46 protein-coding genes (1 of these 46 running past the window's edge) are annotated in these 57,671 nt (G+C 33.3%); 23 read left to right on the forward strand and 23 right to left on the reverse strand.

The genetic code is table 11. From position 1 onward, the window contains the following. A partial coding sequence (locus AC4FRF_RS08445) for a T9SS type A sorting domain-containing protein (protein WP_491159050.1) occupies positions 1–2,250 on the forward strand: 2,250 nt, incomplete at its 5' end. 169 nt (positions 2,251–2,419) lie between these two features. Continuing rightward, on the forward strand, positions 2,420–2,941 hold the full coding sequence (locus AC4FRF_RS08450) for a hypothetical protein (RefSeq protein WP_491159051.1): 522 nt from the start codon (positions 2,420–2,422) through the stop codon (positions 2,939–2,941). A gap of 74 nt (positions 2,942–3,015) precedes the next feature. Here AC4FRF_RS08450 and AC4FRF_RS08455 read toward each other — a convergent pair whose 3' ends face one another. Genes AC4FRF_RS08455 through AC4FRF_RS08465 form a run of 3 tightly spaced genes read right to left on the reverse strand, consistent with a single transcriptional unit; the run spans position 3,016 to position 5,177 of the window. Further along, entirely contained in the window at positions 3,016–3,732 is a 717-nt protein-coding gene (locus AC4FRF_RS08455) for a 3-ketoacyl-ACP reductase (protein WP_491159052.1), read from the reverse strand. A gap of 28 nt (positions 3,733–3,760) precedes the next feature. Then, the gene (locus tag AC4FRF_RS08460) at positions 3,761–4,339 is read right to left on the reverse strand and encodes an LURP-one-related family protein (protein WP_491159053.1); all 579 of its coding nucleotides are present in this window, start codon (positions 4,337–4,339) and stop codon (positions 3,761–3,763) included. Between the two features lies 1 nt (position 4,340). Continuing rightward, positions 4,341–5,177 (reverse strand): DUF6929 family protein, encoded by an 837-nt coding sequence (locus AC4FRF_RS08465; protein WP_491159054.1) that lies wholly within the window; start codon positions 5,175–5,177, stop codon positions 4,341–4,343. A 226-nt stretch (positions 5,178–5,403) separates the two neighbouring features. Between AC4FRF_RS08465 and AC4FRF_RS08470 the strand changes: the two genes are divergently transcribed. Then, complete coding sequence (locus AC4FRF_RS08470) at positions 5,404–6,285, forward strand: PPK2 family polyphosphate kinase (RefSeq protein WP_491159055.1); 882 nt, start codon at positions 5,404–5,406, stop codon at positions 6,283–6,285. A gap of 81 nt (positions 6,286–6,366) precedes the next feature. Here AC4FRF_RS08470 and AC4FRF_RS08475 read toward each other — a convergent pair whose 3' ends face one another. After that, positions 6,367–6,909, reverse strand: a complete 543-nt coding sequence (locus AC4FRF_RS08475; protein ID WP_491159056.1) for a hypothetical protein — start codon at positions 6,907–6,909, stop codon at positions 6,367–6,369. A 357-nt stretch (positions 6,910–7,266) separates the two neighbouring features. Here AC4FRF_RS08475 and AC4FRF_RS08480 point away from each other — a divergent pair, with 357 nt between their 5' ends. The 8 genes from AC4FRF_RS08480 (at position 7,267) to AC4FRF_RS08515 (ending at position 16,171) form a co-directional block, all read left to right on the forward strand. Next, positions 7,267–8,703 (forward strand): PhoX family protein, encoded by a 1,437-nt coding sequence (locus AC4FRF_RS08480; RefSeq protein WP_491159057.1) that lies wholly within the window; start codon positions 7,267–7,269, stop codon positions 8,701–8,703. 84 nt (positions 8,704–8,787) lie between these two features. Beyond that, positions 8,788–10,548, forward strand: coding sequence for a cytochrome-c peroxidase (locus AC4FRF_RS08485; protein ID WP_491159058.1), 1,761 nt, complete (start codon positions 8,788–8,790; stop codon positions 10,546–10,548). A 218-nt stretch (positions 10,549–10,766) separates the two neighbouring features. Further along, complete coding sequence (locus tag AC4FRF_RS08490) at positions 10,767–12,149, forward strand: MATE family efflux transporter (RefSeq protein ID WP_491159059.1); 1,383 nt, start codon at positions 10,767–10,769, stop codon at positions 12,147–12,149. 40 nt (positions 12,150–12,189) lie between these two features. After that, positions 12,190–13,098, forward strand: coding sequence for a prohibitin family protein (locus AC4FRF_RS08495; protein ID WP_491159060.1), 909 nt, complete (start codon positions 12,190–12,192; stop codon positions 13,096–13,098). Between the two features lie 61 nt (positions 13,099–13,159). Next, a complete protein-coding gene (locus AC4FRF_RS08500) occupies positions 13,160–13,390 on the forward strand; it encodes a DUF8828 family protein (RefSeq protein ID WP_491159061.1) in 231 nt (76 codons plus the stop codon). Positions 13,391–13,554: 164 nt separating this feature from the next. Beyond that, on the forward strand, positions 13,555–14,466 hold the full coding sequence (locus AC4FRF_RS08505; protein WP_491159062.1) for an AEC family transporter: 912 nt from the start codon (positions 13,555–13,557) through the stop codon (positions 14,464–14,466). A gap of 269 nt (positions 14,467–14,735) precedes the next feature. After that, entirely contained in the window at positions 14,736–15,341 is a 606-nt protein-coding gene (locus AC4FRF_RS08510) for a hypothetical protein (protein ID WP_491159063.1), read from the forward strand. Between the two features lie 191 nt (positions 15,342–15,532). After that, positions 15,533–16,171 carry a peroxiredoxin gene (locus AC4FRF_RS08515; protein ID WP_491159064.1) on the forward strand — a complete coding sequence of 213 codons (639 nt, stop codon included), beginning with the start codon at positions 15,533–15,535 and terminating at the stop codon, positions 16,169–16,171. A gap of 85 nt (positions 16,172–16,256) precedes the next feature. Here AC4FRF_RS08515 and nudK read toward each other — a convergent pair whose 3' ends face one another. The 5 genes from nudK to AC4FRF_RS08540 form a co-directional block, all read right to left on the reverse strand. After that, the gene (gene nudK / locus AC4FRF_RS08520; RefSeq protein WP_491159065.1) at positions 16,257–16,838 is read right to left on the reverse strand and encodes a GDP-mannose pyrophosphatase NudK; all 582 of its coding nucleotides are present in this window, start codon (positions 16,836–16,838) and stop codon (positions 16,257–16,259) included. 62 nt (positions 16,839–16,900) lie between these two features. Then, the gene (locus AC4FRF_RS08525; protein WP_491159066.1) at positions 16,901–18,172 is read right to left on the reverse strand and encodes an adenylosuccinate synthase; all 1,272 of its coding nucleotides are present in this window, start codon (positions 18,170–18,172) and stop codon (positions 16,901–16,903) included. Positions 18,173–18,241: 69 nt separating this feature from the next. Beyond that, positions 18,242–18,727: a Fur family transcriptional regulator gene (locus AC4FRF_RS08530; RefSeq protein WP_491159067.1), complete on the reverse strand. Its 486-nt coding sequence runs from the start codon at positions 18,725–18,727 to the stop codon at positions 18,242–18,244. A 136-nt stretch (positions 18,728–18,863) separates the two neighbouring features. After that, positions 18,864–21,083, reverse strand: a complete 2,220-nt coding sequence (locus AC4FRF_RS08535) for a RelA/SpoT family protein (protein WP_491159068.1) — start codon at positions 21,081–21,083, stop codon at positions 18,864–18,866. 182 nt (positions 21,084–21,265) lie between these two features. Further along, on the reverse strand, positions 21,266–22,051 hold the full coding sequence (locus AC4FRF_RS08540) for a TrmH family RNA methyltransferase (protein WP_491159069.1): 786 nt from the start codon (positions 22,049–22,051) through the stop codon (positions 21,266–21,268). A gap of 171 nt (positions 22,052–22,222) precedes the next feature. Between AC4FRF_RS08540 and AC4FRF_RS08545 the strand changes: the two genes are divergently transcribed. Then, positions 22,223–22,828 (forward strand): trimeric intracellular cation channel family protein, encoded by a 606-nt coding sequence (locus AC4FRF_RS08545; RefSeq protein WP_491159070.1) that lies wholly within the window; start codon positions 22,223–22,225, stop codon positions 22,826–22,828. 12 nt (positions 22,829–22,840) lie between these two features. Here the strand turns inward: AC4FRF_RS08545 and AC4FRF_RS08550 are convergent, their stop codons facing one another. Next, entirely contained in the window at positions 22,841–23,524 is a 684-nt protein-coding gene (locus AC4FRF_RS08550) for a cell division ATP-binding protein FtsE (protein ID WP_491159071.1), read from the reverse strand. Between the two features lie 167 nt (positions 23,525–23,691). Here AC4FRF_RS08550 and AC4FRF_RS08555 point away from each other — a divergent pair, with 167 nt between their 5' ends. Together AC4FRF_RS08555 and AC4FRF_RS08560 are read left to right on the forward strand one after the other, a co-directional pair. Continuing rightward, positions 23,692–26,706: a tetratricopeptide repeat protein gene (locus tag AC4FRF_RS08555; protein ID WP_491159072.1), complete on the forward strand. Its 3,015-nt coding sequence runs from the start codon at positions 23,692–23,694 to the stop codon at positions 26,704–26,706. A gap of 54 nt (positions 26,707–26,760) precedes the next feature. Further along, on the forward strand, positions 26,761–28,521 hold the full coding sequence (locus AC4FRF_RS08560; protein WP_491159073.1) for a TonB-dependent receptor: 1,761 nt from the start codon (positions 26,761–26,763) through the stop codon (positions 28,519–28,521). A 217-nt stretch (positions 28,522–28,738) separates the two neighbouring features. On the opposite strand, the gene AC4FRF_RS08565 is transcribed toward AC4FRF_RS08560, so the two are convergent. Next, positions 28,739–29,284, reverse strand: coding sequence for a DUF2911 domain-containing protein (locus tag AC4FRF_RS08565; RefSeq protein ID WP_491159074.1), 546 nt, complete (start codon positions 29,282–29,284; stop codon positions 28,739–28,741). 172 nt (positions 29,285–29,456) lie between these two features. Between AC4FRF_RS08565 and AC4FRF_RS08570 the strand changes: the two genes are divergently transcribed. The 5 genes from AC4FRF_RS08570 (at position 29,457) to AC4FRF_RS08590 (ending at position 35,846) form a co-directional block, all read left to right on the forward strand. Continuing rightward, entirely contained in the window at positions 29,457–29,906 is a 450-nt protein-coding gene (locus tag AC4FRF_RS08570) for a hypothetical protein (RefSeq protein ID WP_491159075.1), read from the forward strand. Between the two features lie 126 nt (positions 29,907–30,032). Next, positions 30,033–30,302 carry an Asp-tRNA(Asn)/Glu-tRNA(Gln) amidotransferase subunit GatC gene (locus tag AC4FRF_RS08575; protein ID WP_491159076.1) on the forward strand — a complete coding sequence of 90 codons (270 nt, stop codon included), beginning with the start codon at positions 30,033–30,035 and terminating at the stop codon, positions 30,300–30,302. Position 30,303: 1 nt separating this feature from the next. After that, positions 30,304–31,701, forward strand: a complete 1,398-nt coding sequence (locus AC4FRF_RS08580) for an amidase (protein WP_491159077.1) — start codon at positions 30,304–30,306, stop codon at positions 31,699–31,701. After that, positions 31,701–35,033 carry a bifunctional amidotransferase subunit GatB/aspartate--tRNA ligase AspS gene (gene gatB/aspS / locus AC4FRF_RS08585; RefSeq protein ID WP_491159078.1) on the forward strand — a complete coding sequence of 1,111 codons (3,333 nt, stop codon included), beginning with the start codon at positions 31,701–31,703 and terminating at the stop codon, positions 35,031–35,033. Before AC4FRF_RS08580 ends, gatB/aspS begins: the two co-directional genes overlap by 1 nt. A gap of 201 nt (positions 35,034–35,234) precedes the next feature. Further along, complete coding sequence (locus AC4FRF_RS08590) at positions 35,235–35,846, forward strand: outer membrane beta-barrel protein (protein WP_491159079.1); 612 nt, start codon at positions 35,235–35,237, stop codon at positions 35,844–35,846. 20 nt (positions 35,847–35,866) lie between these two features. Here the strand turns inward: AC4FRF_RS08590 and AC4FRF_RS08595 are convergent, their stop codons facing one another. Then, positions 35,867–36,325, reverse strand: a complete 459-nt coding sequence (locus tag AC4FRF_RS08595) for an RNA methyltransferase (protein WP_491159080.1) — start codon at positions 36,323–36,325, stop codon at positions 35,867–35,869. A gap of 202 nt (positions 36,326–36,527) precedes the next feature. Between AC4FRF_RS08595 and gyrB the strand changes: the two genes are divergently transcribed. The 4 genes from gyrB to AC4FRF_RS08615 all read left to right on the forward strand — a co-directional run bounded on the left by gyrB (position 36,528) and on the right by AC4FRF_RS08615 (position 44,389). Further along, entirely contained in the window at positions 36,528–38,471 is a 1,944-nt protein-coding gene (gyrB, locus tag AC4FRF_RS08600) for a DNA topoisomerase (ATP-hydrolyzing) subunit B (RefSeq protein ID WP_491159081.1), read from the forward strand. Between the two features lie 90 nt (positions 38,472–38,561). Further along, on the forward strand, positions 38,562–39,497 hold the full coding sequence (mdh, locus tag AC4FRF_RS08605; protein ID WP_491159082.1) for a malate dehydrogenase: 936 nt from the start codon (positions 38,562–38,564) through the stop codon (positions 39,495–39,497). A 223-nt stretch (positions 39,498–39,720) separates the two neighbouring features. Beyond that, complete coding sequence (secDF, locus tag AC4FRF_RS08610; protein WP_491159083.1) at positions 39,721–42,693, forward strand: protein translocase subunit SecDF; 2,973 nt, start codon at positions 39,721–39,723, stop codon at positions 42,691–42,693. A gap of 178 nt (positions 42,694–42,871) precedes the next feature. Then, entirely contained in the window at positions 42,872–44,389 is a 1,518-nt protein-coding gene (locus AC4FRF_RS08615; protein WP_491159084.1) for a T9SS type B sorting domain-containing protein, read from the forward strand. 37 nt (positions 44,390–44,426) lie between these two features. On the opposite strand, the gene AC4FRF_RS08620 is transcribed toward AC4FRF_RS08615, so the two are convergent. The 11 genes from AC4FRF_RS08620 to AC4FRF_RS08670 all read right to left on the reverse strand — a co-directional run. Continuing rightward, on the reverse strand, positions 44,427–45,524 hold the full coding sequence (locus tag AC4FRF_RS08620) for a sensor histidine kinase (protein ID WP_491159085.1): 1,098 nt from the start codon (positions 45,522–45,524) through the stop codon (positions 44,427–44,429). Further along, positions 45,508–46,071, reverse strand: coding sequence for a chemotaxis protein CheB (locus AC4FRF_RS08625; RefSeq protein ID WP_491159086.1), 564 nt, complete (start codon positions 46,069–46,071; stop codon positions 45,508–45,510). Before AC4FRF_RS08625 ends, AC4FRF_RS08620 begins: the two co-directional genes overlap by 17 nt. Continuing rightward, complete coding sequence (locus tag AC4FRF_RS08630; RefSeq protein WP_491159087.1) at positions 46,068–46,880, reverse strand: CheR family methyltransferase; 813 nt, start codon at positions 46,878–46,880, stop codon at positions 46,068–46,070. Before AC4FRF_RS08630 ends, AC4FRF_RS08625 begins: the two co-directional genes overlap by 4 nt. Continuing rightward, complete coding sequence (locus tag AC4FRF_RS08635) at positions 46,877–50,941, reverse strand: response regulator (RefSeq protein WP_491159088.1); 4,065 nt, start codon at positions 50,939–50,941, stop codon at positions 46,877–46,879. The genes AC4FRF_RS08630 and AC4FRF_RS08635 overlap by 4 nt, the downstream gene beginning before the upstream one ends. A 182-nt stretch (positions 50,942–51,123) precedes the next feature. After that, positions 51,124–51,834, reverse strand: coding sequence for a DUF4369 domain-containing protein (locus tag AC4FRF_RS08640; protein ID WP_491159089.1), 711 nt, complete (start codon positions 51,832–51,834; stop codon positions 51,124–51,126). 89 nt (positions 51,835–51,923) lie between these two features. After that, positions 51,924–53,780 carry a M61 family metallopeptidase gene (locus AC4FRF_RS08645; protein ID WP_491159090.1) on the reverse strand — a complete coding sequence of 619 codons (1,857 nt, stop codon included), beginning with the start codon at positions 53,778–53,780 and terminating at the stop codon, positions 51,924–51,926. A gap of 96 nt (positions 53,781–53,876) precedes the next feature. After that, entirely contained in the window at positions 53,877–54,155 is a 279-nt protein-coding gene (locus AC4FRF_RS08650) for a DUF2805 domain-containing protein (protein ID WP_491159092.1), read from the reverse strand. A 224-nt stretch (positions 54,156–54,379) separates the two neighbouring features. After that, entirely contained in the window at positions 54,380–55,087 is a 708-nt protein-coding gene (aqpZ, locus tag AC4FRF_RS08655) for an aquaporin Z (RefSeq protein ID WP_491159093.1), read from the reverse strand. A gap of 24 nt (positions 55,088–55,111) precedes the next feature. Continuing rightward, the gene (locus AC4FRF_RS08660) at positions 55,112–55,471 is read right to left on the reverse strand and encodes a DoxX family protein (protein WP_491159094.1); all 360 of its coding nucleotides are present in this window, start codon (positions 55,469–55,471) and stop codon (positions 55,112–55,114) included. Between the two features lie 91 nt (positions 55,472–55,562). Then, the gene (locus tag AC4FRF_RS08665) at positions 55,563–56,453 is read right to left on the reverse strand and encodes an EamA family transporter (RefSeq protein WP_491159095.1); all 891 of its coding nucleotides are present in this window, start codon (positions 56,451–56,453) and stop codon (positions 55,563–55,565) included. Positions 56,454–56,602: 149 nt separating this feature from the next. Further along, positions 56,603–57,671, reverse strand: partial view of a DUF1501 domain-containing protein gene (locus AC4FRF_RS08670; protein WP_491159096.1) — the 3' portion only. Its footprint extends 98 nt past the window's final position; only the last 1,069 of its 1,167 coding nucleotides appear in the window; its start codon lies off the right edge, out of view; the stop codon is at positions 56,603–56,605.

Consider the following 57,671-nt stretch of genomic DNA (forward strand, 5'->3'; position numbering starts at 1 on the left):
CCAAATGCAAATGCAGGAGCAGACAAAGAATTAACATGTACTGTAACATCAATTGCTTTGAGCGGTTCATCAAGTACCCAAGGAGCAACTTTTGCATGGGTTGCCAGCAATGGTGGACATATCGTTTCAGGAGCTAATACTGCAACACCAACAGTTGATATGGCAGGTACGTATACTTTGACCGTAACCAATCCAGCCAATGGATGTACTGCAACCGACGTGGCTTTAGTAACATTAAACAATACCCCACCTAATGCAAATGCAGGAGCTGATAAAGTGTTGACTTGTACTATAACATCAATCGCTTTAAGTGGTTCATCCAGTACTCAAGGAGCAACTTTCGCATGGGTTGCCAGCAATGGTGGACATATTGTTTCAGGTGCTAATACCGCAACACCAACAGTTGATATGGCAGGTACGTATACTTTGACCGTAACCAATCCAGCCAATGGATGTACCGCAACCGATGTGGCTTTAGTTACTTTAAATAATACCCCTCCAAATGCAAATGCAGGAGCAGATAAAGTATTGACTTGTACTATAACATCAATCGCTTTGAGTGGTTCATCAAGTACTCAAGGAGCAACTTTTGCATGGGTTGCCAGCAATGGTGGACATATTGTTTCAGGTGCTAACACTGCAACACCAACAGTTGATATGGCAGGTACCTATACTTTGACCGTAACCAATCCAGCCAATGGATGTACCGCAACCGATGTGGCTTTAGTAACATTAAACAATACCCCTCCAAATGCAAATGCAGGAGCTGATAAAGAATTAACTTGTACTGTAACATCAATTGCTTTGAGTGGTTCTTCAAGTACCCAAGGAGCAACTTTTGCATGGGTTGCCAGCAATGGTGGACATATCGTTTCAGGAGCTAATACTGCAACACCAACAGTTGATATGGCAGGTACGTATACTTTGACCGTAACCAATCCAGCCAATGGATGTACTGCAACCGACGTGGCTTTAGTAACATTAAACAATACCCCACCTAATGCAAATGCAGGTTCTGATGGTTTAATATTGTGTGGTACTTCTTCAGTAATGTTGTTTGGTTCATCAAGCACTCAAGGAGTAACTTTTGCATGGGTTGCCAGCAATGGCGGAAATATTGTTTCTGGTGCTAATACAGCTACTCCAACAGTTAATGCTGCTGGTACCTATATATTAACGGTTACTAATCCAGCTAATGGATGTACCGCAACTGATGTGAATATGGTAACCGTACAAATTTGTTCTGCAGCATTGTGTACTTATACTCAAGGATATTATGGAAACATAGGTGGTACATCATGTGTTGATGGAAATTCATATACTACTAAAGGTTTAATTGCAAAAGCTTTAGCTTCGTATGGAGGAACAATGTATGTTGGTATACAAGGAGTACGTCATGTCTCAATTATGAATAATGATACTGACATAGATGCACTTATTTCTGTAATGCCAGGTGGAGGAGGAAGTAGTGTACTTCCAAGCCAACCTAATAATGGCTTGTTCTCAATTAGTAATTTACCACAATCTTTATTGAAAAAAGGTAATATTAATAATACTTTATTGGCTCAAACTATTGCTTTAGGTCTTAATATAGGTATCAATGGTCAACTTGGTAATTTTGAATTAAAAGAAGGCACTTTTGCTATTGCTACTCCAGAAGGAGGTTGTGGTTCGGATATTCCTAAAGTACGTTCTTGTAACCCTGATGGAACAGTGAATAACGAATATAAATATTACACTATTCCAAGTAATATTGTTACTGCTTTAGGAGGTAATCCTACTGTTCAAGGATTGTATGCTTTGGCAAATCAAGCTTTAGGTGGAGGATCTACTAATGGATTGTCACTTTCTCAAATAGCAAGTGCTGTTGATTTAATTAACAATGCTTTTGATGAATGTAGATTATTTGTTGGTTATGGTATTGAACCATTAGAGTGTCCAGTTACTTTGATTAGTACTTTTTCTTTAACTTCCGAATTTGATTTAGCTGGTTTTACCGCGAGTCCAGTTCCCTTTAAAAACGAATTAAATATCAAATATGATTTTGATTATGTTTCTAATGTTAAAATTGAAGTATTCAATTCTCAAGGTCAGGTGGTTTTTACACAATATGATACCAATAGTTATTTAGGTAAAATAGTGACTTTAAATCTGAATTTTAGTGATGAACAAGAGCAGGTTTATATTGTCAAATTAACCACTGATAAAGGTTCTAGTACAAGGAAAGTAATGTCCTCGTCTAATAATTAATTTTTTAAACATATTTTGTAAGTAAGCACCCGTTATTATGCGGGTGCTTTTTTTATGGCTAATAGTTTTATTTTTTTAAGGAAGAATAGAAAAGTTAGTTGGGAAATAATTTTTGGCACAATTAATGGTTAAAGGATTAAAAGACCATAACCTTTTAAAAATTTATATCATGAAAAAAATAATAACACTTTTTGCCTTTGTAAGCTTTTTAGCTGTTTCTAGTTGTACAACATCAGATGATAATTTTCAAGAAGATAATGATACAATACCTTATGCTTTTGAAATAAAGAATGTTAATTTAGGAAGAGTTGCGGATAATGAATATAATTTGAGAAGTACTTTTCAGTTTGAAATTAATGATAATTTACGTGATGATGAAACAGTTTTAATTTATCGATTAACATCTACGATTAATTCCAATACTCCTGTTTGGCAATTAATTCCAAGAACCATTTATTTTAATAATGGAGATTTAGTTGATTATTTTTTCGATTTCAGTAAGGTAGATTTTTTTATTACTGCTAAAGCTAATTTTAATTTGCTTAATAGACGAGAATATATCGATAATCAAACTTTTAGAATAGTTCTTATTCCTTCTGATTTAGCTGCTTTAATGGATACAAGCAATTATTCAGAAGTAATGAACACATTGAAAATATCTGACAATCAGGTTCAAAAAGTAAAACTATAAAGTTTGAAATCTTTTAAGATTATAAAAAACCAGTCTGTTTAAGACTGGTTTTTTTTTAGGGAGGATTAAAATTATTATGGATTTGTAGACCAAATGCTGCTGTTTTTAATAAATACGCGTCGGTTGAGCTTTAACTGAGCAATAATTAATTCGGCCATATCTTCCGCTTGCATTACCTTGTCTGGATTTCCATCGGTTAAGTTTAAATCTTTAGCCATATCAGTTGCTACAGTACTTGGTGTTAATGCTGTAACGCGAATGTTGTGTTTGCGCATTTCTTGCATCAAAGAATCCGTTAGCCCAAGAACCGCAAATTTAGAGGCGCTATAGGCACTTGTTAGTGCATTTCCAGCCAATCCTGCAGTAGAAGAAATATTGATAATATCACCTGATTGTTTTTCTATCATGTTAGGAATTACGGCACGAGTTACATAGTAAATTCCCATTAAGTTTACTTGAATAATACGTTCCCATTCGCTAGGCTCTAAGTCTAAGAATTTTCCAAAAGCTGCTATACCTGCATTATTGATAAGAATGTCAATGGTTTTAAATTCGGCTAAGGCTTTTTCTACAGCGGCGTTTACAGAATTCATATCGGCTACATCAGCAGTTAATGCTAAAGCTTTTACTCTTAATGCGCGTGCTTTGGCAGCTACGTTATCAATTTCTTCTTGGGTTCTGGCAACTAAAATAACATTTACGCCTTCTTTAGCTAATGCCAATGCAATGGCTTTTCCTATTCCTTTTCCAGCTCCCGTAATCAGAGCGGTTTTGTTTTTTAAATCGTTCATTGTATTTGTTTTTAGGGTATTGTTGTTTTTATTCTTTTAAAACCATGTCTATGCACAACACAGCAGCAAGGATTAATTTTCGGTTTTTATGATTTTGAGGAACGGTATCATGAATTTGTAAAATATAATTATCGGCTGTTGTAAAAAGTTCTTTTCCCAGTCCGTTCCATTTTTTGGTTACCTGTGCCAATTCTTTTTGGTTTTGTGTTAGTTTGAAATCCCATCCCGTCCATTTTCCTTGTAGTAGGCAAACTGGTTTTCCATGTTCATCAGTCACTTCAAATTTACCGCCTATAGACCAAAATTTTTGTTTGAAGAGTCCTATAAGTTGTTCTTTTTCGTTAAAAACCTGTACATCCGAACGAAAAAAAGTGGTACCACGTTTCATAGTAACTATTTTTTCGCCAGTTATAGTTGCTATTTCTATGTTGAAAGGTGTGTTTCTTTTGTATTTAGAAAAGCGAAATAGTTTGGTGAAAAAGCCAAGATTATGTTCTCTACAATTTAAAATATGCTCGTTAGTTTCAGGGTCAAAAATATCGTAATTGTTGGCAGCCTTAAAAATACCAAGATGTTCTTTAACTAGAAATAGATTTTTATTTAGCATCCTATTTTTTATTTAATGTTAGTTTGTATATCGTACTTTGAAGCGCTTCTGAATCACTGTCTTCGCAAAGTAGGAATTCAATTTTAGAGTTGTCTTTTTTGTAAACACTTAGTCCTTCAAATTTATTGGTAGTACTAATTTTTTTAGTAAAATCTATTTTCATGGTTTCTAAATCGATGCGTCCAATAATACTTCCTAATATGCTTCCATCGGCATAGGTGGATTGAGTATTTTCGGCTGTAGCCAAAAAGTAAAGTTTGTTGTCTACTAATACGCCATCGGTAAAACTAGTACGTACTCCTTTTATTTTGGGCAGTTTGTAGTCATTAGACATCAAACTGAATTCTTGGTCTAGTTTTTTAGCATGAACACTAAAAAGTGTATTTCTATTTTCAGGACCATTGCCACGATTAAAGAAATACCAATTTTCACCATCGTAAATACTTCCTTCTAGGTTAAAATCTTCGGGTTTTATGGAAGCAAAATTTTGCATCACCGCGTATAAATTAGCCAGATTGTTGCTGACAATTTTCTTTTTTTGATTTTCATCAAAAGTAATCATACTATTCCTTTTAGGGGAAGAACCGGAACCAAAAACATAAATAGTATCTTGGAATGCGGTCAAGGATTCAAAATCAGCTTTTTCTTTTTTAGGAGTGTTTTCAGTAGGATTGGGTACTAATTCATGACGTTTTAAATCTTTAGAATCCATGTGGTACTCGTATAAGTAACCGCTGTTATCGCTAACAATGTACAATGCATTGTCTTTGAAGAGAAGTCCTGAGGCAGAACCGATTCCGATGATGTGACATAAAATTTCGAGTGTGAATTTTTCCATATATTTTATTTTGAAAACAAATTTTATAACCCAGATTACATCACCTAGCATTTATTTACAAAGGAGTTCAGTGAACTTCGTTTGTATCGGTACCTTTTGTTTACTTTATTTAAGTGAACAAAGATAGGGCAGATAGCTGGGAATGGCTCCAAATATTAGTATTTAAAAGGCTAAAATTATAGTATTTATTCCTTATATTTGAGAGTATAATGTTAAAATATTTCTTATGAAATCGATTAATCCAGATGATTTTAAAGTAACAAACCCTATCAGGCTGTCTGAAATTCCGACAAATTTAAATAACGATGCTAGTGATGATGCTAAGGAAGAAAAACTGGATAAAGTACAGGAAAAGTTGAGTGCGTTACAGGATGTGATGTATGCCCACAATAGATATGGAGTGCTTATTTGTTTGCAAGGTATGGACACTTCTGGAAAGGATAGTTTAATTCGGGAGGTTTTTAAGGAATTTAATCCGCGTGGCGTGGTGGTGCATAGTTTTAAAACACCAAATTCTTCGGAGCTGGAACACGATTATTTGTGGAGGCATTATTTGGCTTTGCCAGAAAAAGGAAAATTTGCTATTTTCAATAGGACTCATTATGAGAATGTTTTGGTAACCCGCGTACATCCCGAATATATTTTAAACGAAAATTTGCCTGGAATCGAAAAAGTAGAAGATATTAGACCTGAGTTTTGGGAAAACAGAATGGAACAAATTCGTAATTTTGAAAAGCACATTACCCAAAACGGAACTGTTGTCCTTAAATTTTATTTTCATTTAAGTAAAGAAGAGCAACGTAAACGTTTGCTACGCCGATTGGAGAATATGGAACATCACTGGAAGTTTTCGCCTGGAGATTTGAGAGAGCGGGAATATTGGGATACTTATATGCAATATTATGAAGAAGCTATCAATAAAACCGCTACTGAAAATGCGCCTTGGTATATTGTTCCTGCTGATGATAAGGAAATGGCGCGCTATATTGTAGCTAAAATTATTTGGGAAGAAATGCAAAAACGAAATGATATAAAAGTACCTGATTTAGACGAAAAAGTAAAAGCTAATTTTGCGATGTACAAAGAGCAATTGTCTAAAGAGAAGTAGCATTTTGGTATAAAAAATTATAAAAAAAAAGCGGATTCATTTTTTTAATGAATCCGCTTTTTAGGAAATAGGGCTTGAATATTATAATTTGAAACCGTAAGCTAATCTAAGGGCTACTTGACCAAATCCTTGGCCTGGAGTTCCATCAGAATTAATAGTTGGGAAATCAGAATAGTGTTCGTAACGGGCTGAAATATCAATGTATTTCGTTGCATATCCAATTCCTGGGGCTAACAATAAAGAAGTTTTGTTGTAATTGTTAGTTACAGCAAATGCTGCACCTGCTTCACCCGTTAAATAAAATTGGTCATTCCATACAAAGGCTTTTAAACCAGCTTTAGCTGGGATAAATCCTAAGTCTTTTCCATCACTTTCACTTACAAATAAGTTGGTGTAACCTGTAGTTAAGGTTATCGAATACCTTTTAGTTAAATCATATTGCAATCTTGCATCGGCACCTAAAGTAAGTTTGTATGGATTTTCAGTGGCATAACCTGCATTTACTCCAAATCCTAGTCGGAAACCTTGGTCGTATTTTGCCGTTTCTTGAGCTTTTAAGCCATTAAAAGAAAATAGAGTCAGTGCCAGGAGCAAGATAGCTGCGATTTTTTTTGTTGTTTTCATGATTTGAGGTTTTTTTAATTATTAATTTTAATTGTCATTTATCCTAGAACGCATCTTAAAAAGTATTGTTCTCGAGCTAATAAACGAGACTAGTGTTTAAATGTTGTGATAAGCACTTTTTTTATGTGTTAAAAAAACAGTAAATATTGACTTTCAATAGTCTACAGTATGCATCAGTTGATTTTGTTTTTTTATAGCATAATCTATGGGAAATGTTTAGGCAATACATTGTTTTCTTTTTGTGAATTTTTATTAAAAAAGTAAAGCTATTCTTTAAGTTTTGGTAATGTTTAATTCATGTTGTTTTAAAAATCCTGAACTTTCTTTGCTTCGAAAAATTTAAATAAAACTATCAAGATGAAAAAAATTATTTTAGGATTGCTTTTAGGTGCGGCTTTTGTTTCGTGTGAAAATGATAAAAACGAATCAGACGTAATTTTAGCTGATCAATCTGTAACTCCTGTATTATTGAAGAAAAAAGCAGGTTTCGAAAAATTAGAGTTATTCTCTTTATTAACTTCTGATGATGTATTGCCAGAGAGTCCAAACTATGTTTTTGGAGGTTCAGCTGATGGAAGCGGATTATTAAAAAACACCGACGGTACTTATACCTTTTTAGTAAATAACGAAGATAATTTCTCTGTATCAAGAATTACCTTAGACAAAACCTTCAAACCAGTAAAAGGAGAATATTTATTAAATTCTAATGGAGGAACTTGGAGATTGTGTGGAGCTACTATGGCAACACCAGCAATTAACGGTTTTGGTCCTTTGTATTTAACTTGTGGTGAGTCTGGAGAAGAGTCTCGTACACATGGTGTAAATCCTTATGGAGATGCTGCTACAGCAAATGTTTCAAAAGAGTTACCAGGATTTGGACGTTTAAGTGCTGAAAATGCATTGCCATTACCAGCTTCTGCTTTTGCAGGAAAAACGGTTGTGGTTATTGGTGATGATGATTCAGGAACTTACGGTGGACAAGTATTTATGTATGTTTCTAATACAGTAGGTGATTTGACAAATGGTTCTTTGTATATGATGAAAAGAACCAATGACAATCAAAGAGAAAAGGATATGGTTGTTGGGGAGAATTACCCAGTTTCATTCGTAAAAATAGAAAACCATACGACTATGACTGGTGCTCAAATTAATGCTTCGGTAAATACTTTGAAAGCAATTAAATTTGGTAGAGTAGAGGATTTGGATTATAGAAAAGGTGGAAAAAAAGCAGATAGAGAAGTGTACTTCAATGTAACAGGTCAAAATACTTCTGGTGCAAATGCGGATGCTTCTAGAACAAAATACGGTAGAGTTTACCAATTGAATTTGGACGAAAACAATCCATTATCAGGAACTTTAAGTGTTTTATTGGATGGAGATGATCGTAACGGAATTGCTAAAACTTTCCAGAATCCAGATAATATTTGTGTAACTAAAAATTATGTTTACGTTCAAGAAGATGCTAATGGTTATGGAGACGAAACGCATGATGGATATATTTACCAATACGATATTGCTAAGAAAACAATGAAAGTTGTGGTTGAATTAGACCACCGTCGTACGGAAACAGATGCTGCTAAATACAATGTAGGAGGAACTTCTGGTTTTGGAGATTGGGAATATGGTGCTTTAATTGATGTTTCTGAGCAATTAGGAATTGATGATACTTTCTTATTAAGCGTTCAGCCACACACTTGGACAGCTGATAAATACAAAGGTGTTGATGGAGGTACAGGTCGTCCAAATGAAAAGCAAGCTAGTCAAATTGTATTAATCAAAGGTTTAGCTAGATAGTTAAAATTTTAAAATACTTATAAAAGTCCACGATTTCAAATTTTGAAATCGTGGCTTTTGTTTTCTCATTCCGTTTCTTTAATTATGAAAAAATGTTTCTTTTTTTTGTTGCTAATATTTATAGTTTCTTGTCAAAAAGAACCTAAAACAGCGCAAGTAAAACAATTATTTCAAACTGATATTCAAACTTTAATCCAATCGGTAACTGATTTAGAAGCTTTGATTCAGTCCAATGCCAGTCAGGAAAAACTTCAAAAACAATTTTTAGCAGCTCATTTCAATTATAAAAAAGTAGAAGTTTTTAGCGAATATTATTTTCCAGAAGTTTCTAAGGCTATCAATGGACCCGCAATTCCTGAATATGAGGAAAATGATGGACTGATATTAGATCCGCAAGGGTTTCAGGTTGTGGAAGAATTTTTGTTTCCTAAATATGACAAGGAATCAAAAGCCGAACTACTAAAAGAAATAGGCATTCTTTCGGCTAATTTAAAGCGTTTGAACCGAATTGCTGCATCAAATGAATGGACAGATGCTCATGTTTTTGATGCTTTGCGATTGGAAGTTTTTAGAATTATTACAATGGGAATTACCGGTTTTGATTCGCCTGTTGCACAAAAATCCATTCCAGAAACCATAGGTTCATTAGAAGGAATTCAAAAATATTATCAATTGTATGCAACTAATGATTCGGATGCTACTTTGAAAATTATCAATCAAGGGATTAGTTACTTAAAATCAAATCCTGATTTTAATAATTTTGACCGAGCGGTTTTTATTCAAAATTATGCCAATCCATTAAGTCGAAAACTATACCAGCAACAGCAAGATTTGAAAATTCCATTTTTTAATGAAATGCGAGGTTTGAAAACCAATGCGCAAACACTGTTTGATAAAGATGTTTTTGATGAAGAAGCTTTTTCGGGATTTCCAGATTATAAAACCACTAAAGAAAAAGCCGAATTAGGAAAATTATTGTTTAACGATCCCATTCTTTCGGGCGATAATAGTCGTTCTTGTGCTTCTTGTCACCATGCGGATAAGGCATTTACTGATGGAATGGAAAAAGCAGTTTCCTTTGACGGGAAATCATTTGTAAAAAGAAATACACCTACACTTTCTAATATTGCATTCCAACGGGTGTTTTTTTCGGATTCTAGAGTCAATTATCTCGAAGATCAAGCCGTTGCTGTGATTACTAACCAAGATGAAATGCACGGTTCCTTAGAAGTGGCAGCAGAGAAATTAAAAAAGAATCCAAAATACATGGAAAAGTTTGAGACTGCTTTTCCTCAAAAAGGAATCACAGCATTTGAAATCAAGAATGCATTAGCTTCATACATCAGAACATTGAGTAAATTCGATTCTAAATTCGATGCTTATATGCGTGCTGAGGTTGTTTTTACAGCCGATGAAAAAGCAGGTTTTAATCTTTTTGCGGGTAAAGCCAAATGTGCTACTTGTCATTTTATTCCGTTAACCAATGGAACAGTGCCTCCAAATTTTATGAAATCAGAAAGTGAAGTTTTAGGGGTGCCTGATGCCTATGGAAAATTAGATAAAGATTTAGGTAAGTACAATTTGACCCAAGCGATGATTCACCAACATTCGTTTAAAACACCTACGATTAGAAATAGTACTTTGACAGCTCCTTATATGCACAACGGTGTTTTTAAAACTTTAGAAGAAGTAGTTGATTTTTACAACGAAGGCGGAGGAAAAGGTTTGGGTTTTTTATTAGAAAATCAAACTTTGCCAGAAGATAAATTGAATCTAACGGATTTAGAGAAAAAACAATTGGTTGATTTTATGAAAACCTTGACCGATAAAAAATATTTAAAATAAGTCAGTAGTTTACCGTCACAAATTCACGAATGATTTTTAGAATTTGATTTTAAATGTAAAAAATCAATATTTCAAGAACATAATGATGGAAATAAAATTGGTGAATTTGTGGCTGTTTTTATTTTGGGTATGAGGCTCTTTCTTATTGAAAATATTATGGAGACAATCCTTGATATCGATTTGCTTCTGCTTACCTTTGTCGCCTTAAAAAAAACAAAGTGACTTTAGCAACTTATACCAAAGAGTTTTCTTATAATCTACGATTGGCCTATCCTATTATTTTGGGAATGTTAGGGCATACAATTGTGGGAATTGTAGATAACATAATGGTGGGTAAATTAGGGCCTACGGAATTAGCGGCAGTTTCTTTGGCTAATAGTTTTGTGTTTGTTGCCATGTCTTTAGGAATTGGCTTTTCTACGGCTATTACACCTTTAGCAGCTGAAGCTGATGGTGAACAAAATCTTGAAAAAGGAAGAAGCGTCTTTCATCATGGATTGTATTTATGTGCTTTTTTAGGTTTTTTTCTGTTTGTTTTGGTGTTTTTTGCCAAGCAGCTTATCGTTTTTATGGGACAACCTGAACATGTGGTTGAATTGTCTAAACCATATTTAGATATCGTAGCATTTTCTTTAGTGCCACTTATCATGTTTCAAGGTTACAAACAATTTGCCGATGGGATGAGTGAAACCAAATACTCCATGTGGGCAACTATTTTAGGAAATGTGATCAACGTAATATTGAATTACCTCTTCATTTATGGGATTTGGATTTTTCCAGAACTTGGCATCGTAGGAGCTGCTATTGGTACTATTGTTTCTCGTTTTGTAATGTTAGGATATATGCATTACAAGATGAATAGAAAGGCAAAGTTTCATCCTTTTTTTGAAGGTTTTTCGGTTAAAAAAATAAAGAGGGAAATGAACCTCAAAATCATCCGACTAGGTGGGCCTTCTTCTATGCAAATGTTTTTTGAAGTCGGATTGTTTACTGCTGCGGTTTGGCTCTCAGGAGTTATTGGTGTTGCTAACCAAGCCGCTAACCAAATTGCTTTGAGTTTGGCTTCTTTTACTTTTATGTTTGCCATGGGACTTAGTGTTGCGGCTACTATTAGAGTAGGCAATCAAAAAGGATTAGGCGATTATAAAAAAATGAAAATCGTGGCTTATTCTATTTTTCTGTTAGCAGTCTTGTTAGAGATTTTCTTTGCTTTGTTCTTTATTTTATTTCATAATATAATGCCTGCTTTATTTGTAGATATGAGTAATATAAAAGATTTGGCTGCTAATACAGAAGTGGTTTCTATAGCGGCTCAATTGCTTTTAGTAGCTGCTGTTTTTCAAATATCAGATGGAATTCAGGTAGTGGTTTTAGGTGCTTTACGTGGTTTGCAGGATGCTAAGGTTCCCATGTATATTACTTTTGTAGCCTATTGGATTGTGGGTTTCCCTGTTTCTATTTATTTAGGGTTGTATACAGATTTGAAAGCGGTAGGTATTTGGATTGGTCTTTTGGCAGGATTAACAACAGCAGCTTTATTTTTGTATATTCGCTTTGTTGGACTAACTAAAAAGTTACTTCTTCAAAAAACCAATTTGTAATCAATTATTCTGTAATAGAGTATTATAAAAAATCAATCCTATGGTTGTATTTATTTTTCTTGGAATTGTATTATTTATACTTAGTATTTCCGTAAAAAATAATCCAAGTCCGCTGACTAAATTCGCTTCTCTTTTTAAAATTGTTGGTTTTTTATCACTCCTTATCGGAATTTCTTCTTCTATGTTTCAACAAATCAATGCTGGAAAAGTAGGAGTAAAGTCTTTATATGGAAATGTAGAACCTGATATTTTAGAAAGTGGTTTGCATATTATTAATCCATTATTGGATGTGACTGAATTTGATATCCAAACTCAAAATTACACCATGTCTGCCGAGCATAATGAGGGAGCACAAGAAGGAGATGATGCTATTCGAGTTTTGTCTAATGATGGGCTGGAAGTGGTAATTGATTTAACGGTTTTATACCGTGTGTCACCAGTAGATGCGCCTAAGATTTTTAAACAAATTGGTGTTGATTATACGGATAAAATCGTACGACCGGTAACAAGAACTCGTATTCGTGACAATGCCGTTTATTATGATGCAGTAGCTTTGTATTCGACTAAAAGAAACGAATTTCAAGATAGAATTTTTGAAAATATTGAAGCCGATTTTAAATCAAGAGGATTAATTTTGGAACAATTATTAATTCGAAACATCAATTTGCCAGCTTCTGTAAAAGCAACTATTGAAAGTAAAATTAATGCCGAACAGGATGCACAAAAAATGCAGTTTGTTTTGTTAAAAGAAAAACAGGAAGCTGAGCGAAAAAGAGTAGAAGCACAAGGTATTGCCGATTATCAACGCATTATTTCCACTGGGTTATCGGATAAACAATTGCAATACGAATCGATTAAGACTCAAAAAGATTTGGCGGCATCGCCAAATACTAAAATCATTTTTATGAATAGTAAAGGCAGTGCTCCAATTATTTTGTCTGATAAATAATAAATAAATGTGGCAAACTTTGCAAAAAACTTTGCGAACTTTGCGGTTAAATAATTAAAAAATGGAATTACCAAAATTTGTGCTCGGCGACAATACCGATTTTCCGGATGATATTTTTATCATTCACTTAGATTATCCTAGATTTATCATCAACTTAAAAGATGATGAGGTTGAATTTCTTGAAGAACCTGAAGATTTAGACGAAGGAGAATTAAATACCGAGATGGAAGGTTTGATAGAACAAGCCAATGCTTTTTACGATAGAGAAATGGAACGCTACGAGCAAGATTAAGGTTTTGTTTTTAGCTTGCTACAAATAACAAAGCGGTTGCAAAAAGAGGAGTTGTCTTTTTGTGCCGCTTTTCTATTGTTTTAAAAAAAGCAGTTTTGCGATTTTTTTTGATAATTTTAAACCAGTTATGATGCTATTACATTAGTGGTTATCTTTGCGGCATTATGATCAATATTATTCTAATTTTTGTCTATTTACTCCTAGGTGTTGCCTTGCAACACGTCAAATGGTTTCCTTCAGATAGTTATAAACTGATAAACAAGTTCGTTGTTTACTTTTGTCTTCCGGCCTTAGCATTGTATTATATTCCTAAAGTTCGTTGGGATAATGAGTTGCTGTACCTTATAGGTGTCACTTGGATTGGATTTGCTTTAGCGTTCTTTTTATTCCGTTTTTTAGGAAAAAAATACGGCTGGTCTAAGAAATTAGTAGGTTGTTTGATTATTACAGCTGGTCTTGGAAACACTTCCTTTTTAGGGTATCCCATAGTGAATGCATTATATGGTTCTGAAGGATTAAAAATGGCTATTTTAGTTGACCAACCTGGGACTTTTGTAGTGCTTTCAACTCTTGCTGTTGTAGTGGCTACATTGTATTCTAAAGAAGCGACTAGCGGTGCTAAAATTGCCCAAAAAGTCCTGTTGTTTCCGCCTTTTATATGCTTTTTAGTGGCTGTTTTTGCTAATGTTTTGGATCTGGATTTTCATGATTATTTTCAATTGGCTTTCCAGAAATTAGGAAGTTTGCTTACTCCATTAGCAATGATTTCAGTTGGTTTACAGTTGCATTTTGATAGTCGAAGCCAACATTGGAAATTCCTTTGGATTGGCTTAACGTATAAATTAATCATAACTCCGGCCATACTATTTTTACTGTACGTAGTTATTTTAAAGCAAAATTCCTTAATGATTCAGGTAGCATTGATAGAGGCTGCCATGGCGCCTATGATTATGGCGAGTATTCTGGCCACTTCTCATGGGTTAAAACCCCGATTAAGTAGTATGATGATAGGTTTCGGAATTCCTATTTCATTTGTTACGCTGGCTTTTTGGTACTTAGTTTTAGAGTATATTTAAAATTTTAGGAGCAGAACAATTGCTTTCCCAAACTACTTTTACTCCTGCTATCCGTTTCAATCTTGTTTTCCGAAACCATGAAAAACAAGGATTTCCACTACTATCAGGGCTATGGAGATTGTTTTTAGTTCTAAAATATTTTTATTTTTTGTAGTGAATTATCTATATATTTGAGGAATGTTGAGCAGAATAAAACAGCAATTGATTAGATCTTGTATTTGTTGAAATAATGCTTAGTTATTAGATATGTAAAATTTAAAAATAGAAATATGATAATATATGGGACTAAAGCAGTGCATCTAAAAACTGCTAAATCTTCAAATGGAATTTGTCCAAATTGTAACACAAAAGGAGAATTATCTATTAATATATTTCGAAAGCATTTTCATGTTTTTTGGATTCCTTTATTTCCTTTATGGAAAAGTGGAATTTCAGAATGTAATTATTGTAAAAAAGTAATGAAACTTAAAGAAATGCCTGAAGGTGTAAAATTTGAATTTCAAAATCTAAAAGATAAATCTAAAGGTCCTATTTGGCAGTTTTCAGGTGTAATTCTTATCTTAATTATAATTGCAGTTAGTAAACTAGGGACTGAATCGTATGAAAAAAAGAAATTAGAGCTATATGCTTCTCCAATGAAAGGTGATGTGTATGAATATGTAATAAAAACAGGAAAATACTCAACACTAAAAATAGTAGCTGTTTCTGCCGACAGTATTTTCTTTGCACCAAATAATTATGAATCTAATAGTGTTATTCATTTGTTTAAAATAAATAAAGTAGAAAATTATTCTGATAAAATTTATTCAATTTCAAAAGATAAAGTAAAGAAAATGTATATGAGTGGGGAAATAATGGGAGTTAAAAGAGAATAGAGTTTTTTTAAGTATTTTATAGTTCTATGTTTTAAATTTGTTAAAAAGGAGATGTGGTTATTTATCTATGACTACAATCAAGAACAATCTAAATTACATCACTTCTCGCTTTAACAAATATTTATTCTTATTAAAATCGTCTATTAGTATTTTTTGACTAATTTTATAGGACTTATATAAAATTAGAAATTATGGCAACAATACGATTAGGAGATATAGCTCCAGATTTCAAAGCAGAAACAACGCAAGGAACAGTACAATTTCACGAATGGTTAGGTGATTCTTGGGGTGTTTTATTTTCGCATCCATCTGATTTTACACCTGTTTGTACTACTGAGTTAGGAACAGTAGCCAATTATTTTCCAGAATTCCAAAAAAGAAATACTAAGGTTATTGCGCTAAGTGTGGATGGATTGGAATCGCACCTTAACTGGATTAAAGACATTGAAGAAACTCAAAACGTAACGTTACAATATCCGATTATCGCTGACGAAAGCAAAGAAGTTGCTAATTTGTATGATATGATTCATCCAAATGCCAATGATACTTTTACAGTTCGTTCAGTATTTATTATAGGGCCAGATAAAAAAGTAAAACTTATCTTGACGTATCCCGCTTCTACAGGAAGAAATTTTGACGAGTTGCTGCGTGTTATCGATAGTTTGCAATTAACGGCCAATTATAGCGTAGCTACGCCAGCTAACTGGAAAGATGGTCAAGATGTGGTTATTTCTCCAGCTATTAAAGACGAAGATATTCCGGTTAAATTTCCAAAAGGGTTTAACCGTATTAAATATTATTTGAGAATGACTCCACAACCTAATAAATAATTTTCTAGGTTCAGAATAAAAAAAGTACAATAAGGAATTATTCTTATTGTACTTTTTAAATTTAGAGATTTAGTAAAGTCTGAATTTATACTAAATTATTAATTTTTGCATACTGCAATAGCATAATGGTTTTAGCGTCTTTTAATTCTCCAGTTTTAATCATGTTGTACGCCTGCTCAAAAGGTATTTCTAAAACTTCAATGTTTTCCTGTTCTTCTTCCAGTCCGCCACCTTCACTTACTTTCATAGAAGCGTTGTATTCACCAATAAATAGATAAAGAATTTCAGTTATGGCGCCAGGTGACATATAGGTTTCCATGATTTTTTCAACTTTGGAAATACGGTACCCCGTTTCTTCTTCCGTTTCTCGGATAATGCATTGTTCTGGTTCATCTTGATCTAATAATCCGGCACAAACTTCTACCATCATGCCGCTTGCATTACCATTTAAATAAGTTGGTAAACGAAACTGACGGGTTAAGATGATGTTTTTGGTTTCTTTATTGTACAGTAAAATAGCAGCACCGTTTCCGCGATCGTAGACTTCTCTTTTTTGGGTAATAATAGTATTGTCAGGTTTTTGATAATCAAAAGTTACATTGTTGAGTATGTACCAGTTATCTGAAAGTAATTCGGTGTTTTGGATGCTTATTTTTGGATCGTTCATAAATCTGTGATAGTTTTGGATATAAAAAAACGCCCTGAAAATTCAGAGCGTTAGTTGTTGTCTTATTTTGTGATAGTTTGTTTTCTATCTGGACCAACAGAAACAATCTTAATAGGCACTTCAAGCTCTTTTTCAATGAACTCAATGTATTCCTTTAATTCAACTGGTAATTCATCATAAGTAGTCATACCTGTTAAATCCTGTTTCCATCCTTTGAATTCTTTATAAATCGGACTAACATTTTCTTCTTCTACATTGTATGGGAAGTGTGCAATGTTTTTTCCTTTATAGTTGTATTCAGTACATACTTTTAAAGTATCAAAACCAGAAAGTACGTCTCCTTTCATCATCATTAATTGCGTAACTCCGTTTACTTGTACCGCATATTTTAAGGCAACTAAGTCTAACCATCCGCAACGTCTTGCTCTTCCTGTTACTGAACCAAATTCGTTTCCAACTTTAGCCATTGTAGAGCCAACTTCGTCAAAAAGTTCTGTTGGGAATGGACCACTACCTACTCGTGTAGTGTAAGCTTTGAAAATTCCGTAAACTTCTTTGATTTTGTTAGGAGCAATTCCTAAACCAGTACAAGCTCCGGCAGCTGTAGTATTAGAAGAAGTTACAAAAGGATAAGTTCCAAAATCAACATCTAATAATGAACCTTGGGCTCCTTCGCATAGAATAGATTTTCCTGCTTTTTGAGCCTGGTACATATATTCTTCACTATCAATAAAATCTAATTTTTTGATTTCGTCGATTGCTTCAAAAAACTCAGCTTCTAATTCTGCTAAGTTGTATTGCAATTCTACTCCGTAGAACGCAATCATGGCTTCGTGTTTGTCAGCTAAAGAACGGTATCTTTCTTTGAAATCTTCTAATTCAATATCTCCTACACGTAAACCGTTTCTACCTGTTTTGTCCATATAAGTTGGACCAATACCTTTAAGAGTAGAACCTATTTTTGCTTTCCCTTTAGAAGCTTCAGAAGCAGCATCTAATAAACGGTGAGTAGGTAAAATTAAGTGTGCTTTTCTAGAGATGATTAATTTCTTTTTGATGTCGATGTCAAATTTAGCTAATCCTTCAATTTCTTTTTGAAATACAACAGGATCAATTACAACACCGTTTCCAATAACATTTACCGCTGATTTGTGAAAAATCCCAGAAGGAATGGTTCTAAGTACGTGTTTTATTCCGTCAAATTCTAAAGTGTGTCCTGCATTTGGTCCACCTTGAAAACGGGCAATAATATCGTAATTTGAGGTAAGAACGTCAACAATTTTTCCTTTTCCTTCATCTCCCCATTGTAATCCTAGTAATAAATCTACGGTCATTTTTAATTTATTTATTAATCTTTAATTTGTTTTGGTGTTTTAAAAAAGCACCTTTTTTAACTAAATGTGTTATTGATTTTCTTCTTTTTGTTCTTCTTGTTTAGCTCCCTTTTTGGTGCCGTAAAAATACAAGGAATGATTGGTAATTTCGACATCAAAAATTTCCTCAATCGTTTTTTTAATAGTTTGTATTCTTGGATCGCAAAACTCAATCACGTCTCCAGTATCTGTCATGATAAGGTGGTCGTGTTGTTTGTCAAAATAAGATTTTTCGTAATGTGCCTGATTTTGCCCAAATTGATGTTTGCGAACCAAACCACAGTCTAACAGAAGTTCTATAGTGTTGTAAAGCGTTGCTCTACTTACACGATAGTTTTTGTTTTTCATTTTGATGTAGAGGTTTTCTATGTCAAAATGCTCTTCGCTTTCATAGATTTCCTGAAGTATTGAGTAACGTTCAGGCGTTTTTCTATGCCCGTTTTTTTCAAGGTACATTGTAAAAACATTTTTTACAATCTCTTGATTTTTGTCGTTATTTGTGGAAATGAGTGTCATATTCGGCAAAGATAAATTATTATTTTAATAGTTTTCAAGTTTAAATGCTTATAAGAGAATAAATTTGTTCTTTTTTGTTTGGAATCGTATTTATATTTCTGAAAAAGAATTTCAAATTAAATCAAATTAGCAAAATTTAGTTTTTGTAAACTCTGGTTACACGGTCAATCCCGTCAATTTTTTTGATGTTTTCAATTAATTTTTTCAAAATGGTAATGTTTTGAACAATTACCGTAAGTTGTCCTTTAAATAATCCTGCATCTCCACTCAACGAAATACTTTGGATGTTTACATTCATATTGTTCGAAATTACTTTTGTCAATTCGTTAGTAAGTCCTATGGTATCCATTCCAGTAATATTTAAAATCGCTTTGAATTCTTGTTGTGAAGAATCAATCCATTTGGCTTGCATAATACGATAGGCATAATTGGATTGTAAAGAAATGGCATTAGGACAATCTTTTTTATGCACTTTTATTCCTTCGTTAATGGTTACAAAACCAAAAACCTGATCTCCGGGAATAGGGTTGCAACAAGTAGAAAGTTTGTAATCTAGTTTATCTTGTTCTTTCCCAAAAACAAGCATATCGTAATTGTTGTTTAAAACGGGTTTATGGATGTCAACATCGGCTGTGTTGCCACCGCGTTTAATTTTATTTTTAAAGAAATTAATTAAGGTGTTGCTTTTTTGAGCGGCAAAATCTTTTAATCGTTGGTTGTCGATTGTTCCCAGACCTACGCGATAAAATAAATCTAAACTTGTTTTTAGATGGAAATAATTAACCAATTCATTGACCACTGTTTCATTCATATTGATTTTTAAGTGCTTCAATTTTCGGGTAAGAACCTCTTTTCCTTCTTCGGCAATCTTTTTGGTGTTTTCGTTAAGAACGTTTTTAATTTTATTTTTCGCTCTTGATGTGGTTACATAATCCAGCCAGTTTGCTGTTGGTTTTTGGTTTGGTGAAGTGATAATTTCTACCTGATCACCACTTTTTAATTCATAGTTTAATGGTACTAATTTCCCGTTTACTCTAGTTCCGCGTGTTTTGATTCCAATTTCAGAGTGAATGCTAAAAGCAAAATCGAGGGATGTTGCTCCTTTTGGTAAGGATTTAATGTCTCCTTTTGGTGTAAAGACGTAGATTTCTTTTGAATATAAATTCATTTTGAAATCTTCCACAAAGTCGATGGCGTTGGTTTCTGAGTTTTCTAAAGCTTCTCTGAGTAAGTTGAGCCATACGTCTAAACCGCCTTCTTCTGAATCTCCATTTTTATATTTGTAATGTGCGGCATATCCTTTTTCGGCAATTTCATCCATACGTTCGCTTCGAACCTGTACTTCAACCCAGCGCCCTTTGGGGCCCATTACGGTAATGTGTAAAGCTTCGTAGCCAGTAGATTTTGGAGATGAAATCCAGTCTCTCAATCGGCTAGGGCTTGGTCTGTAATGATCGGTAACAATAGAATATATTTTCCAGGCGATGAATTTTTCATCATGCGGATCGGATTTGTAAACAATTCTAAGTGCAAATTTATCGTATACTTCATCAAAAGTTACGTTTTGAGCTTTCATCTTTCTGCGAATAGAATAGATGGATTTTGGACGTCCTTTGATGATGTAGTCAATGTTTTCTGCGTCTAATGAGGCTTTAAGTACATCAGAAATGTCTTTGATGTAAGCGTCTTGCTGTTCTTTAGTTTCTTTAATTTTGCTTACAATATCTTCGTAAACGGCAGGTTCAGTATATTTTAATCCTAAATCTTCCAGTTTGGTTTTAATGTTGTATAATCCTAATCTATGTGCTAATGGTGCATAAATGTATAATGTTTCCGAAGCAATTTTAACTTGTTTATGGTCAATCATGGAATCCATAGTTTGCATGTTGTGCAATCTATCGGCAATTTTTATTAAGATTACTCGAACATCATCGTACAAAGTCAATAACATCTTTCGAAAGTTTTCGGCTTGCATCGACACATTCATGTCTTTTTGTACAATAGATATTTTTGTTAAACCTTCAACAAGTTGTGCAACTTTAGGATTGAACATGCGTTCAATGTCTTTTACGGTAGTGGGCGTATCTTCAACTACATCGTGTAGTAAAGCAGCCGCAATTGATGTGGCGCCAAGACCAATTTCTGAAGCAACAATTTTTGCTACAGCAATGGGGTGAAAAATATAGGCTTCGCCCGATTTTCTTCTTTGATCTTTATGTGCTTCAACTGCTACGTCAAATGCTTTTCGTATTAGTTTTTTGTCTTCAGTAGTTAGTGTTTGGTAACTAATGCGTAGCAATTCTTTGTATTCTTGTGCAATTGCTTTGTTTTCTTTTTCGATATCTATTTCGGTCATACTTTGCAGGGTTCATTTTCTAAAAATAACGATAAGTTAGCATATATGCAATAGGCTGAAAATTTAGATTTCAGAATTTAGTTTTTGAGGTTTTAGTCCCTAGTTGTTAGTCCCTAGTTGTTAGTCCTTAGTTTTTAGTCTAAAAAGTACAATCTGAATTCTAAAATCTGCAAACTGAATTCCTAAAATCCTCTTTGTCTTTTAGCTTCGAATATTAGTATGGCTGCAGCAACAGAGACGTTCATGCTGTCAATTTCGCCTTGCATAGGGATAATGATGTTTTGTGTGGCAGCATCACGCCATTCTTGAGTAAGTCCAGTGGCTTCGGTCCCAACAACTAAGGCCGTTGGTTTTGTGAAATCTTGGGTGTGGTAGCTCGTTGAGTTTTGTAAAGTAGCACAGTAGAAATTGATGTTTTTTTCTTTAAGAAAAGCAATGATTTCTGCGGTACTTGCAGTTGCAATTTGATTGGTAAACAAGCAGCCAACACTGGAGCGAACGATATTTGGGTTGTATAAATCGCTTTTTGGATTGGCTATAATTACAGCGTCCAAATTTGCGGCATCGGCGGTTCTTAAAAGTGCGCCAATGTTTCCTGGTTTTTCGGGCGCTTCGGCAACTAAAATAAGTGGAGTTGCTGAAAGTTTTAAATCGGAAAGTTGTAAAGATTTTGATTTGGCTACAGCCAAAATACCTTCGGTAGTTTCGCGATAGCTCAGTTTTTGGAAAACTTCTTTATTGATTTCTATTAATTCTGCATTTCTAGCTAGTTTTCTGGCATCGATTTCACTGCATATTTCGGGATAGAATAGAAGGGTTTTTATTTCGTAATTTCCTTTTACAGCTAATGAAATTTCCCGTGCTCCTTCAATCAAAAAAGTGCCTGTTTGTTTGCGGTTTTTGGCTTTTTCTTGTAATAGTACCAAAGATTTTATAAAAGGATTTTGGATTGAAGTAATTTGTTTCAACTGCTGCAAATTTTAGGGTTAAATACAGAGCAAAGATACACAGACAATAATTGTTTTGTAAAATAGCTATCGAAAATTTTGTTCGATTAAGATAGAATAATATTGTTTTGGTTATTTAAGTGTGTTGTTTTTCTTTAATTTGCTTGAAATAGCCAATTAAATAATGAAACTATGTTTAGTGTATTAGAAATTGTGGGGACTATGGCTTTTGCAATGTCGGGTGTTTTGACTGCTATGGAGAAAAAGTTAGATCCTTTTGGAGTTTTTATTATTGCCTTTGTAACTGCGGTGGGAGGAGGAACTTTACGCGATGTTTTGATAGGGAAGACTCCAGTGGGTTGGATGCTGAATTTGGAATATGTTTATATGATTATTATTGGTTTTGTTTTAGCAATTGTTTTTCGAAAGAAATTCGATAAATTAAGAACTTCTTTATCTCTTTTTGATACGATTGGTCTTGGTGTTTACACCTTAACGGGGTTGCGAAAAGGCATTGAAATAGGTTTGCATCCTATTATTTGTATTGCTTTAGGAACGATAACGGCCTGTTTTGGCGGTGTAATTCGCGATATATTGTGCAATGAAATTCCGGTAATTTTCCGCAAAGAGATTTATGCTACTATTTGTATTCTTGGAGGAATGTTATTTTTTATGCTCAAAGCCTTTCAACTCAATGACGAGATTATTTATATCACAACAGTATCAGTCGTGATTAGTATCCGATTGATGGCAGTAAAGTACAAATGGCATTTACCTGCTTTGGAAGGTAATAAATAGTGTGCTTGCTAATTAAACCGTTCTTTGAACAACTTCAAAAATCTTAGAATCCTCACATTTTAAAGTTTTTGAAGGGAATTTCATTAGCAATGCATAATCGTGCGTGGCCATGATAATGGTTTTTCCATTTCCGTTAATTTTTTTCAAAACATCTAAAACCTCCACACTGGTTTGAGGGTCTAAGTTTCCTGTAGGTTCATCAGCTAAAATTAATTCTGGATCGTTTAGTAAAGCTCTAGCAATAGCTACACGTTGTTGTTCTCCACCGGAAATTTGGTGTGGCATTTTTTGTGCGTAGTTTTTCATGCCTACTTTGTCCAGAACTTCTTCAATTTTACGTTCCATTTCGTTTTGGTCTGACCATCCTGTGGCTCTAAGAACAAAAAGCATGTTGTCTTGAATAGAACGATCTGGTAAAAGTTTGAAATCTTGAAAAACAATTCCAATTTTACGTCTTAAAAACGGAATGTCATTTTCTTTTAGTGTTTCTAAATCAAAATCTACAATGTGTCCTGTGCCTTCATTTAATGGTAAATCGGCATAAAGTGTTTTCATGAAGCTACTTTTTCCAGAACCTGTTTTTCCAATAAGATATAAAAATTCTCCTCGGTTTACTTCTAGGTTAACGTTTGATAAGATTACTTTATCTTCCTGATAAATGGTGGCGTTTTTTAAAGACAGTACAGCTTGAGACATAATTAGCGTTTGTTTATGGTGTAAAAGTAATTATCAATTATGAAATAGCAATATCAATTAGTAGTTTTTTGTGCTTTGTTAAAAGATTTGTTCATAATAAATGCCGTTTGTGTCACGTTATAAAGTCAATAATATGATATATTTGAATAGATAAAAAATAAATGAAAATGCGCAAACTTTCTTGGCTCTTCTTTTTATTGGTTTTTATTAAAACCAATCCGCTTTTGGCACAAAAATCCTCAATATATACTAGTAATTTAAAAGAATACGACAGAGCAGTAGCTTTGTTTAAGGACAATCAATATGCTTCGGCTCAGTTCCTTTTTGAAAAAATAAAAGCTGAAAATCAGGACGAAGAGGTAAAATCGGACTGTGCGTATTATGATGCTAGTTGTGCAGTTAGATTAGGACATGCTAATGCTGATGTCCTGATGGAATCTTTTTTAGAAGAATACCCAACGAGTTCTAAAAGCAACCAGGCCTATACTGAGGTAGCTCATTATTATTTCAATCAAGGGAATTATTCAGAAGCTTTACGTTGGTTTGAAAAAGTAGATGAAAGTCAGTTAAGTGCTGCTGATAGAGATCGTTTTAATTTCCAAAAAGGTTATAGTTTTTTTAATTCTAAAAATAAAAAAGAAGCTACCAAGTATTTTAATAAGGTTTTGAAATCAGAAGCCTATGGTTCTCAGGCTAAGTATTATCTTGGTTTTATGGCTTATGAAGGTGATAATTATCAAGAAGCCAATAAATATTTTGATGATGTCTCTGGAAATGAAAAATACGCTGAAAAGTTATCGTACTATCAAGCGGATATGAATTTCAAATCGGGAAATTTTGAAAAAGCTATCGATTTAGGGAAAAAAGCAATGGGTAAATCCAATGCTGTTGAAAAATCGGAATTGAATAAAATTATAGGTGAAAGTTATTTTAATTTAAAACAATACAGCGAAGCTATTCCTTATTTAGTGGCTTATAAAGGCAAAAGAGGAAGGTGGAATAATACGGATTATTACCAATTGGGGTATGCGTATTACAAACAAAATGATTTTGAAAATGCCATTGCACAATTCAATAAAATTGTTGGAGGAAAAGACAGCGTGGCTCAAAACGCATATTATCATTTAGGAGAAAGTTATTTGAAATTAAATCAAAAACAACAAGCTTTGAATGCGTTTAAAAATGCTTCTGAAATGCCGTTTGATGCCGCAATTCAAGAAGATGCGCACTTGAATTATGCTAAATTAAGTTATGAATTGGGAAATTCTTATCAAAGTGTACCTTCGGTATTATTAGGGTTTATCAATAAATATCCAAACAATTCCAGTCGTTCAGTAGTGGAGAAATTATTGATTGACTCTTATATTTCATCTAAAAATTACAAAGAAGCCTTAGTTTTATTGGAAAAAAATAAAAGTCCAGAAAACAAATTGGCCTATCAAAAAGTGACTTTCTACAGAGGTTTAGAATTGTATACGGATAGAAATTATACAGAAGCTTTGCAAATGTTCCAAAAATCTTTGGCAAATACCATGGATGCCGAATTTACAGCGAGAGCCACTTTCTGGAAAGGAGAAACAGAGTATGTGTTGAATGATTACAATAAATCGTTGTTGAGTTTTAAACAATTTGTTGGAATGTCCGCTGCATCTGGAACTCCAGAATACAAAAACAGCAATTATAATGTGGCGTATGCGTATTTTAAATTGAAAGAATACGATGCGGCTGGCGATGCTTTCCAAAAATTTATAGATAAATCTAAAGACGATAAAACAAGACTAACAGATGCTTATTTGCGATTAGCCGATTGTCGCTTTGTGACTTCAAAATATTGGCCAGCAATGGATGCTTACAATAAAGTAATTGAATTTAAAAGCGTAGATGCGGATTATGCTTCTTATCAAAAAGCGCTTTGTTATGGTTTTGTGGCTAGAAATGATAGAAAAATTGAAGATTTGAATGCTTTTATTCAAAACTACCCAAAATCAAGTTATCGTGATGATGCTATGTTTGAACTGGCAAATACTTATGTGGCGAGTGATAAACAGGATTTAGCTTTAAAAACTTATGATAGATTAATCAGTGAATATAAAAATAGCGCTTTTACAGCTAAAGCTATTTTGCGTCAAGGATTGGTTTATTATAATTCAGATAGAAGTTCAGATGCTTTAGTGAAATTCAAAAAAGTGGCTGCAGAATATCCTAAAACTCCAGAGGCTTTAGAAGCTGTTTCTACTGCGAGGTTGATTTATGTGGACAGCGGAAAAGTGAATGAATACGCAACTTGGGTGAGAACATTAGATTTTGTTGCTGTTACTGATGCTGATTTGGATAACGATACTTATGAATCGGCAGTGAAACAATTTGAGCAGAATAATAACACTCAGGCTATTTCTGGATTTAGAGCTTATATTTCTAGTTTTCCAAACGGAATTCATGCTTTGAAAGCTAATTTCTATTTGGCGCAAGCTTATTATGCCGAAGGTCAAAAAGACAAAGCAATGCCAAATTATGAATATGTTGCTAATCAGCCAAGAAATGAATTTACGGAACAATCGTTAACTAGATTAGGGCAAATTTTATTGGATAGTGGTTCAAAAGAAAAAGCAATTCCAGTATTAATTCGTTTGGAAAATGAAGCCGATTTATTCCAAAATAAAGTTTTTGCACAATCGAATTTGATGAAATGTTATTACGAGAAAAAAGAGTATTCAAACGCGGTAGTGTATGCTGATAAAGTTTTGAGTAATCCAAAAACAGATGATAATGTAAAAAGTGACGCGCAAATTATTATTGCTCGTTCGGCTATGCAAACAGGTGATGAGGCAAAAGCCAAAGCTGCTTACGCAAAAGTGATGTCGATTGCTAAAGGAGAATTGGCAGCTGAAGCTTTGTATTACGATGCTTATTTTAAAAACCAAGAAGGTAAGTTTGAAGCTTCAAATACTTCGGTTCAAAAATTAGCTAAAAGTTATGCTACTTATCGTTTGTATGGAGCCAAAGGATTGGTTTTAATGGCTAAAAACTTTTACGGATTAAAAGATAGTTTTCAAGCTACTTATATTTTAGACAGTGTAATTAAAAATTTTGCTGATTTCCCAGATGTGGTTTCAGAAGCGCAAACTGAATTGAGTCGAATTAAGTCAGAAGAGTCTAAAACAAATTCTTCGATAGGTAATTAATAAAAAAGTTGTCGCACTGAGCTTGTCGAAGTGTTTCACGTTAAAAAGTAAAATATGAAATTCAATTTCCAAAATAAAATAACAATAGGTCTGTTTCTAATGGTTTTACAAGTTTCTTTCGCACAAAAGAAAGATAGTAACATTGGTTCAGAAGAGGTGAATATTGTAAAACCGTACACCCCAACTATATCAGATGCTTCTAAAATCCAAGAATCGCCAGTTCTTGATGACGAAGGAAATGCTAAAAAAGAAACGATTAAGTATTCTATTTTTTCTTTTCCGGTAGCTTCTACTTTTACTCCAGCAAAGGGAAAAGCAGAAGGAGTAGAAAAAGAGGCTAAAGAAAAATTCTATAATAATTATGCAACGATTGCCGGAGGGAATTATGGGGTCTTGAATGCAGAATTATTTGTGAATCAGGAATTAGGGAATAATGATTATGTAGGTGGAATGTTTCGTCATTTTTCATCTCAAGGAGGAATCAATGATGTAAAATTAGATAACTGGTTTTATGATACGGCATTGGATGCTTTTTATGGAGTAAATAATGATAACATGTCTTGGAATATTGATTTAGGATATCAAAATCAAGTCTATAATTGGTATGGATTACCAATGGATTTTGGAAGTACATTGAGTACGTCTGATAAAAATACATTAATTGGAAGTATCGATTCAAAACACGCTTATAATGGTATTTCATTAGGTGGAAAAATGAGTTTTAATGAAGGTGCTTTTAAAGAAGCTTCTATGAAATTTAGTCATTTTTCGGATAGTTTTGATTCTTCAGAAAATAGATTTTATTTCAAACCTTCTTTACGTTTTGATGTAGGAGATCAATTTGTGAAAACCAATATTATCGTGGATTATGTGGGAGGTTCATTTGATAAAAATTATGAGAATACGAATGTAGAAGCTGTAAAATATGGTTTTACCAATTTAGGAATTGCACCAAGTTTTAATATCCAAGAAAACGGTTGGGATGTAAATTTAGGAGCTAAACTTTTTTACAGTATAGATAAAACCGGAAACGATAATAAATTTTTAGTATATCCTAATATTAATGTTTCTTATCCAGTTGTGGATGATTTAATGATTTTTTATGCAGGAGCTGAAGGAAGTTTAGAGCAAAATTCCTATATGGATTTTGTAAAAGAAAATCCGTTTATGTCGCCTACATTGATGATTGCACCAACAGATAGACAATATGATATTTTTGCAGGTTTAAAAGGAAAATTAGCTTCAAGTGTAAGTTATAATATAAAAGGTTCTTATGTAAATGAACGCAATAAAGCTTTATATAAAAGTCAGGATTACACAGAGAATGCAGCTAATGAAGATTATGCTTTTGGGAATTCGTTTCAAGTGGTTTATGACGATGTGCGAACGTTTCGTTTTTCAGGAGATTTAAAAGCTGATTTTTCTCAAAATGTTAGTTTTGGAATAGGCGGAACCTTTAGTAGTTATAAAAACAGCATGCAACAAGAGGCCTGGAATTTACCAACGGTAGAAATTAATTCTTCATTGGATTTTAATATTACTCCAAAATGGTATGCAGGAGCTAAGGTGTTTTATGTAGGTGAAAGAAAAGATATGCAATTGAACTCGGATATTGTTTATGTGACACAGCCTGATCCAGTAACTTTGAAAAGTTATTTTGATGTAAACGCGCATACAGGATATAGATATAATTCTCAATTAACAGGTTTTTTGAAACTGAATAATATCACTAATAAGTCCTATCAAAAATGGATGAATTATCCAGTACAGGGTTTTCAGGTTTTAGTAGGAGTGAATTACAAATTTGATTTTTAAGTTTAAATACAAAATTCACAAAGAAGGCACGAAGTTCACAAAGATTTAATTTGTGAATTTTGTGCCTTTTCTAATTTATATCGGAATAGAATTTAATAACCAATTGTAATTGAAATCTATCTTTATTAGTTGCGTCAGTTAAATCCGTGGGCTAATAAAAAACTTTGCGGTCTTTGCGAAACCTTTGTGTTTAAAAAACTTTGCGGTTAAATAAAAATTACTCTGTAAAAGGAATCGCAACACGAGTTTTATCCCATCCTAAGTTTAAAGTCATTCCATTATCAGCTTTGGTGAAAACCATAGAAAATGCTTCTAAGGAGTCTTCTGCTTGTGTTGCAGGAACAACTAAACGAGCAACATCATTAGCTTCTTTGTATGAGTATGCACCCCAAACGTTGGTGTCTTTGCTTAGGATTACAGTCCATTCTTTTTCGCCTGGAATAGTGTATAAAGTGTAAACCCCGGCTTTGATTTTTGTTTTTCCAAAGGTAACATCTTTGTAAAATGTGATTTCGGTTGCTTCATTTGCGCCAGTTCTCCAAACTTTTCCGGCAGGAGTAAGCGATTCTAAAGTTCTTTCTTTAAGTTGCGGACGGCTATAGATTACTCTTGCAATTTTGCTGGCATCTTTGTAATCGTTAGGATAAGAAGCAATGTCCATTGGACTTTTGTCTAAACCTGGAAATTTTTGTGCTTGGATGTTTGTTGTTGTGAACAATAGAAAACCAAAAGCGATTGCTGAAAATAATTTTAATTTTTTCATAGTGATTTTAAAAGAATATGATTAGTACTAATTCTTTTACGAAGTTAAATAAAAAAAAGTGGAACAATAGTTAAGAATTTCAAATAGTGTCAAATTGAGATAATAATCTAAATTTGTAGAGTTGATAAATACAACTAATCCAGTTGGATTTAGAATTTGAAATAAATAAAAAATGACTTTTAAACAAAAAATTCATCAGTATTATTCCCGATTGGTAGAAGACAGGATTGATGCTTTTCGAGATATGATTTCGGCTTTGACTGAGGATTCTAAAAATGATGCCAAAGGTTCGGCAGGTGATAAGCACGAAACGGCTTTGTCGATGATGCATCTGGAACAGGAAAAATTCAATACAAAGTTGCGAGAAGTGCTAGAACAAAAAGCAGTTTTGGACAAAATAAATCCAGAAATTACAGCTAAATCCATCACTTTAGGTAGTTTAGTAAAAGCCAATGGGATTTATTTGTACCTGTCTTTGGCTCTTCCAAAAATTACTCTCGAAGGAATTAATGTAATTGCATTGTCGCCGCAATCGCCATTGGGAAATAAACTAATGGGGAATTCCGTGGGATTTGCTTTTGAGATTAATGGAACGAAGTATTTGATTGAGAGTGTGGAATAGATTCTGTGATTTAGAACAAACTGTGCTTCTTGTACTCTCGAATTCATTTAAAAAAATCGAATTCCCTAAAAAAAACTTTCGTAAATTCGCGACCTTAAAAGTTTGACTTTAAAACCTAACAAAATTATGAGTAAAATAATGACAGTCGACATTTTGTCGAGTATTAAAGGAGCACAGCCTTCCGAGAGCGTGAACCAATTATTTGATGTGATTAAAAATGCAGTTCCTACAAATAATAATTCCTTGAATAATGTCAATCATAATTGCGTGTCTGTAAGTGATTTAAGAGAAGATGTTGTGATAGAGAGTTCGGCAATGGAAAAACAACTTATCATAGAAAATTTCCCGAACAAGAAAAATGGATTTTTAGTGGTTGCTAAAGTTATAGAAGGATAAAATGGATTCACAGATAAAAAAAATACACCAGCAATTGGTGACCAAACAAATCACTTGTACAGCTTTAGTACAGGAAAAATTAGACTTACTTAAACAAAATATTTATAATTCAGTCAATTCTTTATTGGATACTACGGCGCTGGACTTAGCTGCTAAGGTAGATGCTAAAATTGCAAACGGAGAAACCATCGGTTTGTTAGAAGGAATCCCTTTTGGAATTAAAGATGTGTATATGTTGCAAGGAACGTATACTACTGCAAGTTCTGATTTGTTGAAAAATTATAAATCACCTTATACGGCTACTGCCATTCAGAAATTATTGGATGCAGGTGCAATTCCGTTAGTGAAAGAAAACTGCGATAGTTTTGGTCACGGTTCTTCGAGTGAAAACACCATTTTTGGAGCGGTTAAAAACGCTATCAATCCAGAATTAGTGGCAGGAGGTTCCAGTGGAGGTTCTGCTGTGAATGTGGCTAAGGATTATACGGTATTTTCTATTGGTGGAGATACAGGAGGTTCGATTCGTCAGCCTGCAGGATACAATCATATTTATGGTTTTAAACCTACTTACGGAAGAATTTCAAGATATGGATTAATGGCGTATGCGTCTTCTACAGATTGTGTGGGACCATTAGCAAAATCAATTGAAGATATTCGAATTGTAATGAATGTCATGAGTGGAAAAGATCCAAAAGATCAAACCTCTATTGCTTCACATGAAATTACCGAAGAAGCATTGGTTACTTCACCAGTAAAAACAATTGGTTATTTTAAAAACTTTGTCGAAAGTGATGCTATTGATACTCAGGTTAAAGCTGATTTCTTAGCGAGTATCGAAAAAATAAAAGCCAAAGGAATCATAGTAAAAGAATTGGATTTCTTTAAATCTGATTTGTTGGTTTCTACTTACTATACGCTGGCAATGGCGGAAACGGCTTCGAATTTATCCCGTCTGGACGGAACCAATTACGGTAACCGTATTGAAGGGGAGAATTTAATTGATACTTATGCTGTTACCCGTTCTGAGAATTTTTCAGAGGAAACGAAACGCAGAATTGTAGGAGGGAACCAAGTGTTGTCTCAAGGATTTTCGGATGCTATTTATTTAAAAGGTCTGGCTGTAAGAGATCAGATTTCGGAAAATTTCAGTAAAGATTTCGAGGAAGTAGATGTAGTTTTGTCACCGGTTACACCAGCTGCGCCACCTAAAATTGGTGATAGTTTAAAGGATCCGTTGGCAATGTATTTGTCAGATGCTTATACGGTTGGTTTTAGTTTAGGACAATTGCCTACTATCACTGTGCCACAAGGAACAACAACAGGACTGCAGATTACTGCGGCAAAAAATAATGATGAATTAGTATTGCAATTTGCAAACTTCTTAAAAGATACACTATAATGGAATTGGAGCAATTAAATGCGGCTATTAAAGCCCACGATTTAGAATTGGTAATCGGACTGGAAACGCACGTTCGATTGAATACCAAAACCAAGTTGTTTTGTTCTTGTCCTAATCAGGAAATTGAAACACCTAATGTGAATATATGTTCGGTTTGTACGGGACAAATGGGTGTTTTGCCTGCTATCAATAAAGAAGCGATTACAAAAGCAATTTATTTTGGTAAAGCGGTAAATTCCTCTTTTAGTAATGAGGTGATTTCTTGGGATAGAAAACATTATGAATATCCGGATAACCCAAAAAATATTCAGATTACGCAATATCATAACCCCATTATTCCTGACGGAGAAGTTTCCTGTTATAGAAATGACGGTTCGCAATTTATGGTAAATTTAACTCAGGTTCATATCGAGGAAGATGCTGCCAAATTGATGCATGAAAAGAAAATTTCGTTAGTTGATTTCAATAAAGCAGGAGTTCCGTTGATTGAAATTGTTACCGAACCTTGTATCAGAAATATCGAAGATGCTTCGACTTATGCGCAGTACATTCAGCGTATTGTTCAAAATTTGGGGATTTCGGAAGCAAACTTAGAAAAAGGTGAGTTCAAATCGGATGTTTCGGTGTCTTTGCGTAAAAAAGACAGCGCTGATTTGAATCCAAGAACGGAAATCAAAAACTTGAATTCATTTAAGTTTATGGTGGAGGCTTTGAAAGAAGAAGTTGAAAAACAGTTCAATTATTTTATAGAAAACAAAGCGTTTAGACCGGATCAAACCACGGTGTTATGGGATGCTGATTTGAAGCAGACCAAAACCATGCGTAAAAAAGAATTTGAAGCGGACTACCGTTTTATTTCGGAACCAGATTTACCTTTTGTAAATATCAAAGCCGAGATTGAAGCAATTAAAGTGGATACAAGTGCTTTGCCTTATGCTGTGGAATCTATTTTGATTAACGGAGGTGTTTTGCCACAGGATGCTAAGTTTTTTACAGCCGATGCTTTGCGTTCCAGAACTTTTGTGACTTTAAATAACAAAATAAATGATCCTTCTTTTGTTGCAAAAACCCTGGCTAACAATGTTAAGGCAGAAGATTATGCTAAAATTCATAATATTGAGCATTTAGAAACCATTTTTGTATTGTTTAAAGCAGAGAAAATCACTGCTGTTTTGGTTCAAAATGCAATTGCAGGTTATCTAAAAGATCAAAATTTTGATTACAACAAGTATTTTGAAGAAAATACTATTTCTGAAGATAAAATTCAGGAAGTGATTGCGAAAGTAATTTCTGAAAATGAGGCTGTTGCCAATGATATCAAAGCGGGAGACCAAGGGAAAGCCGGTATTTTAGTTGGTAAAGTTTTAGGTGTTATTGGAAAAGGGGCCAACGGAAAGGTTATTCGTCAGATTATTTTAGATAAATTAGGAGCAGCGGCAGTTTTAGAAAAGGCAGCAACTGAAGAAAAAGCAGCTAAAGAAACGGTTGTTGATCAAAAAGATAATCAAGAAGAAGTACTTCCTGAAATTCCTATTATTATAAAAGATACTTACAGAACGCATAAAATTTCGCAAATATCAGAAGCTAATATTCAACAAGAAATAATGTTGTCTGGTTGGGTAGCGAGTGTTCGTGACCACGGTGAATTGATGTTTATTGATTTGCGTGATTCCAGTTTTGAGATTTTCCAAATCCGTATTAGTAGAGAGTCATTCCCTAATATCGATGAATTAGTAAAATTAAAACCGGAATCGGTAATTTCAGTAAAAGGGATTGTAGTTGGTCGCAATGAAGATGATTTTAATGCCGGATTACGTACCGGTAAAATTGAATTAGAAACTTCGGTTTTAGAGATTTTAAACTTATCTAAAACATTGCCTTTTGAAATCAAAAGAGCCACTAAAACCAATGAAGCGACACGTTTTCAATACAAATTCTTAGATCACAGAAATGAGGAAGTAAGAAGAGCTATTGTAAATCGTCATAAAGTAATTAAGTTATTGCGTGATATTCTGGATGAAGAGGAGTTTTTAGAAATAGAAACCCCAATTTTAAGTGCCGGAACCGATGAGGGAGCTCGTGAGTTTATTGTTCCTACACGCAAACAGGCAGGTTTCTTTTATACCTTACCGCAAGCACCACAACAGTTTAAACAAATGTTGATGGTGAGTGGTTATGAGAAATATTTCCAAGTAGCGCGTTGTTTTAGAGATGAGGATTCTCGTGGAGACCGTCAACCTGAGTTTACGCAGTTGGATATGGAAATGGCTTATGCTAGTATGCAGCAAATTATTGATTTGAATACCAAATTATTCAATGAAATTGTGACTAAGGTATACGGTAAAAAATGGATTTTGCATCCGTTTGAAGTAATCGCCTATAAAGATGCCATGGATTTCTATGGTTGTGATCGACCTGATTTGCGTTATGGTTTAAAAATGCAGGACATCACCGAAATTGTAAAAGATACTACTTTTCAAGTGTTCTCTAAACCAATTGTAGAGGGTGGAATTGTAAAATGCATCAAAGTTTCGGCTCAGGAGCAAGGGAATAAACGTATGTCTAAAGGGCAAATTGAAACACTTACTGCTGTTGCACAACAACATGGTTTGGGTGGGTTAGCCTATATTATTGTGAACGAAGAAGATTTGCAATCGCCAATTATTAAATTCTTAGGTGAAGAAATTGCGGCTGGAATCATCAAAGCAACGAATGCACAAGTAGGTGATATTGTTTTCTTCTCAGCGGCAGATTATGCTACGGCTAATAAAGCTTTGGATGCTGTTCGTCAGGAAATGGGTAGAATGCTGAACCTGATTAATCCTAAAGAATTGCGTCCGGCATGGGTGGTTGATTTTCCAATGTTTGAAAGAACTGATGAAGGAAGATGGACTTTTACTCATAATCCGTTCTCAATGCCTGCTATTTATGATTTGGAAAAACACATGAAAGGCGATGATGCCGAAATAGGAAGTATTATTGCGCAACAGTATGATATTATCTTAAATGGTTACGAAATAGGTGGAGGTTCTGTTCGTGCACACAAATCGGAAATTCTGGAAGCAACTTATAGAAATATGGGTTACAACAAAGAAGAGATGATAAAGAGCGTAGGAACGATGTATAAGGCTTTCCAGTACGGAGCGCCACCACACGGAGGAATTGCTTGGGGAATTGATCGTTTGATGATGATTTTAGAGAAAAAAGCATCGATTCGTGAGGTTATGGCTTTCCCGAAAACAGGAACCAGTGAAGATTTATTATTCGGAGCACCATCGCCTTTGTCCGATAAAAAGGTGGAAGAGATGAATGTGAAAATTATGAGGAAATAAAATTTCAATATCAAAAAATCAATTGCAATAACAATTGCAAATTGAAAATAAAAAAAAATCCAAACAGCATTTTAAATGTTTGTTTTGGATTTTTTTATTTTTTTAAAATATTTTAGGTATTGATTTAAATTTAGCATTGGCTTTAATATAGATTTGTATTTTTTATGTTTGCAAAGTTTTGGGTTATTAATAGATTAAGAAATGAAGAAATATATATTTATATTATTGTTATTTGTGGTTTCAAATTGTTTTTCACAAGAGTATAGTTATGGGGTTTTGATAGGCTCAAATTTTTATGATGTTCAGGCTGAAAATCTTTTAGTTGGCGCAGCTGGTAGTAAAATTAATGTTGGAGGTTTTTTAGAGCGTAGATTGAATAATCGATTTGGGCTTAAGTCATATTTGTTTTATGGAAAAGTTTCAGAGTCAAGATATGATGTTAATTCAGGGAATGGCTATGCTCTTTTGTTTGAAGACTTGAAGTTGAAAACAGTTCAGGTTCATTTATTGACTAAATTTGATGTTAAAAACGACTATAATAGAGGAGTTTATTTTTTAGGAGGGTTTAGAATGACTAATATTTTGGATGTAGAATCGAGTATTAATCAAAACTTGGCAGATGATTTCTTTAAAAAATCAAATTTTGGTGCTTTACTTGGATTTGGAGTGACTTTTGCAAAGCATTTTAGTTTTGAAATAGTTGCTGATCGAAATATTACAGCTGTTTATGATTCGGACAGATATAAAACAAAGAATATAGGTGCTTATGGTAATTTAATAATTAATGTGGAGTCGATTTTTAGAAGGAATTAATCTTTATTTTTGGATTTGTTTTAAGACCTCGGTTTGTTAAGCCCTCTATCGTAAAGCACAATGCTTCCTGCAACCGATACATTCAAGCTATAATGTGATTTGAATTTTACTAAAGAATGGCATTTTTCAATGGCTTGTTTAGAAAGTCCGTTGTCTTCAGCGCCTAATAAATAGACACAGCGTCTTGGATGTTCAAAAGTTTCTAAATCTTCTGCTCTATCGTCTAATTCTACACCCACTAGGCGAGCGCCTTTAGGTAGGTTTTTGAAAAAATCATCAAAGTTTTCATAATGGAAATAAGGCATCGATTTTACAGCATTGTGAGTGTCGCAAGCTTGTTTAGCGTATCGATTGCCGATGGTAAAAATAAAGCTAGCGCCAAGGTTTTGAGCAGAACGCCATAAAACACCTAGGTTTTCCGGTGTTTTTCCGTTTTGAATTCCGATGCCGAAAAATTCATTTATAAAATTATCATTCATAGGACAAAAGTACAAACTGTTGCTAGAACTTTCAAGTTTTTGAATCGTTTAAATAAAATAGCTTTTATTCTGATTTATTGCGCGAAATTGACATTTTTTGTTGATAACTTAAGTGCTTAAAAGGTTATTTTTAACGGTATATAGTTTCAGTTTTTATATATTTGTTCGTTAGACAAAAAATTACATTTTTAGAATAAAATATATGAGCGAAGAAATCAATAAAGGAAATTATTCAGCAGATAGTATTCAGGCATTAGAGGGAATGGAGCACGTAAGAATGCGTCCTTCCATGTATATAGGTGATGTAGGAGTTCGTGGACTTCACCATTTAGTTTATGAGGTTGTAGATAACTCCATTGATGAGGCAATGGGAGGTCATTGTGATACCATTAGTGTTGCAATTAATGAAGATGGTTCTATTACTGTAGAAGATAATGGTCGTGGTATTCCAGTAGGAATTCATAAAAAAGAAGGAGTTTCGGCATTAGAAGTTGTAATGACTAAAATTGGTGCCGGAGGAAAATTTGATAAAGATTCCTATAAGGTTTCCGGAGGTTTACACGGGGTTGGAGTTTCTTGTGTGAACGCTTTGTCTACACATTTAACAGCTACCGTTCATAGTAGTGATGGTAAAATTTACCAACAAGAATATGAGAGAGGTAAAGCATTATATCCAGTAAAACAAATTGGAGATACCAGTAAAAGAGGAACCATTGTTACTTTTTATCCGGATCCAACTATTTTCACACAAACTGTTGAGTATTCTTATGATACTTTATCGGCGCGTATGCGTGAGCTGGCATTTTTAAATAAAGGAATTACAATCCATTTTTGTGATAAAAGAGAACTGGATGAAAAAGGAGAACCAGTAGGGGAGATTTTTCATTCGCAAGAAGGATTGAAAGAATATATTCGTTATTTAGATGGAAACCGTGAGCCAATTATTGGGCATGTGATTTCAATGGATAATCAAAATGCGGAAATTCCGGTTGAGGTAGCTTTGATTTACAATACCAGTTATTCTGAGAATATTTTTTCTTATGTAAATAATATCAATACGCACGAAGGGGGAACCCATTTGCAAGGTTTCAGAATGGGATTGACTCGTTCACTTAAGAAATATGCGGATGCTTCCGGAATGTTAGATAAGTTGAAATTTGATATAGCAGGAGATGATTTCCGTGAGGGATTGACTGCAATTATTTCGGTAAAAGTTGCAGAGCCACAATTTGAAGGACAAACTAAAACCAAACTTGGGAATAGAGAAGTTGTGTCTCCTGTAAGTCAGGCGGTGAGTGAAATGGTAGAAACTTATTTGGAAGAAAATCCAAATGATGCTAAAATCATTGTTCAAAAAGTAATTCTTGCGGCTCAGGCCCGTCATGCAGCTAAGAAAGCGCGTGAGATGGTACAGCGTAAAACCGTTATGGGTGGTGGTGGATTGCCTGGAAAATTATCAGATTGTTCTGAGCAAGATCCAGCAAAATGCGAAGTGTATCTTGTCGAGGGAGATTCGGCAGGTGGAACTGCTAAACAAGGTCGTGACCGTAACTTTCAAGCTATTTTGCCTTTGAGAGGTAAGATTTTGAATGTAGAAAAAGCGATGCATCACAAAGTTTTTGAAAACGAAGAGATTCGAAATATATTTACAGCGCTAGGTGTGACGGTTGGAACCGAAGAAGATAGTAAAGCATTAAATATATCTAAATTGCGTTACCATAAAGTAATTATTATGTGTGATGCCGATGTTGATGGTAGCCATATTTCTACTTTGATTTTGACATTCTTCTTCCGTTTTATGAAAGAATTAATTGAAGAAGGACATGTGTATATTGCTGCTCCACCTTTATACTTAGTTAAAAAAGGAAATAAAAAAGAGTATGCATGGAACGATGTGCAGCGTGATCAGGCTAACGAAAGAATGGGAGGAAGTGCTAATATTCAACGTTATAAAGGTCTTGGTGAGATGAATGCGGAGCAGTTGTGGGAAACCACCATGGATCCTAATTTCAGAACCTTGCGTCAGGTAACTATTGAGAGTTTAGCGGAAGCAGATCGTGTTTTTTCTATGTTAATGGGTGATGAAGTACCGCCACGAAGAGAATTTATCGAAAAAAATGCTGTTTATGCTAATATTGATGCATAAAAAATAGTTTATTCGGTGGTTATTTTGAGCAATAAATTGTAGATTAGCAGGAGTTAACCAATTTTTAAATAACCGAATAAACGTTAAAATATGAAAGTTACTATTGTAGGAGCAGGAAATGTTGGAGCAACCTGTGCAGATGTTATTTCTTATCGAGGAATAGCTAGTGAAGTAGTATTGTTAGATATTAAAGAAGGTTTTGCCGAAGGGAAAGCTTTGGATATTATGCAGTGTGCTACTGATACAGGTTTTAATACCCGAGTGATAGGAGTTACTAATGATTATTCTAAAACTGCTAACAGTGATGTGGTAGTGGTTACTTCTGGGATTCCTAGAAAACCAGGAATGACTCGTGAAGAATTAATTGGTATTAATGCAGGTATTGTTAAATCTGTTGTAGAAAATATTTTAAAATATTCTCCTGAGGCAATTATTGTAATGGTTTCAAATCCAATGGATACGATGACTTATTTAGCATTAAAATCTACTGGTTTGCCTAAAAATAGAATTATAGGTATGGGTGGGATTTTAGATAGTTCTCGTTTTAGAACTTATCTTTCTCTTGCTTTAGATAAACCAGCAAATGATATCTCAGGAATGGTTATCGGAGGTCATGGCGATACAACTATGATTCCTTTAACGCGTTTGGCTTCTTATAATGGAATACCGGTTTCTCAATTTCTTTCAGAAGAAGTATTGAAAAAAGTAGCTGCCGATACTATGGTAGGAGGAGCAACCTTAACAGGCCTTTTAGGAACATCAGCATGGTATGCGCCTGGAGCTTCAGTAGCTTTTTTGGTTGATAGTATTTTGAATGATCAGAAAAGAATGATTGCTTGTTCTGTTTACGTTGAAGGAGAATATGGTCAAAATGATATTTGTATAGGAGTGCCTTGTATTATAGGTAAAAATGGGGTAGAAGAGATAATCGATATCCAATTAAATGATAATGAAAAAGCCTTGTTTGCAAAAAGTGCCGATGCTGTTCGAACCATGAATGAAGCTTTGAAAAGCATTTTAGCCTAACATTTTTTCACATATAAAGTGAAGACTGCAATTTTGCAGTCTTTTTTTTGAGATTAATTAATAAATAAATTGGTTAATCTTAACCAGAATTATATATTTGCTCGGTTTAAAAAAAGATTTAGTAGATTCTGTTTTAATTTTCGGGAATAGATGCTATTTAAGTCTTTGTTTATGAAGACTTAACACAAAATAATAAATTTAAAATAATTAATTTTTAGTAATAATGCAGAATAAAGGACTTATTAAATTTTTCGCAATTCTATTTGCATTGGTAAGTATTTACCAACTATCATTCACATTTGTCGCAAATAATGTAAAAAACGATGCGAAAGCTTTTGCTAATGGTAACTCTGAAAAAGAAGTTAGATATTTAGATTCTATTGGTAAAGAAAAAGTATTTAATTTAGGTTTTACCGATTTTACTTATAATGAGGTAAGTGACAAGCAAATTAATAAAGGACTTGACTTAGAAGGAGGTATTAACGTTATCCTTCAAATTTCGGTTAAGGATATTTTAAAAGGATTAGCTAATAATTCTAAAAATCCAGTTTTTAATAAATCATTAGCAGATGCTACAGCTGATTTACAAGGAAACAAGCCTTATTTAGAAAAGTTTTTTGATGCTTTTGAAGCTAATTCAAAAGGAACAGTAAAGTTAGCTTCTCCTGAAATTTTTGCAAACAGAAATTTACAAGGTGAAGGTGGAGTTGATTTTCAAATGACTGACGACCAAGTTAAGGCTGTAATCAGAAAAAAAGTTGACGAATCAGTAGAAAGTGCATTTGGTGTACTTAGAAAACGTATTGATAAATTTGGTGTAACACAACCTAACATTCAAAAATTAGGAGAATCAGGAAGAATCTTAGTGGAGCTTCCAGGTGCTAAAGATGTCGATAGAATTAAAAAATTATTACAAAGTACGGCTCAATTAGAGTTCTGGGAAACTTATAAAATTGAAGAAGTTGGTAACTTTTTAATGGCTGCTAACGAAGAATTAAAGAAAACAGAGGTTACTAAAACAGAAACTAAGGCTGTTGTAAAAGATTCATTGAGTGCATTATTGACAGATGCTAAAGATTCTGCTGCTACTAAAAAAGGAAATAATCCTTTATTAGATAAAATGGTAGGTCAAGGTGGTGGACCTGTTTTGGCTCTTTTTGCTCCAAAAGATACTGCTGTTGTTAACGGTTATTTTAAAAGACAAGATATTAAAAATTTATTGCCAGCTGAATTGCGTTATGCAAAATTCGTTTGGGGTATTGTTGAAAAAAATACGGATAATAAAGGAAAAGAAATTGAAACAGTTGCTTTGTATGCTTTAAGAGGTAACAGAGACAATGTAGCTTCAATGAGTGGAAATGTGGTTACCGGTGCGAATCAAAATTTTGATCAGCTAGGAAAACCATCTGTTTCTATTGAAATGAACGGACAAGGAGCTAAAACTTGGGAAGAATTAACAGGAAGAGCTTATACTCAAAAATCAAATATTGCAATTGTATTAGATAATATCGTTTATTCAGCTCCTGGTGTTTCTAGCGGACCAATTGCTGGTGGTAGATCAGAGATTTCGGGTTCATTCACTATCGAAGAAGCTACCGATTTAGCTAACGTATTAAGAGCGGGTAAACTTCCTGCTGCTGCTGATATTGTTCAATCTGAAGTAGTAGGGCCATCTTTAGGTCAAGAAGCGATTGATAATGGTACAACATCTGCTATCGTAGGTTTATTATTAGTGTCTTTATGGATGTTAATTTATTATGGAAAAGCAGGTTGGTATGCTAACCTTGCATTAGCAGTTAACTTATTATTCTTATTCGGAATCTTAGCAAGTTTAGGTGCTGTATTGACATTACCTGGTATTGCCGGTATCGTTTTAACGATGGGTACTGCAGTAGATGCGAATATTATTATTTATGAAAGAGCAAAAGAGGAACTTCGTGATGGTAAATCATTAGATGAGGCAGTTAGAATTTCTTATAGCTGGACTGGAGCCATGCGTTCTATTGTAGATGCTAACGTAACACACATCTTAATTGGAGCAGTATTATTCATTTTTGGTTCAGGACCAATTAAAGGATTTGCTACTACATTATTAATAGGTATTGTAACCTCTTTATTTACATCTATTTTTATCGCTAGAATTTTTATTGATAAAAATATTGCTAAAAAAGCGGACTTGTCATTTGTGACTAATTTTTCTAAAAACTTCTTTACTAATTTCCATTTTGATTTCTTAAAAGTTAAAAAGATTACTTATATCTTTTCTGCAATTGTATTAGTAGTTAGTGTTTTCTCTCTAGCTACAAATGGACTGGATCAGGGTGTTGATTTTGTTGGAGGAAGAACTTTCCAAGTTCGTTTTGAAAAAGCTATTGGAACAGAAGAAGTAAAAGCTGAGTTGGCTAAAGTTTTTGATGGAAGTGCAGAGGTGAAAATCTTTGGTAATGACAATCAATTAAAAATTACAACTAAATATAAAGTTGCAGAGCATGGTACGAAAGCTGATGAAGAAGTAAATAAAGTATTGTTTGAAACATTGAAACATCACTATACTTCTGATATGACTTATGCTAAGTTTGTAAATGCTTATGATGGTAAAAAATTAGGTATTCTTCAAGCATCAAAAGTTGGTCCAACAGTAGCAGAGGATATTAAAACAAATGCTTACTGGGCAGTACTTGGAGCAATGATTATTGTATTCTTGTATTTATTAATTAGTTTTAGAAAATGGCAATATGGTTTAGGTGCTATTGCAGCGGTTGCGCATGATGTTATCTTTGTTTTAGGTATCTATTCATTATGCTATAAGTTCATGCCATTCGGAATGGAAATTGACCAACACTTTATTGCAGCAATCCTTACGGTAATTGGATATTCTATGAATGATACAGTAATTGTATTTGATAGAGTTCGTGAGTTCTTAGATGGTAAAACAAAAGGAACTTTCTCTGAAATTGTAAATAAATCTATTAATTCAACAATGTCAAGAACAATCAATACTTCATTGACTATGATTGGAGTTTTGTTAATTATGTTCCTTTTTGGAGGGGAATCAATTAGAGGATTTATCTTTGCAATGCTTGTAGGTATTGTTGTTGGAACGTATTCATCTTTGTTTATTGCAACTCCGGTATTGGTAGATTGTATTTCACTAGATGATAAAAAACAAATTGAAGAGCAACATAAAGAAGCTTAATTTTTTACGATATTATTTTAAGACCCGGTTTTGCCGGGTCTTTTTTTTGCGATTAATTCAATAACTCACTTTAGTGGTGATTATGTTTTCTTAAAATTTTACTAAAGGCTGCTTTTTTAATATATTTACCTAATAATAAGATTTACCCCAAATCAAATCTTTTTTTAAAATTTGTACAATGAAAAAGAATCTACTTTTATTTGTGTTTGTCGGCTTTGTTGATTTGTTGTTTTCTTCGAATATGTTAGCTCAAACACCAACGCCAACGCCTACAGTTTCCTCGCCTATTTATTATTGCCAAAATAGTGTTGCAATTCCTTTGACTGCAACAGCTTCTCCTGGTGGAACATTAAATTGGTACGGCACCAGTAGTGCAGGAGGTACTCCTTCTTCTATAGCTCCAACCCCTTCTACAGCGGTTGTAGGGACAATATCTTATTATGTGAGTCAAACGATTGCTGGAGGTGAAGGAAATCGTGCTCGAATTGATGTTACTACTGTTGCGGATAACGGTTCAAGTATTTTAGATCTTAAGTGTTTTAATTTAAGTGGAACTCCTCGATCAGGATCACCGGCAATAGGTCCTCAAAGTGGATTTTCTTGGAATAATACACCTAGTGTTAGTAATCAATATTCTTATTTTTATACAATTAATGAAGGAGTTCCAATTGATGGGAGTACTCAACCAAGTCATTTATACATACCTCAACCACAATTACAACCTGGAAATGAGATTACATTAACATTATGGCATACTGCTTATCCTTGTGATCTATCAGTGCAAACTTGCTGGGCGCCTTGTCCAAATTCTTTTACTCCTACTTTTGATCCTGTTAATCCGATATGTGAAGGTGATCCAGCTCCTGATTTGCCCAAATATTCTAAAGAAGGCGTTAGTGGAACTTGGGATCCACCAACCGTAGATAATACAATAACAAAAAATTATGTCTTTACACCTTTTGGTGCTAATTGTAGTAAGGGCTCTTTGACAGTTGTTGTTAATCCTGATAGTCCAGGTTTTAGTGATTTTACTATTTGTTCCGGAGGTGACGTGCCTGTCTTGGAAACAACTTCTCCAAACAGAGTTACCGGAACCTGGAATCCTACTGTTGTTGATAATATAAACAGTGGATCTTATACTTTTACACCTGATACCGGTCAGTGTGCTGCACCCCAAACTATTGATGTTACAGTTATTCCTTCGGATGTACTTACCGATTTTACTTGGACAGTAACAGAAGCTTTTGCTGAGAATCAAAAAATAACTATTTCAGCAATTAGCCCTGGAGGTAATTATTTGTATAAATTAGACGACGGGCCATTTCAATCCAGCGCTGTATTTGAATATGTTTCTGCAGGTTTGCACTCGGTTACGGTAATTGATCAGGATGGTTGTAGTATGCCAATAACCAAAACCGATATTTTAGTAGTGAATTACCCAAAGTATTTTACTCCTAATAACGATGGCTATAATGATTATTGGAATATAAAAGAATTAAGTACACAACCTTCGGCTTATATTCGGATTTTTGATCGTTATGGCAAGTTTCTCAAACAAATTAGTCCTAATAGTGATGGTTGGAATGGTATTTACAATGGACATTATATGCCTGCCGATGATTATTGGTTTGTTATTCATTATTTAGAAAATAATGTGGTAAAAGAATTTAAATCCCATTTTTCATTAAAAAGATAATAAAAAAGGAATTGCAATTAGCAATTCCTTTTTTGTTTTAGACAGGTTCTAATTCGGAAATAATAAACTCGGAACCATTTTGATATTTTGGATTAAAATGCACTTTTACTTCGTTTCTTTCAGCTAATTTTCGAACTAAATTCAATCCCATTCCTGTGCCTGATTCCCCTCTTGAAGACTGTCCAAGGGTATAAAACATTTGGAATATTTTTTCGGATTGATTTTCGGGTATTCCAGGACCGTTATCACTTATTGCTATTTGCTTTTCTTCTTCCTTATATGAAATAGTGATTTCGGTAATGTCTTTGTCGTTGTATTTGATGGCATTCGATAATAAATTCTGAATGATTTGTTTAAACGCCACCGATTGAAAACTGATTTTATGGTTTAAGTTTTCTTTGTAAATTTTAATATTACTACTTGGATTAATTAATTTCAGTACAGTATTAATTTCGCTAAGGATATTGATGGATTCTTTTCCTTCTTTATTTTCAACGTTTTTAGAATAATGCAGTAAATCATCAATTAATTTAGACATGGACATAGCCGAAGTCTTAACCATGTCAAATAAGTCGGTAGCTTCTTCTGTAACATCCATTAAATGTTCTTCTTCGATAAATTCAATTAAGGATTTGATATTGTTTAGTGGCGATTTTAAATCGTGAGCAATAATGTTTGCAAATTGTTCCAATTCCCCGTTTTTAGCGACTAATCTTTCATTCAAGTTTTTTAATTCTTGATCATAATCCCAAATTTTTAGAAAGGAATCTACTTTTTTACGAGTAATTTCGGTAATTAAAGGTTTAAACAAAAAATCAATGGCGCCTAAATCATAGGCTTTATTAATGTATTTGGCTTCGTCACTTATGGCAGTTACAAATATGGTAGGAATGTTAGCCGTTTTAGGATGTTGTTTGGTTATTTCAACAAATTCATAACCATCCATTTCGGGCATTTGCACATCGACTAATATTAGTGAAACTCTTTCTTTAAGTAATATTTGTAGACCTTCATTTCCAGAATTACAGGTAATAATTTCTCTATCTGGTTTTTCCAGCATGCTTTTTAGAGCGATTAAATTTGCGGGTTTATCGTCAATTAATAATAGAGTATGTTTTTTATTTGTATTCACCATTTAATGCTTTAATAATGTTTGTGGTATTTAATTCTTGATGCTTGTTGTATATGTTTTTAGCTGCCTTTGGCATGATTGCAAATTCAGCTTCTGTACAGTCTTGTATATATGTTTTTCCATTGTATTCGGCAATTTTTTTTAATCCTATAGCACCATCTTGATTGGAACCTGATAACAATATTCCACAGCATTTTTCTTTGGCTACAACAGCGAAAGATTCAAAAGTGACATCTATAGAAGGACGGCTAAAATTAACCAGTTCTGATGCGTCTAATGAAAAAGTCATGTCTTCTTCTACAAGTACATGATAATTAGCAGGAGCGGTGTAAACAAAACCAGATTCAATTTTGTCTTTATCTTCAATTTCTTTTACCGTATAATGCGTGTTTCTTTGTAAAATTTCTTCAAATGAGGAATTGGTATTTTTTAATCGATGTAAAATGATAACAATAGGTGTGTTTATCTTTTTGTCTAAATTTTTCAAAATAGACAAAATAGAGTCAAATGCCCCAGCAGAGCCACCTATTATTATAATTTCTGGTTTCATTTTATTTTTTGATATATTTTTTCTTCACGGTCAATTTCTTTGAAATTTTCATATACCGAACTGAATCGTAAGGATTCTTTTTTTCCAATGGCTAAAAAACCATGAATAGGCAAACTTTCGTAAAAAAGTTCCAGAGCCTTATTTTGTAAATTGCTATTGAAATAAATCAAAACATTACGACAAAGAATCAATTGACATTCTTTAAAAACGCTATCGGCAACTAAATTATGATTCGAAAACAAGATGTTTTGCTTTAATTCGGAGTGAATCATCGAATGTCTTTCATCAGAAACAAAATAGCTGTTTAAGGACTGTTTTCCTCCACATTCATAATAGTTTTTAGTGTAATCTTTAAAATTAGTATTGTCATAGATTCCTTTTCTAGAACGTTCTATTGCATTGCTGCTTATATCGGTAGCATAAATTCTGGATTTGGAAAACAGATTGTTCTCTTTTAAAAGAATATTTAAGGAATAGGTTTCCTCTCCAAAAGAACAGCCAGCACTCCAAATATTAATTTTAGGATAGCTATCTAAATATGGGAAAACTTTTTGCTGTAAAGCTTTAAAAAAACTGGGGTCTCTAAAAAATTCACTTACATTCACCACAATTTCATTGATGAAATTTTGAAAAATAGTTGGATTGTTAATGAGTTCAAATTTCAAATCGACCCCATTTTTCATGTTATTGATGTCCATAAAACGATGAATCCTTCTAAGCATTGACGCCTTAGAATAATCGCAAAAGTCGTAATCAAATTGTTTTTTAATGGTAAAAAGCAATTCGTCCAATTCGTTTAATGTTATCATTTGTATATCCAAATACTGATTAATGCAATGAGTTTTTGAATATCAATTGGTTTAGATTGATAGTCAGAAGCTCCTGCTTTTATAATTTCATCTCGATCACCTTTCATTGCTTTGGCAGTCAAAGCTATAATAGGCAGGTTTTTCCATTTTATATTTTCTCTAATTTTTTTAGTGGCTTCAAATCCATCCATTTCAGGCATCATAATGTCCATTAAAACAATATCAAAATTTGGATGTTCCTCTAAGGCGTCTAATGCTTCAAAACCATTAAATGCTGTTGTAATAATAGCGCCTTTACTGGATAAAGCAGCTGAAAGTGCATAAATATTTCTGATGTCGTCATCAACGATTAAGATGTTTTTGTCTTTCAAAATTTCTCCGCCTGATAAGTTAGGAGCCGTTTTGTATTCCGTGTTTTCAGTAGTTTCTATTTTGTTTAAAAACAGAAGAATTTCATCTTTTAATCGCTCCGTAACATTATTGGTTTTGATTACAATGCTATCCACATTTTTTTCAAGTTCTAATTGCTCATTATCTGTTAGCGTTTTACCTGTATTGATAATGATTTTTATGTTCTTGTTTTTTGAGATTTTTTTCAATTCAGAAATAGCTTTTATGTTATCTGAATCGGGTAAACCTAAATCTATAATGGCACAGTCTACCTCAACATTGGTTAAAATGTTTTCGGCTTCTAATCTAGAATAAGCTTGGAGGCAAATGGTATTTTTGTCATTGGCGTGAAGCAATTGTTTGATAGAATAATTTAATTTTTCATCGTCTTCTAAAATCAATACTTTTTTAAATGCTTTATTGATTTCTTCATCGATAGAAAGAAATGCATTTTTAAGTTTTTCGGGGGTAATAGGCTTTACTAAGAAATCAAAAGCTCCCATTTCTTTGGCTAATTTTTCTCGCTTCATTCCTGACATAACATGTACTGGAATGTGTTTTAATTCAGCATCTTCTTTGAGCCATTTCAACACTGTCCAACCATCAATTCCAGGTAATTTCATATCTAGAATAATGGCTTTAGGATTGTATTTTTTGGCGTATTGAAAACCAGTTTCGCCTTGATGCGCAATAATGGCTTTAAAACCATTGTTGTGTGCTACCTGAAGTAAAACCTCTGCAAAAGAAGGGTCATCTTCAATAATTAAAACCGTTTTGTCATCAATATCAGCCTTGTGTCTATCATCATTGATGTTAGCTGATAAGTCAACTAATTCCTCGTTTGGTTTTGGGTATTCTGATTCAATTTGCTCTTCTTTGACGCTTTCTACAACTGGTGTTGGAATACTAATACTAGGCATATTGTTAGTTCCTTGATGCTTGATTGGTATTAAAACACCAAAAGTACTTCCATTATTTAGTTGGCTATCAAAATAGACTTCTCCATTCAATAGATACGCTAATTGTTTTGAAATGTATAAACCTAGACCCGTTCCACCATATTTTCTACTCGTTGAACTATCGGCCTGTTGAAAGCTCTGAAATAGTTTTTTCTTGCTTTCTTCAGAAATTCCTATACCGCTATCTTTTATCTCAATGGCTAAAATCTCCTGATTTGCTAATGAAGCTAGTTCAGGATTAGTGAATTCCCAGTTTTCTTTTGGAGTATCAAAAGTCATGGCTACCGTTCCACCGTTTGGAGTGAATTTTAAAGCATTAGATAAGAAGTTTTTAAGAATTTGTTCTACTTTGCCCACATCGGTAAATATTTCCCTTGGGCAGCTATCCGTAATGGTTGTTTTAAATTGAATTTCTTTTTTGTGCATCTGCGGCCTGAAAAGTCCTTCCATATCTGAAAATATTCGTTCAGAAACGGTGTTTTCAGGATAGATTTCGACCTTTCCAGCTTCAATTTTTGAAATGTCTAAAATGTCAGTAATTAAGTTTAATAGGTCTTTTCCAGAGGTATTAATTACCGATAAATTTTCTAATTGAGAATTGGTTAAATTTCCAGCTGTATTGTCTTTTAATAAATCCGAAAGAATCAAGATACTGTTAAGAGGTGTTCTTAATTCATGGGACATATTGGCTAAAAATTCGGATTTGTATTTGCTAGCTTGCGCAATTTCTTCCGATTTAACATTCAATTCTTCTTGAGCAATGATTAGATCGTTGTTCTTTTTCTCAATTTCGTGGTTTTTGGTTTCGAGTTCTCTACTTTTTTCTTCTAAATAGGCATTGGTTTGCTCTAATTCGGCGGCTTGGTTTTTGAGCTCTTCTTCTGATTGTTGTAGTAATAAAGTGTGTTTGTTAAGTTCTTCGTTATTTTGACGCAGTTCTTCTTCTTGAACTTGTAAAATATTGTTTTTACGATTAATTTCTTCAATAGAAATTTTTAATTCCTCGTTTCTAATAAATACCTCAATAGCACTTCCTAAAGAGTCTTTTAAGGTGTTCAATAGTTTTTGATCACTTTCAGTAAAGTTTTCTAAAGAACCTATTTCGATAACTCCAATTACTGCATTTTTGTGGGAAACTGGTGTGATTAAAACATTGTAAATAGGAGCTTTCCCCAAAGAAGATGATAGATATGAATACTCTTTTGTTAGATTGTTGTAGCATTTTTGTTCGTCGTGTTTTACAACTTCACCAATTAATCCTTCTCCCGCAGCAATAATTTTAGGACTACTATTGTCATCGGCATAGCTGCCAATTTTAATTAGGTTGTCTTGATTTTCAATATAATCGGTGATGTAAAAAGTAGCTTGGCAACCCTTAGTTTGATTGCTTAAAACTTTACACAGATTCTCGCCAAAATCTTGAATGCTTTTAGAATCAATAATTGCTTTATTAACTTGGATAATGTTCTTTTCTAGTAAACTATTTGCTATTGATTCATCATTAAAACGCTTTAACTCTAATGACATAGTGTTTAAAGATGCGTTTAAAGTATCAGCTTCACTTCTTAATTCAATAGTGTCACCAAAATTTCCTGAACTAATTTTTGTGGCTAAACTAATTTGTTCTTTGATTGAATCAGTTAGTTTTTTCAAGGATTCTCTAATAGAATCTAATTCTAAATTACCTGAAAGGATGTGTTGAAAATCCGTGTAACCTATGGCTATTTTATGAATTTTAGTTGCAATTATATTTAAAGAATTAGAAGTCGTATTAATTAAATTATATACTGAAAATCCAGTTATAATGAGTAATAAACTCAGCAACACAATGGCAATAATTGTATCGTTGATAGTTTGCTTTTTTTCAAGTTTTGCAAACTCAATAATCTGATTTAGTTTGTTGATTTTTAAATCATTGATTTTGTTATTTATTATAGTTGATTGTTGCCACCATGCTTCAGGTGTTATTTTATTTTTGTCATTCAGGATAGATTCTGAAGTAGATAAAAATGATTGAAAGTTAGTAGAATTTTTAAATGCAATTATTTCATTATTTGTGTTAAGTGTGTTGTTTGTTTCTAATTTGAAATCAGCATTTGTATTAATGGTTTTTGCATTGTCATAATATCCGTATAAATCTGCGTGAATACTGTCATCTGCTAATTTGTCAAATGTTATACCTCTAATCAAGTTTGCTGCCATTTTTGAATCAACATACGATTTAAAATTATTAGCTAATTTGGATAGGTTGGCATTGTCACAGGCTACAATTTCACGTTCAATTAAATTATTAAAGATATTATTTATAGCTGTGTAATCATTAAATGTGTGTACAGATGTAATTGTTGAGTTTTCTGTTTTATAATGAATTTCATTTAAGATTTCTCTAGCTTCTTTTAATTTTTTTAGTACAATTGTATCGGTTGTTTTAAAAGAAGAAAACCAATCCAATGTTTTGGTCATTTGTAATTTAAACGCGGGGTTTTTACTTGGGTCGTACTTTGAGTATTCGTTAAGAATTCGTTCATCACTAACTAACATAATAGCATTAGAGAAATGCGCTATATCATTTATGTTTTGCGTACTGTTTTCAATTCTAGAAAACTTTTGATAGGTATTTTTTATATCTGAAAGGGTAAAATACAACAATCCTGAAATAGGAACTAGAAGAATCAGGATTAATTGTTTTTTAAAGGATAATTTTTTCCACATAATTTGTAGTAGGTTAAGGACGCTTTTGGGTTACTTTTTAATTTAAAGCTTCTTTTGTTTTAAATAAAAGGGGCGTTTTGTTTAAAATTAGGATAAAAATAATTCTTCTGTAAGAAACAAAAAAGCATTTCAACTAAATAACTGAAATGCTTTGATGTTTATTTTTGTAAAATGGGCTAAACCTAGTTTGTTTTTTTAATTGTGCTAATATAATTGGTCAATTTTTTTCCATAATAGGATTTAGCAACTTTTGGTGACATTGCATTTTGAATCGTGTCTAAATATTTGATATTGATGTCATAAATTTCGGCTAATGCTATGTAAGGTGCAATTTCGTGATCTTTATTATTCATAGCAAAGTTTACTGCAAATAAATATTTACGTTTCATATTTAAGTCTTGTAATTGCGTGATACTGTCTATAGCTACAGCATCTTTTCTTTTGATAGCTTTAAATTTTTGTTCTATCAAGTTTAAGTTTTCATCCTTATATCTGGCTGAGGTTTTCTTATATTCTTCGTACAAATCTTGATTTTTTGAACCTGTAATTTTAGCCCCCGAAAGGAATGCGTCTAAATTTGTTTCAATGTTAATTATACCTGGCTCAGCAAAAAACATCAAATTATTGTCTAATGAATTGCTTACACCTCGGTCTAAAAACAAATAAAGCATTTCAGGAGATTTTAAATCAATATCGCTTTCAAAATGCGAATTTCCATCAATTTTAATCGTGTCGATAGCTACTAAAGCAGTATCAACTACTTTTTGAATATAAAGAGTTCCTTCTTTTAATCCTTTTACATTTCCTGAGATATGTAAATCACCTTTGTGTTCTTTTTTGTTGCATGATGCAATTAATAATAGTGCAACGAATGCAAGAATTGATTTTTTCATTAGTAATGTTATTTTGTGCAAAGTAAAGAAAATAGTTGAAAAACCGAAGTTATAGTTTTATACTGTTTTCAAGATTTTTTTTGTAATTATTATCCTTTTAACCAAGCGTCTTTTAATTGTTTTTTAGTCTCATCTTTAAATTCGATGTGTTCTTTTTCTTCATAAGGCAATTTTACAACTCCTTTTAGAAATTGTTCTTTTCCATTACGTTTTATTTTTATGCTAATCGCTTCATTTTCTTTCCATTTTCCACTTTCATTTATCATGTCATAAATATTATCATAAGAATAAGCAATATCATTGATGGCTAAAATAACATCTCCGCCTTGTAATCCCAAATTAGTAAAGAATACATTCAGCTCTATATTTGGAATTACACTAATTTCATTGTTATTAGGATTTACTGAGATATAAGGAGTTTTATCTTTTAAGAAAACAGGTGCAGCTACTTGAATTTTTGATTTAGCTAAGCCTACTTTTGCTAAATAAAATTCATAAGGAATAGGAGTAGTACCTGCAACATAAGTTTTAAGAAAATCGCCTACTTCAGGATAAGTGAGTTCTGTGATTTTATCAAAGAGTTCGTTGTCATTAAATGGTTTAGAAACCCCGTATTCATTAGATAATTTTTGCATTAAATCTAGAATTCCTCTTTGACCATTGCTTTTTTCTCTAATGATAATATCGATGCACATACCTATTAAAGCGCCTTTTTGGTATACGTTCAAGTACTGGCTTTTATAAGGTTCTTTTAAAACATTAGCACTCATTTTAGTAAATGACATGGTATCGTTTAAAACATTTGCACCTTCAATTTTGTCGGCTATTCTATTATAAAAATTAGCCTCATCAATCAAACCTTGGTTAATTTGGAAAAGATTAGCAAAATATTCTGTTACTCCTTCATACATCCATAGATGTTCCGACATTTTAGGTGCATTATAATCGAAAAATTGAATTTCTTTAGCGTGAATAGTCAATGGGGTTACAATATGGAAAAATTCATGCGAAACCACGTCCATCATCGATTTTACTAATTCGTCTTTTTCCATTACTTCTGGTAAAACAACTGTAGTTGCTGTAGGATGCTCTAAGGCTCCAAAACCATGTGCATCATCTGGTTTCATACTAGACAGATACAAAAGAACAGAGTATTTTTTAGTAGAATTGATTTTTCCTAAAAAGTGTTTCTGTGCCGTCATCATTTTTTTCATTTCAGGAGTAATGCTTTCGGCTGTATATTTTCCTGTTGGCGAATAAACACAAATTTGAATATCCATACCGTCTACATTAAAAGTAGTGTAGTCAGGCTTGGAATACATAATTGGGTTTTCAACTAATTCAGCATAACGGGACGTGACAAAAAGATCGTTTGTACTGCTGCTGTCTTGGTCAACCATCGAAGTGCTTCCCCATAAATTGCTAGGATGGCTAATGGTTACCTGGTAAGGTGTAGCAAGGAAGTTATCAAAATAACCAACAAAACAATGCGTGTTTATCATGAAATTTTCGCCTGCATTAATGTTAGAACCTGCCGGAGAAAAAACATCATCTTTGCCAAAACCAGTTCCTTTTTCGGTATCAAAGGTGTCATTAACGAGGTAGGTAATTTTACTTAGCGATTTGGCTTTGCTAATAGTCCAGGTATTTTCATCTGTTTTTTTTACAGTCAAAGTATTTCCTTTTTTATCGAAAGCTTTTAGATTTTCAATGTATTTTCCATAGTTGTCCTCAGAATAAGTACCGGGAACCGTTTTAGGAATATGATAACTAATTTCGTTAGCGGTTATTTTTGGTGCATTTACCGTAACTAAAACCTGGTCATTTTTAACTTCATTTAGGTTAATTGTAGCTTGAATAGGCTCGTTTTTAACCGTTTTTGTGTTCATGGTTTTACAACTCCAAAGCAGCGAAGTAAAGGCAAATACATATAATATTTTTTTCATTCGATAGGATTTATATTTGTTTCTTTTATGTTGTTTAAAATAACAGACAAAAAGATATAAAAAAAACACTCATGATTAAGAGTGCTTTTAAAAATTTTAGTCTAATTTATTCTTGATATAATACTTTCCGTCTAAATCGTCATCAAAATCATCAATTTTAAGAGGTTTAGGTTTAGGTTTACTAGCCGTAGCTTTCTTTTTCCACATTTCAAATTTTTCTAGAGGCATCTTTTTTTTCATGATTTCCAGAACTTCTTTTTCAGCCAATCCAAATTCTTTTTTTATAATTTCAAAAGGATTTCTTTCCTCTAAGGCTAACGTAACAAGCTTTTCAGTTTGTTCCCAGCTCAGTTCTTTACGGTTACTCTTTTTCATCACGTGAAAATTAATTCTAAATAGTTTTTTTAAATTAAAAAATGATTTTGTAATAGGTATCAATATTAATAAAAAAAATAATTACTTCACAGCTTCCGTAGTTTTTTTTATTGCTTTTTTTAGACTCTGAATTTGGCTGTCAAAAAACGCTTCTTTTTTGAATAATTCGCGGTTTTATTAATGATTATTAGTCTCTTTTTGAATAAATTATAGTAAATTAATTGTTAAGCTTCGTCTTGATTTTGTAAAAGCAGTTTGTAAATAAAACCAGCAGCAATAGCTCCTAATATTGGTGCAAGCCAAAACAGCCAAATTTGGCTCAATGGTTCACCTCCTGCAAACAAAGCTTGAGATAAAGAACGAGCGGGATTTACCGATGTATTGGTAATAGGAATACTGATTAAGTGTATTAATGTTAGCCCTAAACCAATAGCTACTCCCGCAAATTTTCCGTTAGCAAATTTATCTGTGGCTCCTAAAATAATTAGTAAAAAGAACAAAGTCAATACAAATTCAGCAATGAAGCAGGCTTCTAAAGAATAACCAGTAGGTGAAAATGCTCCGTATCCATTTGAAGCAAAAGCTCCTGCCTTAGTATTATCAATTACAAATTCGGCCTTTCCTGATGCAATAGTGTACAAAGTAGCGGCTGCAGCAATGGCACCAATGCATTGCGAAATGATGTAAGGAATCAACTCTTTAGCTGAAAAGCGTCCGCCAGCCCAAAGTCCAAAAGAAACGGCGGGGTTAAAATGTCCTCCCGAAATATGTCCAACTGCATAAGCCATTGTTAATACCGTTAAACCAAATGCTAGGGCTACGCCTGCAAAACCAATTCCTAAATCGGGGATACCGGCAGCAAAAATAGCACTACCACATCCGCCAAAAACCAACCAATACGTTCCAAAGAATTCTGCAAATAATTTTTTCATAATAAATAATTTATATAATGGTTACTAGTTAAATGTGTATTGATAAGCCCACCAAATGAGAATAATTTGTATTGGAAGGCGTAAAAGTAAAATCCATTTGGGCAAACCAAAGCTTGCTTCTGGATTTTGAAACATAAATACATTAGCAGGAAAAACAACTATTAATAAGGTTATAATACCCCAAGCAGCATAGTGCTTAGTATTTGGGAATAATAAAAAGATGCTTAAAAGTAATTCAGCGGCTCCGCTAAGCTGGTTGAGTAATTTAGGATAGGGTAAATAAGGGGGAATGATTTTAAGATATATTCTTGGGTTTATAAAATGGTTGCATCCAGCTAATAGATACAGTAAGGCCATGATATACAGATGCCAAGGTAAATTCATATCTAGAAATGTTTAATACGAATTTATTGAAAAAAAATAGATAAACTATAATTCTTGTAGGATTATTTTAATTTTATGTAAGTGGTATAGTTTATTTTTTTAATCGAATATTCATTAAAACAATAGCAGTAATAATTAAAAAGATACCGAACCATTGTGCTAAATCTACTTTTTCGGCTAATATAAAATAAGCCATCGTTACCGAAACAGGTAATTCTAAAGCCGAAACAATACTACCTAGTCCGATTCCTGTAAGTGGGAAACCTGTATTGAGTAATAAAGGCGGAAGTATCGTACCAAAGAGCGATAAAACAATACCCCATTTGAGGAAAATTGAAAATTGAAAAGAAGTGGTTTGAGTTATAAATCCGAACAAAATAACAATTAATGTTCCGCCAATGAGCATAAAAAGACTACGTTGTGTAGATGATATTTCGGTAGCAACTTTGTTGGCGCTAAACATGGTAGCGGTAAATGCAGCAGCGGCCAGTATTCCCCAAAAGAAACCTCGCCAGTCAAGACCAATGTTAGTATGTAGTAAATTAGTAGCTAAAACGGTTCCTATTAAAGTAAGAACTACCGATACTATTTTTTGAAGTGATGGATTTTTTTTGTCCAGTATTTTTTCAAGTAAAACCCCCATCCAAACAGTTTGCATTAACAAAATAATACCAATGGAAACAGGAACGTATTTTACAGATAAATAATAAAATACACTGGTAAATCCCATAGAAGTTCCTGCGAGTATGAGTTGTAATTTTTGTTTTTTTGAAACAGTTACAGGATTGGTATTTTTTTTTCTATTTTGAAATAAGTATAGCAATAAGATACCCAAAAGACCTAACGAAAATTGCGATCCACTCACTTCGGCTGTAGTATAACCTTCTTGGTAAGCAAGTTTAACAAATGTAGCCAGCATACCGTAGCTGCTGGCTCCTAATGCTACTAAAACAACTCCTTTTAAAGTTTTATTTTGAATCATGCTGATTTTTTTGAACTTGTAAAAGTAAGCGATAACATGACTTAGATTTAAAAATAGATATAGATAAAACTTATCTAATTATAGGCGGTCTTTTTTTAAAAAGGCAATGTGTTTACAATCAGTATTTCCAGAGCTTAATTTTGTGTAAATTAAAATAAGCCTTGTAAACTTTGGTTTTTGATTCCAATTTTAGTGTAATCAAATTGCATTTTTTCTTTTAGTAAACTGGCATATACCGATCTGAAATCGATTTGGTATTTTAAGTCTCCTTGTGATAAATCAGTAAGATTAGGATTGTTTCCAATTACTTTTCCTTTGTTTTGTCCTCCTATAACAAACATTGGAGCAGCAGTTCCGTGATCGGTTCCATTACCGTTGTCTTTAACTCTTCGTCCAAATTCAGAGAAAACAACTATAGTTACATTTTGGAGTAAATTGGCTTGTTTTAAATCTTGGTAAAAACTATATAATGCGCTATCTAATTCTTTAAATTTATTGTTTTGGATGACCAATTGGTTGTCATGTGTGTCATATCCACTTTGTGAGGTGTAGTACACTTTTGAGTTTAAGTTTCCTTTGATCAATCGGCTAATCCATTCTAGATTTTTGCCTAAGCCGTTTTTAGGGTAACTGATTTCAGTAGTCGATTTAGTCAAGGCTTTTTGAATTTCTTCTGAGCCTTCTAAAACTGAATTGGCTACTTTTCGAACAAAATCCAAAGAGGAATTCTCAGATAAAACACCTGTTTCTTCTTTTATGTTTTTGATTTTAAAACGATCTGGATCTTTTACAGTTATGGAATTAGGAGTTTCTCCTTTTAACGATAAATTATCGATAGAATCGATGTTGATTCCCGCTGTTGGAGTATGGGTAACACATTGTAAATCCAGGTAACGTCCTAGCCAGCCTTCGTTGATGTATTTGTTAGAATCGCTAGCGGTTTGCCAAATTTCTTGACTTCTAAAATGCGAACGATTGGGTTCTGGATAGCCTACATTTTGAATTACAGATAAGTCACCATTTTGTTGCATTTGAGCAAATCCTTTCAATGCGGGATGGAAACCCATTCCTTTGGTTGTAGAAATAACATCATCTTTGGAAAGGGCTATTTTGGGACGCAAATCATAGTATAAAGGGTCTTCAAAAGGAATAAAAGTGTTCAATCCGTCGTTTCCGCCGTTCAATTGAACAAAAACAAGGCATTGTTCTCCTATAATC

This window comes from Flavobacterium sp. ST-158, from assembly GCF_058309975.1.

Excerpts from the sequence above, each read along its gene's own strand:
- AC4FRF_RS08450 (WP_491159051.1), top strand. The coding sequence starts at position 2,420 with ATGAAAAAAATAATAACACTTTTTGCCTTTGTAAGCTTTTTAGCTGTT.
- AC4FRF_RS08455 (WP_491159052.1), bottom strand. The coding sequence starts at position 3,732 with ATGAACGATTTAAAAAACAAAACCGCTCTGATTACGGGAGCTGGAAAA.
- AC4FRF_RS08460 (WP_491159053.1), bottom strand. The coding sequence starts at position 4,339 with ATGCTAAATAAAAATCTATTTCTAGTTAAAGAACATCTTGGTATTTTT.
- AC4FRF_RS08465 (WP_491159054.1), bottom strand. The coding sequence starts at position 5,177 with ATGGAAAAATTCACACTCGAAATTTTATGTCACATCATCGGAATCGGT.
- AC4FRF_RS08470 (WP_491159055.1), top strand. The coding sequence starts at position 5,404 with ATGAAATCGATTAATCCAGATGATTTTAAAGTAACAAACCCTATCAGG.
- AC4FRF_RS08475 (WP_491159056.1), bottom strand. The coding sequence starts at position 6,909 with ATGAAAACAACAAAAAAAATCGCAGCTATCTTGCTCCTGGCACTGACT.
- AC4FRF_RS08480 (WP_491159057.1), top strand. The coding sequence starts at position 7,267 with ATGAAAAAAATTATTTTAGGATTGCTTTTAGGTGCGGCTTTTGTTTCG.
- AC4FRF_RS08485 (WP_491159058.1), top strand. The coding sequence starts at position 8,788 with ATGAAAAAATGTTTCTTTTTTTTGTTGCTAATATTTATAGTTTCTTGT.
- AC4FRF_RS08495 (WP_491159060.1), top strand. The coding sequence starts at position 12,190 with ATGGTTGTATTTATTTTTCTTGGAATTGTATTATTTATACTTAGTATT.
- AC4FRF_RS08500 (WP_491159061.1), top strand. The coding sequence starts at position 13,160 with ATGGAATTACCAAAATTTGTGCTCGGCGACAATACCGATTTTCCGGAT.
- AC4FRF_RS08505 (WP_491159062.1), top strand. The coding sequence starts at position 13,555 with ATGATCAATATTATTCTAATTTTTGTCTATTTACTCCTAGGTGTTGCC.
- AC4FRF_RS08510 (WP_491159063.1), top strand. The coding sequence starts at position 14,736 with ATGATAATATATGGGACTAAAGCAGTGCATCTAAAAACTGCTAAATCT.
- AC4FRF_RS08515 (WP_491159064.1), top strand. The coding sequence starts at position 15,533 with ATGGCAACAATACGATTAGGAGATATAGCTCCAGATTTCAAAGCAGAA.
- nudK (WP_491159065.1), bottom strand. The coding sequence starts at position 16,838 with ATGAACGATCCAAAAATAAGCATCCAAAACACCGAATTACTTTCAGAT.
- AC4FRF_RS08525 (WP_491159066.1), bottom strand. The coding sequence starts at position 18,172 with ATGACCGTAGATTTATTACTAGGATTACAATGGGGAGATGAAGGAAAA.
- AC4FRF_RS08530 (WP_491159067.1), bottom strand. The coding sequence starts at position 18,727 with ATGACACTCATTTCCACAAATAACGACAAAAATCAAGAGATTGTAAAA.
- AC4FRF_RS08535 (WP_491159068.1), bottom strand. The coding sequence starts at position 21,083 with ATGACCGAAATAGATATCGAAAAAGAAAACAAAGCAATTGCACAAGAA.
- AC4FRF_RS08545 (WP_491159070.1), top strand. The coding sequence starts at position 22,223 with ATGTTTAGTGTATTAGAAATTGTGGGGACTATGGCTTTTGCAATGTCG.
- AC4FRF_RS08550 (WP_491159071.1), bottom strand. The coding sequence starts at position 23,524 with ATGTCTCAAGCTGTACTGTCTTTAAAAAACGCCACCATTTATCAGGAA.
- AC4FRF_RS08555 (WP_491159072.1), top strand. The coding sequence starts at position 23,692 with ATGCGCAAACTTTCTTGGCTCTTCTTTTTATTGGTTTTTATTAAAACC.
- AC4FRF_RS08560 (WP_491159073.1), top strand. The coding sequence starts at position 26,761 with ATGAAATTCAATTTCCAAAATAAAATAACAATAGGTCTGTTTCTAATG.
- AC4FRF_RS08565 (WP_491159074.1), bottom strand. The coding sequence starts at position 29,284 with ATGAAAAAATTAAAATTATTTTCAGCAATCGCTTTTGGTTTTCTATTG.
- AC4FRF_RS08570 (WP_491159075.1), top strand. The coding sequence starts at position 29,457 with ATGACTTTTAAACAAAAAATTCATCAGTATTATTCCCGATTGGTAGAA.
- AC4FRF_RS08575 (WP_491159076.1), top strand. The coding sequence starts at position 30,033 with ATGAGTAAAATAATGACAGTCGACATTTTGTCGAGTATTAAAGGAGCA.
- AC4FRF_RS08580 (WP_491159077.1), top strand. The coding sequence starts at position 30,304 with ATGGATTCACAGATAAAAAAAATACACCAGCAATTGGTGACCAAACAA.
- gatB/aspS (WP_491159078.1), top strand. The coding sequence starts at position 31,701 with ATGGAATTGGAGCAATTAAATGCGGCTATTAAAGCCCACGATTTAGAA.
- AC4FRF_RS08590 (WP_491159079.1), top strand. The coding sequence starts at position 35,235 with ATGAAGAAATATATATTTATATTATTGTTATTTGTGGTTTCAAATTGT.
- AC4FRF_RS08595 (WP_491159080.1), bottom strand. The coding sequence starts at position 36,325 with ATGAATGATAATTTTATAAATGAATTTTTCGGCATCGGAATTCAAAAC.
- gyrB (WP_491159081.1), top strand. The coding sequence starts at position 36,528 with ATGAGCGAAGAAATCAATAAAGGAAATTATTCAGCAGATAGTATTCAG.
- mdh (WP_491159082.1), top strand. The coding sequence starts at position 38,562 with ATGAAAGTTACTATTGTAGGAGCAGGAAATGTTGGAGCAACCTGTGCA.
- secDF (WP_491159083.1), top strand. The coding sequence starts at position 39,721 with ATGCAGAATAAAGGACTTATTAAATTTTTCGCAATTCTATTTGCATTG.
- AC4FRF_RS08615 (WP_491159084.1), top strand. The coding sequence starts at position 42,872 with ATGAAAAAGAATCTACTTTTATTTGTGTTTGTCGGCTTTGTTGATTTG.
- AC4FRF_RS08620 (WP_491159085.1), bottom strand. The coding sequence starts at position 45,524 with ATGGTGAATACAAATAAAAAACATACTCTATTATTAATTGACGATAAA.
- AC4FRF_RS08625 (WP_491159086.1), bottom strand. The coding sequence starts at position 46,071 with ATGAAACCAGAAATTATAATAATAGGTGGCTCTGCTGGGGCATTTGAC.
- AC4FRF_RS08630 (WP_491159087.1), bottom strand. The coding sequence starts at position 46,880 with ATGATAACATTAAACGAATTGGACGAATTGCTTTTTACCATTAAAAAA.
- AC4FRF_RS08635 (WP_491159088.1), bottom strand. The coding sequence starts at position 50,941 with ATGTGGAAAAAATTATCCTTTAAAAAACAATTAATCCTGATTCTTCTA.
- AC4FRF_RS08640 (WP_491159089.1), bottom strand. The coding sequence starts at position 51,834 with ATGAAAAAATCAATTCTTGCATTCGTTGCACTATTATTAATTGCATCA.
- AC4FRF_RS08645 (WP_491159090.1), bottom strand. The coding sequence starts at position 53,780 with ATGAAAAAAATATTATATGTATTTGCCTTTACTTCGCTGCTTTGGAGT.
- AC4FRF_RS08650 (WP_491159092.1), bottom strand. The coding sequence starts at position 54,155 with ATGAAAAAGAGTAACCGTAAAGAACTGAGCTGGGAACAAACTGAAAAG.
- aqpZ (WP_491159093.1), bottom strand. The coding sequence starts at position 55,087 with ATGAAAAAATTATTTGCAGAATTCTTTGGAACGTATTGGTTGGTTTTT.
- AC4FRF_RS08660 (WP_491159094.1), bottom strand. The coding sequence starts at position 55,471 with ATGAATTTACCTTGGCATCTGTATATCATGGCCTTACTGTATCTATTA.
- AC4FRF_RS08665 (WP_491159095.1), bottom strand. The coding sequence starts at position 56,453 with ATGATTCAAAATAAAACTTTAAAAGGAGTTGTTTTAGTAGCATTAGGA.